General features: G+C 37.1%; 59 protein-coding genes and 1 riboswitch (2 of these 60 only partly in view). Of the genes, 25 read left to right on the forward strand and 34 right to left on the reverse strand.

Annotation, left to right across the window (positions count from 1 at the left end; all coding sequences use genetic code 11):
* Positions 1–728, reverse strand: partial view of an FUSC family membrane protein gene (locus ABIB40_RS01880; RefSeq protein WP_354355369.1) — the start only. The gene continues 1,432 nt to the left of window position 1, outside the view; 728 of the gene's 2,160 nt are visible here — the first part of the coding sequence; the start codon lies at positions 726–728; its stop codon lies off the left edge, out of view.
* Positions 729–1,636: 908 nt separating this feature from the next.
* Between ABIB40_RS01880 and ABIB40_RS01885 the strand changes: the two genes are divergently transcribed.
* On the forward strand, positions 1,637–2,989 hold the full coding sequence (locus ABIB40_RS01885) for a PhoH family protein (protein WP_354355371.1): 1,353 nt from the start codon (positions 1,637–1,639) through the stop codon (positions 2,987–2,989).
* Positions 2,990–3,110: 121 nt separating this feature from the next.
* Here the strand turns inward: ABIB40_RS01885 and thiD are convergent, their stop codons facing one another.
* From thiD to ABIB40_RS01940, 11 genes are all read right to left on the reverse strand, one after another.
* Complete coding sequence (gene thiD / locus ABIB40_RS01890; protein WP_354355373.1) at positions 3,111–3,932, reverse strand: bifunctional hydroxymethylpyrimidine kinase/phosphomethylpyrimidine kinase; 822 nt, start codon at positions 3,930–3,932, stop codon at positions 3,111–3,113.
* A gap of 33 nt (positions 3,933–3,965) precedes the next feature.
* Positions 3,966–5,015 carry a molybdopterin-synthase adenylyltransferase MoeB gene (gene moeB, locus ABIB40_RS01895; protein ID WP_354355375.1) on the reverse strand — a complete coding sequence of 350 codons (1,050 nt, stop codon included), beginning with the start codon at positions 5,013–5,015 and terminating at the stop codon, positions 3,966–3,968.
* Between the two features lie 3 nt (positions 5,016–5,018).
* Positions 5,019–6,131 (reverse strand): 2-iminoacetate synthase ThiH, encoded by a 1,113-nt coding sequence (gene thiH, locus ABIB40_RS01900; RefSeq protein WP_354355377.1) that lies wholly within the window; start codon positions 6,129–6,131, stop codon positions 5,019–5,021.
* Positions 6,124–6,891 carry a thiazole synthase gene (locus ABIB40_RS01905; RefSeq protein WP_354355379.1) on the reverse strand — a complete coding sequence of 256 codons (768 nt, stop codon included), beginning with the start codon at positions 6,889–6,891 and terminating at the stop codon, positions 6,124–6,126. Before ABIB40_RS01905 ends, thiH begins: the two co-directional genes overlap by 8 nt.
* A gap of 83 nt (positions 6,892–6,974) precedes the next feature.
* A complete protein-coding gene (locus tag ABIB40_RS01910) occupies positions 6,975–7,622 on the reverse strand; it encodes a thiamine phosphate synthase (RefSeq protein WP_354355381.1) in 648 nt (215 codons plus the stop codon).
* Complete coding sequence (locus tag ABIB40_RS01915; protein WP_354355383.1) at positions 7,615–8,223, reverse strand: thiamine phosphate synthase; 609 nt, start codon at positions 8,221–8,223, stop codon at positions 7,615–7,617. Before ABIB40_RS01915 ends, ABIB40_RS01910 begins: the two co-directional genes overlap by 8 nt.
* A gap of 163 nt (positions 8,224–8,386) precedes the next feature.
* On the reverse strand, positions 8,387–10,270 hold the full coding sequence (gene thiC, locus ABIB40_RS01920; RefSeq protein WP_354355385.1) for a phosphomethylpyrimidine synthase ThiC: 1,884 nt from the start codon (positions 10,268–10,270) through the stop codon (positions 8,387–8,389).
* A gap of 10 nt (positions 10,271–10,280) precedes the next feature.
* Positions 10,281–10,484 (reverse strand): sulfur carrier protein ThiS, encoded by a 204-nt coding sequence (gene thiS, locus ABIB40_RS01925; protein ID WP_354355387.1) that lies wholly within the window; start codon positions 10,482–10,484, stop codon positions 10,281–10,283.
* Between the two features lie 61 nt (positions 10,485–10,545).
* A riboswitch (TPP riboswitch) is annotated at positions 10,546–10,639 on the reverse strand.
* Between the two features lie 426 nt (positions 10,640–11,065).
* Complete coding sequence (locus ABIB40_RS01930) at positions 11,066–11,494, reverse strand: RidA family protein (RefSeq protein WP_354355389.1); 429 nt, start codon at positions 11,492–11,494, stop codon at positions 11,066–11,068.
* A gap of 491 nt (positions 11,495–11,985) precedes the next feature.
* Positions 11,986–12,627, reverse strand: a complete 642-nt coding sequence (locus ABIB40_RS01935) for a hypothetical protein (protein WP_354355391.1) — start codon at positions 12,625–12,627, stop codon at positions 11,986–11,988.
* Positions 12,628–12,786: 159 nt separating this feature from the next.
* Positions 12,787–14,481, reverse strand: a complete 1,695-nt coding sequence (locus ABIB40_RS01940) for a hypothetical protein (protein ID WP_354355393.1) — start codon at positions 14,479–14,481, stop codon at positions 12,787–12,789.
* A 175-nt stretch (positions 14,482–14,656) separates the two neighbouring features.
* Here ABIB40_RS01940 and ABIB40_RS01945 point away from each other — a divergent pair, with 175 nt between their 5' ends.
* Positions 14,657–15,004, forward strand: coding sequence for a single-stranded DNA-binding protein (locus ABIB40_RS01945; protein WP_354355395.1), 348 nt, complete (start codon positions 14,657–14,659; stop codon positions 15,002–15,004).
* 111 nt (positions 15,005–15,115) lie between these two features.
* Here the strand turns inward: ABIB40_RS01945 and ABIB40_RS01950 are convergent, their stop codons facing one another.
* Entirely contained in the window at positions 15,116–16,207 is a 1,092-nt protein-coding gene (locus tag ABIB40_RS01950; protein ID WP_354355397.1) for a mannose-1-phosphate guanylyltransferase, read from the reverse strand.
* A 16-nt stretch (positions 16,208–16,223) separates the two neighbouring features.
* The gene (locus ABIB40_RS01955; protein WP_354355399.1) at positions 16,224–17,192 is read right to left on the reverse strand and encodes a KpsF/GutQ family sugar-phosphate isomerase; all 969 of its coding nucleotides are present in this window, start codon (positions 17,190–17,192) and stop codon (positions 16,224–16,226) included.
* A gap of 90 nt (positions 17,193–17,282) precedes the next feature.
* Here ABIB40_RS01955 and recQ point away from each other — a divergent pair, with 90 nt between their 5' ends.
* The 3 genes from recQ to ABIB40_RS01970 all read left to right on the forward strand — a co-directional run bounded on the left by recQ (position 17,283) and on the right by ABIB40_RS01970 (position 21,071).
* Complete coding sequence (gene recQ / locus ABIB40_RS01960) at positions 17,283–19,472, forward strand: DNA helicase RecQ (protein ID WP_354355401.1); 2,190 nt, start codon at positions 17,283–17,285, stop codon at positions 19,470–19,472.
* Between the two features lie 64 nt (positions 19,473–19,536).
* Positions 19,537–20,349 carry a 3-deoxy-8-phosphooctulonate synthase gene (gene kdsA / locus ABIB40_RS01965; RefSeq protein WP_354355403.1) on the forward strand — a complete coding sequence of 271 codons (813 nt, stop codon included), beginning with the start codon at positions 19,537–19,539 and terminating at the stop codon, positions 20,347–20,349.
* Between the two features lie 5 nt (positions 20,350–20,354).
* Positions 20,355–21,071 (forward strand): YqjF family protein, encoded by a 717-nt coding sequence (locus ABIB40_RS01970; RefSeq protein WP_354355404.1) that lies wholly within the window; start codon positions 20,355–20,357, stop codon positions 21,069–21,071.
* 175 nt (positions 21,072–21,246) lie between these two features.
* Here ABIB40_RS01970 and ABIB40_RS01975 read toward each other — a convergent pair whose 3' ends face one another.
* From ABIB40_RS01975 to ABIB40_RS01985, 3 genes are read right to left on the reverse strand one after another with little or no spacing between them, the layout of a single operon-like run.
* The gene (locus ABIB40_RS01975; RefSeq protein WP_354355406.1) at positions 21,247–21,663 is read right to left on the reverse strand and encodes a DUF6526 family protein; all 417 of its coding nucleotides are present in this window, start codon (positions 21,661–21,663) and stop codon (positions 21,247–21,249) included.
* A gap of 2 nt (positions 21,664–21,665) precedes the next feature.
* Positions 21,666–23,552 (reverse strand): OmpA family protein, encoded by a 1,887-nt coding sequence (locus tag ABIB40_RS01980; RefSeq protein WP_354355408.1) that lies wholly within the window; start codon positions 23,550–23,552, stop codon positions 21,666–21,668.
* A gap of 38 nt (positions 23,553–23,590) precedes the next feature.
* Positions 23,591–24,214 (reverse strand): 7-carboxy-7-deazaguanine synthase QueE, encoded by a 624-nt coding sequence (locus ABIB40_RS01985; protein ID WP_354355409.1) that lies wholly within the window; start codon positions 24,212–24,214, stop codon positions 23,591–23,593.
* Positions 24,215–24,319: 105 nt separating this feature from the next.
* Between ABIB40_RS01985 and ABIB40_RS01990 the strand changes: the two genes are divergently transcribed.
* Positions 24,320–24,655, forward strand: coding sequence for a Rieske (2Fe-2S) protein (locus ABIB40_RS01990; protein ID WP_354355411.1), 336 nt, complete (start codon positions 24,320–24,322; stop codon positions 24,653–24,655).
* 80 nt (positions 24,656–24,735) lie between these two features.
* Here the strand turns inward: ABIB40_RS01990 and ABIB40_RS01995 are convergent, their stop codons facing one another.
* The 4 genes from ABIB40_RS01995 to lepA all read right to left on the reverse strand — a co-directional run bounded on the left by ABIB40_RS01995 (position 24,736) and on the right by lepA (position 28,462).
* Positions 24,736–25,158 (reverse strand): type II toxin-antitoxin system VapC family toxin, encoded by a 423-nt coding sequence (locus ABIB40_RS01995; RefSeq protein WP_354355413.1) that lies wholly within the window; start codon positions 25,156–25,158, stop codon positions 24,736–24,738.
* Positions 25,159–25,161: 3 nt separating this feature from the next.
* A complete protein-coding gene (locus ABIB40_RS02000) occupies positions 25,162–25,422 on the reverse strand; it encodes a DUF6364 family protein (protein WP_354355415.1) in 261 nt (86 codons plus the stop codon).
* 251 nt (positions 25,423–25,673) lie between these two features.
* Positions 25,674–26,594, reverse strand: coding sequence for a bifunctional 5,10-methylenetetrahydrofolate dehydrogenase/5,10-methenyltetrahydrofolate cyclohydrolase (locus ABIB40_RS02005; protein WP_354355417.1), 921 nt, complete (start codon positions 26,592–26,594; stop codon positions 25,674–25,676).
* 80 nt (positions 26,595–26,674) lie between these two features.
* A complete protein-coding gene (lepA, locus tag ABIB40_RS02010) occupies positions 26,675–28,462 on the reverse strand; it encodes a translation elongation factor 4 (RefSeq protein ID WP_354355419.1) in 1,788 nt (595 codons plus the stop codon).
* 303 nt (positions 28,463–28,765) lie between these two features.
* On the opposite strand from lepA, the gene ABIB40_RS02015 reads away from it, so the two are divergent.
* Complete coding sequence (locus tag ABIB40_RS02015) at positions 28,766–29,446, forward strand: nitroreductase family protein (protein ID WP_354355421.1); 681 nt, start codon at positions 28,766–28,768, stop codon at positions 29,444–29,446.
* A 138-nt stretch (positions 29,447–29,584) separates the two neighbouring features.
* Here the strand turns inward: ABIB40_RS02015 and ABIB40_RS02020 are convergent, their stop codons facing one another.
* The gene (locus tag ABIB40_RS02020; RefSeq protein WP_354355423.1) at positions 29,585–30,427 is read right to left on the reverse strand and encodes a hypothetical protein; all 843 of its coding nucleotides are present in this window, start codon (positions 30,425–30,427) and stop codon (positions 29,585–29,587) included.
* 14 nt (positions 30,428–30,441) lie between these two features.
* A complete protein-coding gene (locus ABIB40_RS02025; protein WP_354355425.1) occupies positions 30,442–31,239 on the reverse strand; it encodes a hypothetical protein in 798 nt (265 codons plus the stop codon).
* A 453-nt stretch (positions 31,240–31,692) separates the two neighbouring features.
* Here ABIB40_RS02025 and ABIB40_RS02030 point away from each other — a divergent pair, with 453 nt between their 5' ends.
* Positions 31,693–32,205, forward strand: coding sequence for a hypothetical protein (locus ABIB40_RS02030; protein ID WP_354355427.1), 513 nt, complete (start codon positions 31,693–31,695; stop codon positions 32,203–32,205).
* Between the two features lie 2 nt (positions 32,206–32,207).
* On the opposite strand, the gene ABIB40_RS02035 is transcribed toward ABIB40_RS02030, so the two are convergent.
* Positions 32,208–32,627 carry an acyl-CoA thioesterase gene (locus tag ABIB40_RS02035; protein WP_354355429.1) on the reverse strand — a complete coding sequence of 140 codons (420 nt, stop codon included), beginning with the start codon at positions 32,625–32,627 and terminating at the stop codon, positions 32,208–32,210.
* 122 nt (positions 32,628–32,749) lie between these two features.
* On the opposite strand from ABIB40_RS02035, the gene ABIB40_RS02040 reads away from it, so the two are divergent.
* The 10 genes from ABIB40_RS02040 (at position 32,750) to ABIB40_RS02085 (ending at position 42,423) form a co-directional block, all read left to right on the forward strand.
* A complete protein-coding gene (locus ABIB40_RS02040; protein WP_354355430.1) occupies positions 32,750–33,298 on the forward strand; it encodes a lipocalin family protein in 549 nt (182 codons plus the stop codon).
* A gap of 209 nt (positions 33,299–33,507) precedes the next feature.
* The gene (gene rpsO, locus ABIB40_RS02045; RefSeq protein ID WP_354355432.1) at positions 33,508–33,792 is read left to right on the forward strand and encodes a 30S ribosomal protein S15; all 285 of its coding nucleotides are present in this window, start codon (positions 33,508–33,510) and stop codon (positions 33,790–33,792) included.
* A gap of 112 nt (positions 33,793–33,904) precedes the next feature.
* The gene (gene pnp, locus ABIB40_RS02050) at positions 33,905–36,040 is read left to right on the forward strand and encodes a polyribonucleotide nucleotidyltransferase (RefSeq protein WP_354355434.1); all 2,136 of its coding nucleotides are present in this window, start codon (positions 33,905–33,907) and stop codon (positions 36,038–36,040) included.
* A gap of 119 nt (positions 36,041–36,159) precedes the next feature.
* The gene (locus ABIB40_RS02055; protein ID WP_354355436.1) at positions 36,160–36,339 is read left to right on the forward strand and encodes a hypothetical protein; all 180 of its coding nucleotides are present in this window, start codon (positions 36,160–36,162) and stop codon (positions 36,337–36,339) included.
* Between the two features lie 3 nt (positions 36,340–36,342).
* Positions 36,343–36,522: a hypothetical protein gene (locus ABIB40_RS02060; protein ID WP_354355438.1), complete on the forward strand. Its 180-nt coding sequence runs from the start codon at positions 36,343–36,345 to the stop codon at positions 36,520–36,522.
* A 10-nt stretch (positions 36,523–36,532) separates the two neighbouring features.
* A complete protein-coding gene (locus ABIB40_RS02065) occupies positions 36,533–36,805 on the forward strand; it encodes a hypothetical protein (RefSeq protein WP_354355440.1) in 273 nt (90 codons plus the stop codon).
* A gap of 242 nt (positions 36,806–37,047) precedes the next feature.
* Complete coding sequence (rpe, locus tag ABIB40_RS02070; RefSeq protein ID WP_354355442.1) at positions 37,048–37,719, forward strand: ribulose-phosphate 3-epimerase; 672 nt, start codon at positions 37,048–37,050, stop codon at positions 37,717–37,719.
* Between the two features lie 93 nt (positions 37,720–37,812).
* The gene (locus tag ABIB40_RS02075) at positions 37,813–40,233 is read left to right on the forward strand and encodes a TonB-dependent receptor (RefSeq protein ID WP_354355444.1); all 2,421 of its coding nucleotides are present in this window, start codon (positions 37,813–37,815) and stop codon (positions 40,231–40,233) included.
* A 129-nt stretch (positions 40,234–40,362) separates the two neighbouring features.
* Complete coding sequence (gene serC, locus ABIB40_RS02080; RefSeq protein WP_354355445.1) at positions 40,363–41,436, forward strand: 3-phosphoserine/phosphohydroxythreonine transaminase; 1,074 nt, start codon at positions 40,363–40,365, stop codon at positions 41,434–41,436.
* Between the two features lie 36 nt (positions 41,437–41,472).
* Complete coding sequence (locus tag ABIB40_RS02085; RefSeq protein ID WP_354355447.1) at positions 41,473–42,423, forward strand: D-2-hydroxyacid dehydrogenase; 951 nt, start codon at positions 41,473–41,475, stop codon at positions 42,421–42,423.
* Positions 42,424–42,457: 34 nt separating this feature from the next.
* Here ABIB40_RS02085 and ABIB40_RS02090 read toward each other — a convergent pair whose 3' ends face one another.
* On the reverse strand, positions 42,458–42,973 hold the full coding sequence (locus ABIB40_RS02090; RefSeq protein ID WP_354355449.1) for a hypothetical protein: 516 nt from the start codon (positions 42,971–42,973) through the stop codon (positions 42,458–42,460).
* 183 nt (positions 42,974–43,156) lie between these two features.
* Here ABIB40_RS02090 and ABIB40_RS02095 point away from each other — a divergent pair, with 183 nt between their 5' ends.
* A complete protein-coding gene (locus ABIB40_RS02095) occupies positions 43,157–43,588 on the forward strand; it encodes an Hsp20/alpha crystallin family protein (protein WP_354355451.1) in 432 nt (143 codons plus the stop codon).
* Between the two features lie 120 nt (positions 43,589–43,708).
* On the forward strand, positions 43,709–45,022 hold the full coding sequence (locus ABIB40_RS02100; protein ID WP_354355514.1) for a nicotinamide mononucleotide adenylyltransferase: 1,314 nt from the start codon (positions 43,709–43,711) through the stop codon (positions 45,020–45,022).
* Here ABIB40_RS02100 and ABIB40_RS02105 read toward each other — a convergent pair.
* The 3 genes from ABIB40_RS02105 to ABIB40_RS02115 form a co-directional block, all read right to left on the reverse strand.
* Positions 45,019–45,558, reverse strand: coding sequence for a hypothetical protein (locus ABIB40_RS02105; protein ID WP_354355453.1), 540 nt, complete (start codon positions 45,556–45,558; stop codon positions 45,019–45,021). The genes ABIB40_RS02100 and ABIB40_RS02105 overlap by 4 nt on opposite strands.
* 36 nt (positions 45,559–45,594) lie before the next feature.
* A complete protein-coding gene (locus ABIB40_RS02110) occupies positions 45,595–45,681 on the reverse strand; it encodes an LD-carboxypeptidase (RefSeq protein WP_354355516.1) in 87 nt (28 codons plus the stop codon).
* Positions 45,682–45,798: 117 nt separating this feature from the next.
* Positions 45,799–45,921: a hypothetical protein gene (locus ABIB40_RS02115; protein WP_354355455.1), complete on the reverse strand. Its 123-nt coding sequence runs from the start codon at positions 45,919–45,921 to the stop codon at positions 45,799–45,801.
* A 296-nt stretch (positions 45,922–46,217) separates the two neighbouring features.
* On the opposite strand from ABIB40_RS02115, the gene ABIB40_RS02120 reads away from it, so the two are divergent.
* Positions 46,218–47,498, forward strand: coding sequence for a DEAD/DEAH box helicase (locus tag ABIB40_RS02120; protein WP_354355457.1), 1,281 nt, complete (start codon positions 46,218–46,220; stop codon positions 47,496–47,498).
* A gap of 967 nt (positions 47,499–48,465) precedes the next feature.
* Here ABIB40_RS02120 and ABIB40_RS02125 read toward each other — a convergent pair.
* The 3 genes from ABIB40_RS02125 to ABIB40_RS02135 form a co-directional block, all read right to left on the reverse strand.
* Entirely contained in the window at positions 48,466–49,761 is a 1,296-nt protein-coding gene (locus ABIB40_RS02125; RefSeq protein WP_354355459.1) for an OmpA family protein, read from the reverse strand.
* Positions 49,762–50,019: 258 nt separating this feature from the next.
* Positions 50,020–50,559 (reverse strand): RNA methyltransferase, encoded by a 540-nt coding sequence (locus tag ABIB40_RS02130; protein ID WP_354355461.1) that lies wholly within the window; start codon positions 50,557–50,559, stop codon positions 50,020–50,022.
* A gap of 34 nt (positions 50,560–50,593) precedes the next feature.
* Complete coding sequence (locus ABIB40_RS02135) at positions 50,594–51,745, reverse strand: galactokinase (protein WP_354355463.1); 1,152 nt, start codon at positions 51,743–51,745, stop codon at positions 50,594–50,596.
* A 73-nt stretch (positions 51,746–51,818) separates the two neighbouring features.
* Between ABIB40_RS02135 and ABIB40_RS02140 the strand changes: the two genes are divergently transcribed.
* Both ABIB40_RS02140 and ABIB40_RS02145 read left to right on the forward strand, forming a co-directional pair.
* Positions 51,819–52,868, forward strand: coding sequence for an aldose epimerase family protein (locus ABIB40_RS02140; protein WP_354355464.1), 1,050 nt, complete (start codon positions 51,819–51,821; stop codon positions 52,866–52,868).
* 84 nt (positions 52,869–52,952) lie between these two features.
* Entirely contained in the window at positions 52,953–53,690 is a 738-nt protein-coding gene (locus tag ABIB40_RS02145; RefSeq protein ID WP_354355466.1) for a hypothetical protein, read from the forward strand.
* Here the strand turns inward: ABIB40_RS02145 and ABIB40_RS02150 are convergent.
* Genes ABIB40_RS02150 through ABIB40_RS02160 form a run of 3 tightly spaced genes read right to left on the reverse strand, consistent with a single transcriptional unit; the run spans position 53,665 to position 56,207 of the window.
* The gene (locus ABIB40_RS02150; RefSeq protein WP_354355468.1) at positions 53,665–55,041 is read right to left on the reverse strand and encodes an MATE family efflux transporter; all 1,377 of its coding nucleotides are present in this window, start codon (positions 55,039–55,041) and stop codon (positions 53,665–53,667) included. The genes ABIB40_RS02145 and ABIB40_RS02150 overlap by 26 nt on opposite strands.
* Positions 55,042–55,077: 36 nt before the next feature.
* A complete protein-coding gene (locus tag ABIB40_RS02155; protein ID WP_354355470.1) occupies positions 55,078–55,704 on the reverse strand; it encodes an RNA-binding domain-containing protein in 627 nt (208 codons plus the stop codon).
* 17 nt (positions 55,705–55,721) lie between these two features.
* Complete coding sequence (locus ABIB40_RS02160; RefSeq protein WP_354355472.1) at positions 55,722–56,207, reverse strand: DUF4442 domain-containing protein; 486 nt, start codon at positions 56,205–56,207, stop codon at positions 55,722–55,724.
* A gap of 170 nt (positions 56,208–56,377) precedes the next feature.
* Here ABIB40_RS02160 and ABIB40_RS02165 point away from each other — a divergent pair, with 170 nt between their 5' ends.
* Positions 56,378–56,992, forward strand: coding sequence for a fasciclin domain-containing protein (locus ABIB40_RS02165; RefSeq protein ID WP_502931042.1), 615 nt, complete (start codon positions 56,378–56,380; stop codon positions 56,990–56,992).
* A 101-nt stretch (positions 56,993–57,093) separates the two neighbouring features.
* Positions 57,094–57,399, forward strand: the beginning of a protein-coding gene (locus tag ABIB40_RS02170; protein WP_354355474.1) for an MFS transporter. 927 nt of this gene lie beyond the right edge of the window; the window shows 306 of its 1,233 coding nt (coding positions 1–306); the start codon lies at positions 57,094–57,096; its stop codon lies beyond the right edge, outside the window.

The following is a 57,399-nucleotide window of genomic DNA, read 5'->3' on the forward strand; positions in this document are numbered from 1 at the left end:
ATGATAAGTAAAAATCTGCCTTCCACACTAGAGTCTCTAACCACGCTCCTGGTTCTAAACAACAGGTCTCTTACTTCATTTTGTTTTTCGTGCACTTTAACTTGTAACTTAACGAGCTCGGAAAAAGTCGCATCGAAATTTGTTTCTGTGCTAAATAAGCTCGCCTTTTTGGTTAAATAACTTGCCACTTCTAAAATCGAATCGCTCAAAGCTTGCTGAACCCCTCGGTAAGGGCGTACTCGATAAACCAGATAGCTTAAACAGGTGTACCAGATACCGCCCATTAAAATAAACACGCTATATTTCATTTCCTCTACCAGTGGCCTGGTATCATCGATGCTTAGAATAACGATAAGTAAGGTTGCAGTACCAATAGAAGCTGCCCTAACACCGTAACAATACAACATAGAAAATGCAAAGCTTGCTATTAGGATAACCAAGCCAAGCAGCAAGTTATTTTGGTTAGAAACGCCCGTAATAAAAGAGCATATAAAAATGAGCACAGACGTAATAAGCATGGCATTTCTTCGGTGCACAATAGGACCAGGGCTATCTACAATACTTACACAAAGCGCACCCAAAGACAACGTAATTCCTATTTTAAGCAGGCCAAATTGCGCCAAAATCAAAGAGGGGAGAAGTACGCCCATGGTGATGCGTAACCCATCTGCAAAATAAGTGCTTAGTAAAAAGTTTTTTGTGTCTTTCTTGGCTTGCTGTAGCTGCATGCTAACAAAATTAAGATATAAATATCAATCTCATTAAATTAAGCAAAATCATTGTCAATCGGAGACTCCCCAAAAATTTGGACAGTTTATAGAAGACCAGTTAAAAGCGAGAAACCAGCGAAATGATTAACCTTCGGCAAGCTCCGAATTGACACCCTCTTTGGTATCTTAACTTAATAACATTGATATCGATACCCTGTTATGCTACGGTAACAAAACAAGTTTTTAAAACTTATTTTATATTTTGCGTAGAAAGCAGCCTCAAGAAATCTTTGCTTGTCCAAAACAAATGTTAACAACCAAATTTTGGTGGGTGTGGATAACAGCTTCCTCCTTGTGGTCTGAACTCTTCCCTTAAACATTTAACACAAAAGGATGTTGGTAACGAGGGTATTTTAGTTGATAAACCTGTTGGTAAGTTGACGGCGATTTATTTTGGTTAAACCAAGGTATGTTGTACATTAGTAATATCAAATACGAAGTACTTTGAATTCTGAGAAAGCTAATCAAATGAAAACTAAACCGAAAGGCTAAGCATTCTAGATTATGCCCACAGGGAATATGATTATGTTCTGAAAGGTGCAAGCCAGACGGAAAAATCTTAGACAGTCTTCGGATAGTTTAAGACAAAAATCAAAAGACCCAAACAGAGATTATCAAAAACTGCAAACCTCCACGGAGTTAGCAACGGAAGATAAATTTTAGCGCAGCACAAAAGCCTTAGGGCCAAGCGGAAGCGAAAAAATCAACGTATTTAGAATTAGATTTTAATTGCGACTATGGTTGCAATTAGAAGGAAACGGGGAACTGAATCGCAAGAGGAAGGCCCCGTTTTCATTTTTTGTAGTTTTTTTAAAAAGTCTTAAAAAACTAAAATTTTATAGTTTAACAAACCTTAAATTTACCAAATGACCACAAAAGGTAAATTGTTAGCTGAAACATTAAAAAAGATTTTTGTTTTAGATACTTCGGTTATTCTCTACGACCATAACTCGGTTAAAAGTTTCCAAGAGCATGACGTTGCGATTCCAATTCAAGTATTAGAAGAGTTAGACAACTTTAAAAGTGGAAACGACACGCGTAATTTCGAAGCGCGTAGTTTTATAAGGCTGATAGATGAAGCTGCGCAATCGAAGCTTATTAATCAATGGTTTTCACTAGGTAAGAAACAGTCGGGCAAATTTATGGTGGTTTTAACTGAAACACCTCCAAAAATTAACGCAGAGACAATTTTTGGCGGCGATAAAACTGATGACAAAATATTAAACGTTGCTTTAAGGTTGCAGGAGGAAAATCCTGGCAAAAAAGTGGTGTTGGTATCAAAAGACATTTGTTTAAGATTAAAAGCAAAAGCTTTAAACCTGCCAGCAGAAGATTACGAAACTGGCAAAATAAAGAACGTAGAGGAACTCTATCAAGGAAAAACCCAAGTTGAAGGTTTTGATACAAATTTACTCGACGAACTGGACGCAAATGGAGTGGCGAACATCGACTCGGCTATTTTTCAATCGGAGAGGGCCAACCACTTTTACATCTTTAAAAAGAATAGAAAAACTTTAAACGCATTTTACAACAAGGAGCTAAAAACGCTGAGTAAAGTAAATATGAATGCGGTTTTTAACATCGAACCAAGAAACATAGAACAAGCTTTTGCCCTACACGCCTTGCTAGATCCTAATATAAAGTTGGTTAGTATACAAGGCAATGCGGGCACCGGAAAAACACTTTTGGCCTTGGCTAGTGCATTAGAACAGCGCAAAAATTTTAGACAAATCTACGTTACTCGACCAATTGTATCCTTAAGCAATAAAGATATTGGCTATTTGCCGGGCGATGCAAAATCTAAAACAGATCCTTTTATGGCGCCCATTTGGGACAATCTACGTTTCATAAAGGAACAGTTTATTGGAGATCCGGGTACGTATGCAAAGATTGATGAACTGGTGGCGACAGAAAAAATTGCAATCGCTCCATTGGCATTTATTAGGGGGCGCACACTTTCTAAAATATTCTTTATTATTGATGAAGCGCAGAATTTAACTCCGCATGAGGTAAAGACCATCATTTCTAGAGCTGGTGAGCAGACCAAAGTGGTATTTACCGGAGACATCCATCAGATAGATACACCTTATTTAGATTCAGAAAGCAATGGTCTGTCTTATCTTATCGCAAAGGCAAAAAATCATCCCTTATACGCACACATAACCCTAAAAAAAGGGGAGAGGAGTGAACTGGCAAATTTGGCTAACGAATTGTTGTAAGATATAGAAAGCTGCAAACGCCCGTCATTTGACTGAAATAAGCAATTTGGAGCATGTTATGGCTATTTAACACCCAAGAGAAAATAGCTACCTATGAGTAATAAAGGCTATTTGATTATAATTAGCTATGATTTCTATGAAAATCAAAAAAATGATTTAAAGGCCCAGCGCCATTTCCTATTTTCAGATTTACACTTGCTTCTATTGCTTTATTTACAAATTCGCCCGATTTCTTAATAGCAGTTAATAAATCAAATCCTTGGGCTAAAAAAGCTGTAATTGCTGATGATAAAGTGCAGCCGGTACCATGTAAGTTTTTGCTTTCTATTTTTGTTGATTTAAATTGTTTACTGATGCCGTTTTTATCTAAATAAAAATTGATTAGTCTTTCGCTTTCTAAATGACCGCCTTTAATCAATACACTTTTTAAGTCTTCATTTATCAGCAACTTGGCTGCCTTTTCCATGTCCTCAACAGTTTTCACGTGTTGATTTGAAAGTTGGCTTGCTTCAAATAAATTAGGTGTTAATAAGGTAACTAATGGAAAAAGATGTTCTTTAAAAGCTTTTAATACATTCTCCTGAATTAAGGTATCGCCAGAACTAGCTGAAATAACTGGGTCGAAAATCACGGGAATATTGGGGTGATTTTTTAATGTTTCTGCTACCGCAACAACTATTTCCGCACTAAAAAGCATCCCTATCTTAATCGCTTTGGGCTTAAAATCGTCCATTACTGCAATAATCTGTTGCTTCACAATTTCTGCCGGAACGGGATGAATGGCATAAATACCCAAAGTATTTTGTGCGGTAATTGCGGTAATTGCACTTATTCCGTAGCAACCCAATGCGGCAAAGGTTTTTAAATCGGCTTGAATACCTGCCCCTGCACCACTATCAGAACCTGCAATGCTTAAAACGGGAGCATAATTGAATGGTTGCATGGTGGTAAGTGGTAAATGGTAAAATAATAAATGTTATGCTAAAACGCCGTCTTTTAAATACAAAATTTCACCTTTATAATGGGGGTTAATTAGCTTTAAAGCTAATTTACTACGCTGACTACTTTGGCAACAAAAGACTAAAGTTTTACCTAATGGAATTTCTTTTATTCGTTCAACTAGCTCATAAAGTGGGATATTTATTCCTCCGATATTAAAATCTTCAAACTCATATTCTTCCCGCACATCAACCAAGCAAATAGTGGTTGGTTCATTTTGCAGTTGAAGCTTCAAATCGGAAATATCAATTGCTTTTTCTTCTGTAGAAGATGCTATTTTAGCAGTAACATTTTTAATTTGAGCTGAACTCGATTTAAACTGAAAAACCTGAACACTGGCATCCAAGGCATTAAAAGTTAACAATTTTCCTGATAAAACCTCGCCAATCTCCGTAATTACTTTAATGGCTTCGTTTGCCATAAATGTTCCAATAATTCCGGGTAAAACACCAATTACTCCGATTTCGGCACAATTCGGGACTTCATCTTCTGGAGGACTTTCAGGAAAAATATCACGGTATTGTGGTCCATTTTCATAATTGAATACAGAAACTTGCCCTTCAAATTTGAATATCGAACCAAAAACTAAGGTTTTATTTAAAGCAACGCAGGTATCGTTTACTAAATAACGGGTCGGAAAATTATCTGAACCATCAATAATCAAATCATAATTTTTTAAAATTGAAGGTGCATTTTCCGCATTTAATCTTTCCGTAAAACTTTGGATAGCAATAAAAGGATTGAGCTTTCTTAATTTTTGTGCGGCCAAATCAGCTTTTTTAAAACCAATATCTTCATGGCCATATAAAATCTGGCGGTGTAAATTGGTTTCAGCCACCACATCATCATCAATAATTCCAATTTGCCCTACACCGGCAGCCGCCAAATATTGCAGAACAGGGCAGCCCAAACCTCCGGCACCAATCATTAAAACTTTGGCACTTTTCAGTTTTTCTTGCCCTTTTAAACCTAATTCGGGCAAAATAATTTGTCGGCTATACCTTTTTAACTCTTCCTTTTGCAACATTTTTTAAGCTAAAGCATTATCCCAATCTTTCCAAACTGGCTCGTAACCTTGTTTTTTTATCATTTCGGCAATTTCTTTAGGACTACGCTCGTCAGAAATTTCAAACTGCTCTAAAGACTCTGGCTCCACTACATATCCACCCGGATTCGTTTTTGAACCTGCACTTATAGATGTAATACCCAATTTAATAATATTGTCTCTAAAGGTAGGCGTTTCTCGTGTAGAAATGGACAATTCCACCTCTTCATTAAAAATCCGATAAGCAAAAATTAGTTGTGCCAATTCTTTATCCGTCATTTCTACTTTAGGCTCTAAACCTCCGCTAAATGGGCGTAAGCGAGGAAAAGACAAGCTGTATTTAGATTGCCAATATTTTTTTTCGAGGTAATTTAAGTGCAAAGCAGCGAAAAAACTATCCGTTCGCCAATCTTCTAAACCTATTAAAACGCCCAAACCCATTTTATGAATTCCGGCTTCGCCCAACCTATCAGCGGTGTTTATACGGTACTCAAAATTAGATTTTTTGCCTTTTGGGTGATGCTTTTTATAATCTTCCTGATGGTAAGTTTCCTGATAAACCAAAACCGTGTTTAAACCATAAGGCTTTAATTCTTGATAATCAACCAAATCCAGCGGTTGCACTTCCATAGAAATATGAGAAAAATGCGGACGAATCAGTGTTAAAACTTTCTTAAAATAATCAACATGAACCGTTTGATTAGCTTCGCCGGTTACCAAAAGCACATGATTATAGCCCATTTCTTTGATAGCCATAACCTCCTGCATAATTTCAATGGGTGTTAAAGTTTTACGTTTCAACTTATTATCTAAACTAAAACCGCAATAAGTGCAAATGTTATTACACTCGTTTGATAAGTAAAGCGGCACATACATCTGCAACACATTGCCAAAACGCTTTAAGGTTAATTGCTGGCTCAAAGCTGCCATTTGCTCCAGGTAATTGGCGGCAACGGGAGAAATTAGCGCCTTAAAGTCTTCTAAAGTTCTTTTGGTTGCCGCCAAAGCCCGTTCAACATCTTGTGCTGTTTTGGCATAAATGCTGGCCTTGGTTTGGTCCCAGTCGTAAGTTTTAAAGAGTTCGAAAAAATTAGTCATCTAAAAAAGAGGTTAAAGGGCTACTTGCCATTGCATGAGATACCGGTTGTGCTAATTTAGCTTCGAAAGCCATTCTTCCGGCTTCAACGGCCATTTTAAAAGCTTTTGCCATTTGAATGGGATTACTGGAAACCGCAATTGCCGTATTCACCAAAACGGCATCAGCACCAATTTCCATGGCTTTTGCCGCATCAGATGGCGAACCAATGCCCGCATCAATAATTACCGGCACATTACTTTGGCTGATGATAATTTCTAAAAAGTCGATGGTTTTTAAGCCTTTATTACTACCAATTGGCGAACCTAAAGGCATTACCGCTGCCGTTCCCATTTCTTCTAAACGCTTACACAAAACAGGGTCGGCGTGGATGTATGGCAAAACGATGAAACCCAATTTAGCCAATTCTTCTGTCGCTTTTAACGTTTCAATAGCATCGGGCATTAAGTATTTTGGGTCAGGATGGATTTCCAATTTAATCCAATTGGTTTCTAAAGCTTCTCTTGCCAATTGCGCCGCAAAAACAGCCTCTTTGGCATTTCTTACACCCGATGTGTTGGGCAATAAGTTTATATGGGGGTGCTTTAAGTGGATTAAAATATCATCTTCATTTTGTTTTTGGACATCTACTCTTTTTAAAGCAACAGTAACCAGCTCAGATGCCGAAGCCAATAAAGCTTCTTCCATTAAATAGGAAGAACTGAATTTTCCAGTTCCGGTAAATAAACGGGAGTTGAATATTTTATCTGCAATTTTTAACATCTTAAATTTGATTTATATTAAGGCTGAAAGCTAAATGCATAAAGCTGAAAGCTAAAAACCTATATTATACAGTTAGGTGTGTTTTAATTATTAAACGCTATATATTTTGTTTCTACTTTTTGATAGATTTCGGCTATAACTTCTTCCCGGTTTTGAGCAAAAGTAATAGCACCCGAGACAGCTACTCCGTGTACGCCGGTTTCCATCACGGAACTTACATCTGCCAATTCTATTCCGCCTATAGCGATAACTGGAATGTTAATTTCCTTTTTTCTCATCTCAGCAATAAGGTTTTGATAACCTTGCAAACCCAAAATCGGACTTAAATTCTTTTTGGTTTTTGTAAACCTGAACGGCCCTAAACCAATATAATCAACACCTTCTGCTACACGTTGTAAAATATGTTCTAAAGTATTGGCTGTACCCCCAATTATCATTTTATGGCCCACAATCTCACGGGCATCGGCAACGGACATATCCAACAGACCCAAATGCAAACCATCGGCTTTGGATGCTAAGGCTACTTGAGGGTAATCATTAATAATTAGTTTAGCTTGGTGCTGATTGCAAAGTTCGCGAGCGGCCAATGCGGTATCTAAAACTAACTCTAAAGGTTGGTCTTTCATACGCAACTGAATCCATTTACAGCCTGAATTTAATGCATTGTCAATAGATTTTAAATGTGTGCCATTTACCGGCTTTTGTGAGATGTAATGTAGTTTGCTAATCATAGGTTTCTTTTAAGGTTTGTTGGATGATTTTAAAATTAGCTATAGCGTTTTTAGGTTGTTCCCAAATGAAACCTAAAAGTGCAAAACCATCAAAATTCATGGTTTTAATTTGATGAATGTTTTTATCATTAATTCCACCTAAAGCGATGATGGCTGGTGTGTTTATGTGTTTTTCTACCTTAAAATCTAACGGAACCACACTTTGATAATCTTTTTTAGAAATGCTATTGAAAACTGGCCCATAGAAACTGTAATCAAATTCAGTAATTTGATTCAAGCTTTCTAACTGATGAATGGAAGTACTCAAAATAAAACCTTTTTCTTTTTGGTCTTTTAGTTGTGCTATTGTTGCTTGCTTACGCTGATGTTCTGTATAATGCAATCTTTTAACATTAAATCTTGATACTAATTGATGATGCTGATGCAAGGCTATTTTTGGGTAAAACTGTTCGTCAATTTGTTGCAATAGTGCTCCAATTTCGTGTTCGCTGGCATTTGGTTTACGCAAATGAAAGAAAGCAAGCCCCTCATTAAATAAATTATTAATGAGGGTTGATTCTTCAGCGGTAGCAGTAGGGTTTGAAATCAAGATTACTTTCATTTTTGTTTTTTTTACTCTCCCACGTCCAAAGTTATTTTACAGCACTGTTCTCTCCTTTACGTCATTTCGAGGTACGAGAAATCTCACAAACAAGGTCTGAATATAGTGTGTCACACCTATTTGTGAACTGTTTCACTCCGCTATACCTGACGAAACCTGTCATTTACAAATAAATCTCACTTCCTTTTTCGGCAAACTCTTTTGATTTTTCTTTCATGCCTTTTGCAATGGCTTCTTGGGTTTCCATTCCGTTTTCTTTGGCGTATTCTCTCACATCTTGCGTAATTTTCATAGAGCAAAAGTTGGGTCCGCACATAGAACAGAAATGAGCAATTTTAGCACCATCGGCAGGTAAAGTTTCATCGTGAAACTCTTTAGCCGTATCTGGATCCAGCGATAAATTAAACTGATCTTCCCACCTAAATTCAAAACGAGCTTTACTTAAAGCATTATCGCGGTATTGGGCTCCGGGATGTCCTTTGGCTAAATCGGCAGCGTGGGCAGCAATTTTATAGGTAATTACACCATCTTTAACATCCTTTTTATTGGGCAAACCTAAATGCTCTTTTGGAGTAACATAGCAAAGCATCGCCGTACCAAACCAGCCAATCATTGCAGCGCCAATGGCAGATGTAATATGATCATAACCGGGTGCAATATCTGTTGTTAGCGGACCTAAAGTGTAAAATGGCGCTTCAGAACAATGTTCCAGCTGCTTTTCCATGTTCTCTTTTATCAGGTGCATTGGCACATGACCGGGACCTTCAATAATGGTTTGCACATCATGTTTCCAAGCAATTTTAGTCAGCTCTCCCAAAGTTTCCAGCTCGCCAAATTGTGCGGCATCGTTGGCATCGGCAATACAACCCGGCCGTAAGCCATCGCCCAAAGAAAAGGCAACGTCATAGGCTTTCATAATTTCGCAAATCTCTTCGAAATGAGTGTACAAAAAGTTCTCTTTGTGATGCGCCAAGCACCATTTTGCCATAATAGAACCGCCACGAGAAACAATTCCGGTAATCCTTTTTGCAGTTAATGGCACATAACGCAATAAAACACCAGCATGGATGGTAAAATAATCCACTCCTTGTTCAGCTTGCTCAATTAAAGTATCGCGGTACAATTCCCAAGTTAAATCCTCGGCTTTTCCGTTCACTTTTTCTAAAGCTTGGTAAATTGGAACCGTACCAATTGGCACTGGCGAATTACGGATAATCCACTCTCTGGTTTCGTGGATGTTTTTCCCGGTTGATAAATCCATAATGTTATCTGCACCCCAACGGCAAGCCCAAACCGCTTTTTCCACCTCTTCTTCAATGCTGGAAGTTACTGCAGAGTTACCAATGTTGGCGTTTATTTTTACCAAAAAATTACGGCCAATAATCATGGGTTCGCTTTCTGGGTGATTGATATTTGATGGAATTACGGCTCGGCCTGATGCAACTTCCGAACGTACAAACTCTGGCGTAATGTAGCCTTTAGGTGTATTTGCTCCAAAAGAATGCCCTTGATGCTGATGGTTCATTACCTCGTATTGAGCGTTCAATTGTTCTTTTAACAAATCAATGCGTTGGTTTTCGCGGATGGCAATGTATTCCATTTCTGGCGTGATGATTCCCTTTTTTGCGTAATGCATTTGCGAAACATTCATCCCTTGTTTTGCTCGCATAGGTTTTGCTACATGGGCAAATCTTAGGTGATCTAACGATTCATCGTTCAAACGTTTTTGTCCGTAATCTGATGAAATGTTATCCAGTTGTTCTACATCACCACGATTTAAAACCCAACTTTCACGAAGCTTTGGCAAGCCCTTTCTAACGTCAATCGTTGCGTTAACATCGGTATAAGGGCCACTGGTATCATAAATAGTTACAGGTGGATTGGTTTCTGTTAAGCCAAAACCGTTATGGATTTTAGTTTCACTTAACGTTACTTCTCGCATGGCAACTTCGATATTGTGAAGCTGACCTTTAACATAAATTTTCTTTGATGCTGGAAACGGCGAAGTGCTAATGACCTGCCCGTCCGGAATTTTTTCTGTTTTCATAGTGTTTTTTTTATCCTCCCTGAGTTGCTTTAATGATGATGATTTTATCGCCAGATTGTAGGAGATGGTTTTCCCATTGGATTTTGGGGATAATGTTCTGGTTAATAGCGATTGCCGAACCTTGTACAGACTGATTTAAAACAGCACTAAACAAGTGTTTCACATTACAATCCGCATCAACTTGATAAGTTTTTTGATTAACGGTAATTTCCATGTTGTAAAATTTTCACACTTTAGGAGCATCCGTTTTACAGGAGGAAAGAAAAAACAACACATAGGTTGTCATCACTTTTCCCTTCGGCAGTACTAACTGCATCAGGTTCAAAGGGTATATATCTCAGTCCGTAATGGACACCCCTAAAGTTGAAACAAACGTAGGGAAATATATTTCTAAAATGAAATTTATAGAGAAGAAAGGTTTTTTAATCTTTGGTTTTATGCTTGTAGGTGCGTCAGCTTGTCTAAGACCCCAGATTGATTCTTAAAGTGAGCTGCCGGCTGCTTGGCACATTCGCGCTGGCTAAAAAATGTTCCCTGCCAAAATTGACTTGGTGGGTAGGGGTAGTTATGGCCAAATGCGAAGGAAAACACGCTGAAGACCAAGTCTATTTTACCTCCACAAAAAAGAGGGATCAGTTCCTTTTAAAATCCTTCAAATTATTTAGCGAAAAACCCATAAATGGAGGGAATGTAACCAGTGCTCCCGTACCGACAGGACAGGCTGTTCAATCGAGGCCTCATTTTTGGCTCTGCGAGCCCAACAAAGCCTTAGCTGTTAGCTGCTGTTATTCTTGACTATTTTTTTATTATCGCAGTCGCTTCAATTTCAATTAAAAAATCCCCAGTAAAAAGCTTGCTTACTTGTAATAGTGTGCTTGTTGGTGGATTTTTTGGGTTAATAAACTTGTTTCTAATTTCTCGCAACGTTGGAAGTTGTGATATGTCAGTCATGAAAATCCCTGTCTTAACAATGTTGTCCATTGTACCACCCAAATCTTCGATAATATTCTTTATGTTTAAAAAAACTTGTTCGGTCTGCTTTTCAAGATTGTCCTTACCCACTATTTTGCCTTCGATATCCAGCGCAAGTTGTCCCGAAATTATTATCATTTTGCAATTCCCAAAATCAATTTCAACAGATTGAGAATAACCTGTTGGTTTCAAAACTGTAGTAGCGTTTTGAAATGTTATTATTGAATTGTTGTCTTTTGACAAATTTTCCATTTTATTTTTTATTTTATGAATGTTGCTTTTCAAAATTCAAGAACGATGAAACCGTCCTTGCAAAGAATGTGCTAATTGTTCTATAAAGTAGATGCGAACCACTATTTCCATGAGAAATTATTACACGAGGAAATTGCCCTTTAATAATTTTTGCATCTAAACAAAAATCCATTATATAAGGCCCAAAACTTGTCGGTGATGACTATTGATAGGTAGGATATTGAACTAAAACTGGAAATGAAATGTTTTTATTTTCATCTCTAACTTGGAATTGTTTGCTACCTACAAAGATTTCTAATTTTTTGTTGTCCATTTTTAATTGTGTTACTTTTCGTCATTGTCTTGGTAGTATGGCTAACGATTAGTATATGAAAAGTAGGCGGTTTCGAAGCACAAAACTCTCGGTTAAGCACAAAGTTTGATACGAGACACAAGTCTTAAATTTAGCACTATTTCGCCTATTTTTTATATACATTGTTAGCCACAGGTTTTTACTCATTAAATTTATTATAATATTCTGCCATCTTTTCCTTTCCATACATTTGAATGTCTTTCTCTTTCCATTTTTCTATATTCTTGGAATAATATTGATTCAATTTTTCAGAGTTATAGCTTTTAATGTCCTCCATTATTTCATCTCCTAAATAGCTCCAAATATAATATTTGTCTAATTCAGTTAATCTTTCTAATAATTCGATTTCAGCTTTCGTTGATATTTTTTTATGCCAAATAAATTCGAATAATCCTTCTACAAGCTTATGCTCTGCATTTATATTCTTTTCGACTGTTATTTGCTCAATTATTTTTTCAATTCCGACATTGAGAATCATTAAGTCAAAATCAACAATATCAAATTCAAGAAAATCACAAAGAATTGCTGATGCAAATTCTCTTGTTTTTTCCTCTGAAGATTGAATATCTATTATTAACCGCTTAAAAAAATCATTTTTTGAGACTTTTTCTCCGAAAGAAATATCGTTTTCCGTTATTCGCTCAATAATATTTTCTCTATCGAAACTAACTGAATATTTTTCCACCATATTTTCAGAACTCCAACTATTCAGTTCAAGAGTAATTCCTGTTTTTTCGGAATTCAATAATTTTATTTTATGTCCGATAAATGTTTCTTTCATTGCAGTTTGTTCAACTCGTGGATAACGGTTAGTATATGAAAAGTAGGCGGTTTCGAAGCACAAAACTCTCGGTTAAGCACAAAGTTTGATACGAGACATAAGTCTTAAATTTAGCATTGTTTCGCCTATTTTTTATATACATTGTTGTGCTTTCGTACTTTATTTCAATTCTCCTCCATTAAGAAGTCGTTCAATGTTCTTTTTGGTGTCTTCATTTGGTTCAATCTCTTTTAGTCTTTTTACCTTTTCATTTATTTCATTCGACCAATTTTTCATTTTCCATTTATCTAATACTCGGATTGCCATATTTCTATTTCGAGTAACAGGACTATTTAAACCAACTAGAATAAGTTTCTCTCCTTTTTCTGGATAATTTTCTAAAAACGTTATTACACTATCTAACGAAGAATGCTTTTGAAAATCATCTCCAATTCCTGTTGAATCTTTTGGTCCAGAGCCTAAAAAATCCAGAGGTAGATTCTTTATTGCAAAATCTATGATTTCTTCAACATTATTTTCCTTTGCATTTGCGGTTACATCATACCAACCTAAACTATCTATTGGGTTTTGGTTTAATCTATTCCAAACTGTATCCCAAATGTCAATTCCTAGTTTTTTTGCTGCTTGTTTACCATTCCAATATTCGTCATTGTCAAAACTTTTTAAAGCAATTTTGACTTCTTCTGTCCAATCTTTAGAATTTAATAATTCATTAATGTCAATCAAGCAATTGGATAAATTGTTTTGATTCCAAGTTTTTAAGGTTTCATTTTCTTCTGGTGACTCTTCTAGGTAATCTTTGATTCTATGAAGTGTTATATAATTTGAAATATTGAGGTTTCGTGTTTTTGAATGTCTAATAAAGTTTTCAATAGTTTCGTGAGAGTCGTCATAACCTGACATACCAACAGCAGGACCTTCATCCATTAAAGCAATAATAATATCACTAGCAGAAGAATAAAGATTGTCGTCAATAGATTCGACATTTAGTTTCTCGTTGAGCATTCCATTTTTTGCACAGGTTAAAGCTAAATACTCATACATTATATTGTTTTTATAACCTTCAAGTACTAGCCAATCTTTAATCTCACTATTCAACTCCATTTCAGCTAATCTATCTACTAACTGAATTTTTCCCCAACCATCAACTTGTTTAGCTAGTTCCCATAAATCATTAACTAAATTGTCAGATAAATTTGAAAGTGCGATAGTTGAAAAAACCGTTAACGCGTCATGAAGTCCCAATATCTTAATGTCTTTTATTGGCTTTTTATTCTGGCACAATCCAAGAATAGCAATTCCAAACTTTACTGTATTTCGATTATTCGTTTTAGTAGCTAAATTGTTAGCGTAATCAAAAAGGTAAGGTTCAACAGGTAATGAGCTTTGTACCAATTTCTGCAAAAATTCATCTATAATACCAATTACACTTTCATTCTCTGTAATTTCTCTATAAAAGTCTGATTTGCTTTGATTATCTCCGTTTTTGGCAATTTTGCCAATTAGACTTGAAAGTTGTTTTATTCTTGATTTAGATTCTTCCGATTCGTCTGCTCCAAACATTGCATCCATTAAGCCTGGTGCAAACTTTATTTCATTATCAACTTTTTTTTCGTCTGGAAGAGTTTCAGCCGATTCTTTTAAAGAACCATCTTCATTAAAGTTTCTTTTTAGGTGCTGAAGTATTGATTCCTCCGTTTCCCATTCAAGAATTTCCTTTGGCTCTACATTTTTCAATAAATTTTTAATCCAATCTATCATTTTCGGTTTTTTCTTGCATGAAGCACAACGGTATGCTTGCCGCTGACAAATCGTTTCTACCAATCCACTACCAAATATAACAAATCCCTCCATAACTAAAACAAAGCACCTCGGCCTGCCACAGCCGTATTAACTGTATATATCCGTTTATAATCGGCTATATCCGTTTAATATCCGACTAGCGTTTCCTTCTTGTTGCACCTTTGTTCTGTCGGCAGTCATGGTGGCTGCTGTTCGTTAAATAATTAGAAACTTAAATTTTATCGTCATGGAAAGTGCAGTAAACAAAGTAGTATTAACAGGATTTGCAGGAGCAGATGCTGAAGTGAAAACAGTATCTGGCAACCAAAAATTGGCAAAGGTAAACCTTGCGGTAAACGAAAATTTTAAAAACTCGGCAGGCGAGGAGGTAAAAAAAACAAATTGGATTAATCTTATTTTTTGGGGAGCAAAAGCAGAGCTCGCAGAAGCGCAGATTAAGAAAGGTACAAGATTAACCATTGAAGGCAAACTTCAAACCGGTAACTACATTGCAAAAGATGGCAGCAAGAGATACACTACAGATATTGTGGTGCAAGAAGTTTTAGTTAAGGAAGAAGAGTTATTGGCGAACTAAATCTTCAAGCCCTATAAAACAACAAATCCATTGAAGTCCTTCGATAAAATTTTAAGGGAGTTCAATGGATTTTTTGGTAATGGATTTTATTTGTGTTGCCGCTTAATTAATTTAGACGAACTTATTGCCATATCTAGATTTAACTTCGGCCACGATTTCTTTTACTTTTTGTTCTTCGGCTCTCGGACAAACCATTAACATGTTATTGTTTTCCACTACAATATAATCGTGCAGACCTTGTAAAATAACCAACTTATCTTTTGGAACGTTTACCATACAATTAGAGGAATCAAACATAATCACCTGTTCTGAAGGAATAACTACATTTCCAACATAATCTTTTTCAGCCATCTCATAAATAGAAGCCCATGTGCCAAGGTCAGACCAACCAAATTCTGCAGGCAATACATATACATTGTCGGCAGTCTCCATAATACCAAAATCTATCGAGATGTTTTTACACTGATAGTAAGCGTTGCTTATAAAATTTTTCTCTCGCTCCGTATTTAAGTCTCCATAACCAGAATTGAATACATCATAAATATCTGGCAAATGTTTTTTAAAGGCATTTAAGATAGAAGTAGCCGACCATATAAAAATTCCGGCATTCCATAAAAAATCTCCACTTTGGATAAATGATTTGGCCAGTGCCAGGTTTGGCTTTTCTGTAAAGGTTTTCACTTTATGAAAAGCTTTATCTGTATTCAGTACGTGTGATGTATGTTGGATATACCCATAACCAGTATCTGGACGGTTAGGTTTTATACCAAGTGTTACTAAACAGTTGTTGGTAGAGGCAGCAGCCAAAGATTGTTCAATTGCCTTTATAAAACCGTCTAAATCTGCTATGGTATGATCGCTAGGAGATACCACAATGGTAGCATTTGGATTTAATTTGGCTATTTTTATACAACCATAGGCAATACAAGGAGCCGTATTGCGCATCATTGGCTCACCTAGAATCTGGTTGTCTGTAATCTGCGGAATCTGTTCTTTAATAAGTTCACGGTAACCCTCGTTAGTTACAATAAAAATATTTTCTGGAGGGCAAATTTTTAAAAAACGATCGTAAGTACTCTGGATTAAAGTTCGGCCAATTCCGAAAAAATCTATAAATTGCTTAGGATATTCTGCGCGGCTAACAGGCCAAAACCTACTACCTACGCCGCCTGCCATAATTAAAGCATAAAAGTTTTTATTCATGTTCTAAATTAGATTTTTATACAATGCCTTCGTTCAAAAGGTCATGTAAGTGAATGATCCCAAAATAGGCTTTTTCTTTCAAAACTAATAATTGGGTAATGTTGTTTGCCTTGATCATGGCAAGTGCATCTACTGCCAATGCATCAAATTGGATGTTTTTAGGATTCGTTCCCATGATGTTCGCGGCAGTTAACGTAGTAATATCCGAATGATTTTCTAGCATCCTTCTTATGTCTCCATCTGTAATAACCCCTAAAATATTGTTTTTATCTCCTATAACAGCAACTGCACCCAAACGGTTTTTGCTAATTTCTACCAAAACTTCTTTAACAGGGGCTGTTGAGTTAATCTGTGGTTTTTCATTCCTTACAGCCAAATCGCCTACTTTTAAATAGAGTTTTTTGCCTAAGGCTCCTCCAGGATGAAATTTTGCAAAATCATCTTGCTTAAAGTCTCTGCTTTCCAACAGGCAAATCGCCAATGCATCGCCCATGGCCAATTGTGCAGTGGTGCTGGTGGTTGGAGCCAAATTATGCGGACAGGCTTCTCTTTCTACTGTAGTGTTCAACACAAAATCTGCTTGTAGCGCCAAAAAGGAATTGATTTCTCCAACCATGCCAATTAGCGTATTGCCCGACATTTTTAACAATGGGGTTAGCACCTTGATTTCGGGCGTATTACCACTTTTAGAGAGACAAATTACTACATCACGCGTTTGTATCATGCCAAGGTCGCCATGAATGGCATCTGCAGCATGCATAAATATTGCAGGCGTGCCCGTAGAATTAAAAGTGGCCACAATTTTTTGCGCAATGATGGCACTTTTTCCAATGCCGGTAACGATAACCCGACCGTGGCAATGCAATATGGTGTCTACAACCTCTGCAAAATCGTCGTTTAAATGCTTTATTAAAGTCAATATAGCTCTAGACTCTAATTCTAAAGTTCTTGACGCAGACTGTATTATGGATTTTTTACTTTTCAAGGAGATTTTTTTTTTCGTGGATACTTGAAATTGATGCAAAATTATGTTAATTTGGATACAAAAACAGTATCGAATATTTTATTACAAAAAATGGACGTTAAAAAGTCGTTATTTGACAATTTGCAAAATTTTTTCGGGTTTGATAATTTTAAGGGTGATCAAGAACCGATTATTACAAATATCTTAGAAGGAAACAACACCTTCGTTATTATGCCAACGGGCGGTGGAAAATCTATCTGCTACCAATTGCCGGCTTTGATGAGTGAGGGAACCGCTATTGTAATTTCCCCGCTTATTGCATTGATGAAGAATCAAGTTGATCAATTAAGGGCCTTCGGCGGGAACGATAATATTGCACATTTCCTAAATTCTTCGCTAAACAAATCAGAAATTACGCAGGTAAAAGCAGATTTGCTTAGTGGGCAAACAAAATTACTCTACGTTGCGCCAGAATCTTTAGCCAAACAAGATAATATAGAATTTTTACAGTCTATAAAAATTTCCTTTGTAGCGGTAGATGAAGCACATTGTATTTCTGAATGGGGCCACGATTTTAGACCCGAGTATCGAAAAATTAGACAAATAATTTCGGTTCTTGGCGACAACATACCAATAATTGCACTAACTGCAACTGCTACTCCAAAGGTTCAGCAAGACATTGTTAAAAATTTGGGCATGTTAGACGCAACCTTATATAAATCTTCTTTTAACAGGCCAAACTTATTTTATGAAATTAGGCCGAAGCGAGAAGTATTGAGAGAAATTATCAAATACATCAAAAACAACCAGGGTAAATCTGGCATCATTTACTGTTTAAGCCGCAAAAAAGTAGAAGAAGTTGCCGAAGCCTTAAATTTAAATGGAATTAGTGCTTTACCATATCATGCAGGATTGGACCCAAAGGTTAGAGCCGACACGCAAGATAGGTTCTTGATGGAAGACGCAGAGGTAATAGTGGCGACGATTGCCTTTGGTATGGGGATAGATAAACCAGATGTGCGCTTTGTTATTCATCATGATGTACCCAAAAGTATGGAGGGATATTATCAAGAAACCGGTAGGGCTGGACGAGACGGCGGTGAGGGGGTTTGCATAGCCTTTTATTCACAGAAAGACGTAGATAAACTCGCCAAATTTATGAAGGACAAACCTGTTTCTGAAAGAGAGATTGGTACGCAAATACTAAAAGAGGTAATAGATTACGCAGAATCGGGCGTTTGTAGGAGGAAGCAGATTCTTCATTATTTTGGCGAAAATTTTAATGAGACTGGCTGTAACTGTATGTGCGATAATTGTAGACGCCCAAAAAGCACCTTCGAAGGGAAAGAAAAACTCGCTGAAGTGCTGGGTTTCATCCAGAAAAACGGAGAGAAATTTGACGATGCGCACATTTTAAACGTTTTTTTAGGTTTAGAAACCGCACAGACCATTGCCTACGAACATGGCAAAACACCGCAATTTGGCTTGGGCAAAGCAGATGGAGAATTGATGTGGAAATCTACCGTTAGGCAATCGGTATTGAATAATTATCTGTATAAAGACATAGATAACTACGGATTATTAAAACTTACCAAACAAGGGAGAGATTTTATAAAGGAACCATATAGCATTAAATTTATCCTGAGTGAACCTATCGATGCTGAAACAGAATCTGAAGAAGAAGACACTAAGCAAAACTCTGCTGTGTTGGATACTCAGCTGCTTTTGTTGTTAAAAGACCTTCGGAAAAAAATAGCTAAGCAGAAAAATCTGCCGCCTTTTGTGGTTTTCCAAGACCCATCTTTAGAAGAAATGTGCACGCACTATCCGATATCTATGGATGAGTTAAAACAGATCCACGGAGTTGGAAATGGGAAAGCATTAAAATTTGGAAGTGCGTTTTTAGAAGTGATTAAAAAGTATGTGGATGACAACGACATAGAAAGGCCGGTAGATTTAGTGATAAAAACCCAGGCAAATAAATCACAAATGAAGGTTTCTATTATTCAAAATATAGATAGGCAGATTGCATTGGAAGATATTGCAAAATCAAAAGGAATATCTTACGAGGATATTTTGAAGGAAATTGAATCTATTGTTAATTCTGGCACCAAGATAAACCTTAAATATTTTATAGATGAGGTAATTGATGATGATAGGCAAGATGAAGTGTTCGATTACTTTAGATCCGCAGAAAGCGATTCTATAGACGCCGCACTTAGCGAACTCGGCGAAGCCGATTACACACGAGAAGAGATTCAGTTGATGCGCATTAAATTTATGAGCGAGTTGGGAAATTAAAATTTTAATCACTAGCACAGTTGTCTTTTTTTAATCGTTTTCCTCAGTCTTAACCTTAACCTCAATGTTATCATACCTGCCAAAAATTAAACATACCGACAGCAATAATTTCTTTCTAATGGCTGGTCCATGCGCCATAGAAGGGGAAGAAATAGCCCTGCGCATTGCCGAAAAGATAGTTTCCATTACCGATAAACTTAAAATTCCTTATATTTTTAAAGGCTCTTATCGCAAAGCAAACAGGAGCAAGGGAAGTTCTTTTACAGGTATAGGCGATGAAAAAGCTTTAAAGATTTTGGAGAAAATTGGAACAACCTTTGGTGTGCCAACGGTAACCGATATCCACGAAAGTGGCGAAGCAGCCATGGCAGCAGCTTACGTAGATGTTTTACAAATTCCTGCTTTTTTATGCAGACAGACAGATTTGCTTATTGCTGCAGCAGAAACTGGCAAAGTGGTTAACATTAAAAAAGGACAATTTCTGTCGGCAGGCTCGATGAAGTTTGCGGTAGAAAAAGTAAGAGAAAGTGGCAACAAAAAAATTATCCTTACCGATAGGGGAAATACTTTTGGGTATCAAGACTTAATTGTAGATTATCGCGGTTTGCCAGAGATGCAAAGTTTTGGTGTGCCTGTGGTAATGGATTGTACTCATTCTCTGCAACAGCCAAACCAAAGCAGCGGTGTTACTGGCGGCAAACCAGAATTGATTTTAACCATTGCAAAAGCGGCGATCGCTGTTGGTGCAGATGGGTTGTTTATCGAAACTCATCCCGATCCAAAAAACGCAAAATCTGACGGGGCAAACATGTTGCACCTAGATCTGTTAGAAGAAACGTTAATAAAACTGATTAGAATTAGACAAGCAATACTCTAAATATCTTGAACACCGAAAAAGTCTTTTTAACCGCCGATTGGAGAAAACTGATATTCGCCCAATATGAAGTGGAGGAAGCGGTGTTGCAAAAATATCTTCCAAAAAATGTAGAACTTGATCCTTGGCAAGGTAAATGTTATGTAAGCTTGGTAGGGTTTCTATTTACTGATGTCCGATTAGGAGGTTTCAAAATTCCTTTTCACCATCATTTCGAAGAAGTGAATCTGCGTTTTTACGTAAAGTATAAAGATGGCGCAATATGGAAGCGTGGCGTTGTTTTTATTAGCGAGGTAGTACCAAAAGCCGCAATTACGTTGATAGCCAATACCATTTATGGCGAAAAATACAGCACGGCAAAAATGAGTTACCAGTTGCGAGAACTTGGTGATCATATTGACATTGGTTTCTCATGGAAAAAGAAAAGATGGAATAACTTTTCAGTCAGCGCATCTAACTTTGCAAAACCGATGGTTGCGGGCGGAGAAAGCGAATTTATAACCGAGCATTATTGGGGTTATACTAAGATTAATGACCAAACGACATCAGAGTATGGCGTACAACATCCGCGTTGGGATGAATATAAAGTTCTGAACTACAATATAGACGTAGATTTCGGCCAAAATTATGGGCCAGACTTTAAAGATTTGACAAACCAAACGCCATATTCGGTTATTTTTGCCGAAGGTTCTCCGATAAGGATTATGGGTGGCAGAAAGTTTTAATTAAATGTGTTGGCTTTCCTGCAATGGATAGAAACCTGTTATAGCAAATTCTCCAGATCCAGTAAATCTTCAATTTTAATAAAAAAACTTCATAATTTAAAAATACACACTTGAGTGTTTTCTGTGATTGTCCGATTACTGACCTCCGACGTATGACTTCACTTCTCAGAAAACACTAAATTCTATAGTCATCTGTTCTCCAGTTTTTTATCGATTCCTTAATTTCTTTTGAAGATAAATTTTCTTTTACAACTCGCTCTGTCAATGCCACAAATTCGCCGTCGCTAGCAAAACGCAAGGCGATGATTTGTGCAAGCTGAAGTTGGCTTGGCAGTGGTTTTCCCGTAAGAAAAAAGAACCTTAAATTTTCCTCAGTACGGATTACCCTGTCTTGCGCCTTTAGAGAAAAAAGACGACCAAATAAAACTGCAAAAAACATTAAAAAGAATAATAGAAAAATGAGCCAAGAAATGGCCGACGGATATCTTATGGCCTGGTAAACTGAAACCCCTAAACCTATCAGCGTAAGCGGTACTGCGAAAAAATGAAAAGGAGGGAAGAATCGTAAATGATTTTTTAGGTTTTGTGCCATCGTTAGGTTTTCGTAATTAAAAATGAAGTTCTTCTGTTTTTTTGTCGGCCAGTCTCGGTCGTGTTATCTGCAATGGGTTTGCTTTCGCCAAAGCCCTTTGCAGTAAGTCGTTTGGCATCGATATCTTGATGAATCAAATAATTATAAACAGCCATAGCACGGTTTTGAGATAAAGTTTCGTTTAATTTAACATCGCCAACATTATCTGTATATCCTTGAATTTCTATCGCTACGGTTTTATTCTCATTTAAAAAGTCTGTCAGCTTTTCCAGTTCCTTAATAGAGGTTGGCAATAAGTCGTATTTGTTCGTGTCGAAAAATATGTTTTTAAGTGTAACCTTAGCACCAGCCTTAATCTTTTCTAAATCGACGGTAAGTTTGTAAGGTGCGATTAAATTAGCTTTGGTTAATTGAAAATTTTCTGAATAAAATAAATAGCCATCGGCACTTACATTAAACAGGTAATTGCTGCCAATGGGCATTACCGCTAAAAATTCGCCATTTTGGGCGTCGGTATAATCGTCGAAGACGGTTTTGTTTGTTTGTAAATCGATGATCTCGACACTGCTTTCGATAGTCTGCTTACTGTCTAGATCCCTTACAGTACCTTTTACATACACTACCTTTTTTGGTTTCGCACTTTCTGGAATGTCAAAACGGTAAATGTCTTGTTTGCCGTAACCGCTTGGCAAAGTGGAAGAAAAATAGCCTTTACTTCCATCTGCACCTACCACCAAACCGGTCTCATCTTCGAAAGAGTTAATCGGATAACCCATATTTATGGGTGTTTGCCAGTTTCCTGCGCTATCTAATCGGCTATAAAATATATCTTTATGCCCAAAGCCCGGCCAACCATCAGATGAGAAATAAAACGTTTTCCCATCCACATGTAAGTAGGGCGTATTTTCATCGTACGGGGTATTTATTTTTGGACCTAAATTTATGGCAGCGCCCCATTTCGAATCGGCGGTGATGGTGCTTTTCCAAATATCGTATCCTCCAAATCCGCCTGGTCTATTGCTAATAAAATATAAAGTTCGGCCATCTGGACTAATAGCAGGCTGAGATTCCCAATATTCGCTATTTACAGGTCTGCCCACATTGTAAGGTTCGCCCCATCCGGCACCTTCTCTATGGGCAACATATATGTCACATTTTCCTAAACCATCGGGTCGATTGCATCCGGTAAAGAAGAGGTATTTGCCATCTGGCGAAATAGTTTGTGCGCCCTCGTTATATTCGGGTGTATTTATTTTTGCTGAAAGTGGAATTGCTTTTGCCCAGGCATTATTCAAAAATTTTGAGGTCCAGAAGTCTTCATTTTCATCTACTTGGCGGGTAAAAATTAGCGTTTCGCCATCTGCAGTAATGGCCGGGAAATATTCGGCATTTTTGGTATTTACACCTTCTCCTAGATTTAAAGGAGTGTATTTTACAGGATTTTTGATTGCTATAGCTGCAAAATTACAGTTAAGTAAATACTTTTGTGCTTTTTCCAAATCCTCTGCCCGAGGCTTGGAACCGATAAATTTTTCGAAATTGCTTTTAGCCTCGATGTATTTTCCATTTGCGAATTCGCTCTCGGCCAACTTGTAAAAAATCACAGAAGAAGCACCTTTATCCAAGGTTAAAGAAGTTTTATAACGCTCTTCGGCTTTTGGATATTTTTTCGTCATCATATACACATCGCCCAAGAAAACGTACGCTGCAGTAAATTTTGCATCTGTATTGACGGCTTCTTCTAATAGATTAATGGTTTGACCAAAATCTTGCTGTTGTGCAGCCGAACTAGCTTTATCGAATAAGTTTTGTGCCTTTCTATCTTCAGATTTCTGCCCAAAACAATTTGCGCAAACCATCAGAAAACACAAATATAGAAGGCGCTTCATAGCGTTAGACTAAAAATGATTAGGACAAGTTAACGTAATTACGGAATATTTAGAAATTTATGTGTTTGCAAAGAAATTTCCCATTTCGGGTTTGCCATCACATAGTCTATAATCAACGGTGTTATTTCTTTTGATTTAGACCACTCTGGCTGCAGATATAGCTTGCTTTTTGATTCGACATGTGCTGAATGTTCCTCTGCCCATTTAAAATCAGTTTTGTTAAAAACTATAACCTTTAGTTCATTAGCTAGAGCGATAACCTCTTGGCGAGGCGATTTGAATTTTTTGGGAGATAAACAAATCCAATCCCAAGAACCTGAAAGGGGATAGGCGCCTGAGGTTTCTAAAAACGTGGCAATTCCATTTTTTTGTAGCTGCGATGTTAAATAATCCAAATTATAAATAAGCGGTTCGCCACCAGTAATTACCACGGCCTTACCCGGGTATTTTAAAGCATTTTGCACAATAGTATCGGCAGAGGTAAGCGGATGCAGACTTGCGTCCCAACTTTCTTTTACATCGCACCAATGGCAACCTACATCACAACCACCCAATCTAATAAAATAGGCAGCTTTGCCAGTATTAAATCCCTCGCCTTGTATAGTGTAAAATTCTTCCATCAATGGAAGCATAGTGCCGTTTTCTGGGATCTCTTGTCTCATTTAAATGTTGCAAATATCTCAAAAATAAACTTGTCGCAAGCGGTATTTCCATTATTTCTGCAAAGATGAAATACTACTGATATTAATTTGCCTTAATTTAGCCCAATGCAATGGATAAAAGTATTGAATAGCTTCGATCTGCCAAAAGAGAACGATATAAAAACGATAAGTGCAAATGGCAAACAACTATGTGTAATAAATGATGCAAGTAAAATATATGTAACACAATCTATTTGTCCGCATGCCGGCGGGCATTTTAGCGGTGGTTGGTGTAAAAACGGCCATTTGATTTGTCCGATCCATCGCTATGCATACAGCTTAGAAAATGGCCGAGGCGCAGAGGGCCAAGGAGATTACATCAATATTTATCCCACAGAAATTAGAAAAGATGGTTTATATGTTGGGTTTCAGAAAAGCTGGTTGAGCAAAATTTTCGGTTAATTTGACGAAAAAAAAACCTGGTAAGTGTACAATTTAAAATCGGTTTGCTTTTTATTTTCGGCCAGTTTCAACTGAGTCAATTAGCTTAATAAATACCGTTTAAAGAAGTCTTGGCAATTTAATACCTCAATATCTGAGAAATAAAAATCTCCAATATCTTCGGTTACAATGCATTTGCAGTTTTGCTGTTCGGCTGCATAGTACTCCAACCCATCTTCAAAATCATTGATTTTCTTATTCGTAAGCGTATTTGATACACCTGTTGCCGAGTTTTCGGCAATTTTAATGTGTTCGCAAAGCAAATCTATCTTTTGTTTTGCATGTGCAGCATTATGTTTCTTTTCGGCGAAGTAAAAAGCAATGGCCAAACAAAGCGGAGACGTGTAAACCTCAAACTTTCGGTGAGATGCAAGGCTTAAAATCCGAGAAGAATAAGTGAACAGTGGGTACTCTTTATTCAGCACCGAAACCAAAACATTGGCATCTAAAAATAGTCGCAACATCGATTATTTTTTAGATGAAAAGAATTCTTCTTTGAGAGATTTTCTGGTAGACTTTACTGTTTTTTTATACTCTATATCGCCCTCTGCAACCATAGCAACCCAATCTGCAATTGGGTAGTCTTCTAAAGATTTATATTCTGTGGCTGTAACCTGAGTTAATAAGTGCTCAATTAGGCGCGATAAACTTATGTTGTTATCAGCAGCGTATTTTTTTGCTCTGGTTACAACATCTTGGTTAAAGCTTAAAGTTAATTTCGCATCCATAACGTTTTAATTTATATACAAAGGTATTATTTTTACGTAAATAAAAAATTATTTATACGTAAAATCTTAAAAAATTAAAAATGGAAGACTTTAAAGGAATTTAAAAGACTAAGCATTGGCAAGTATCGAACTTTAGAACTAGGAATCTTTGTGGTAAAACTCCCGTTTACCGACTTTAAATTTGTTTTTGATTATAACATCAAGCATCATGTTCTCAAATCTCAAATCTCATGTCTCCTATCTATTCTTCTCTAAAAATATATCTCTTTCCTTGCAGAAGCCAATGTATTTTTCAAAAGGCCAACAATTGTCATTAAGCCAACGCCGCCAGGAACGGGTGTAATGTAAGATGCCTTTGGTGCCACATGTTCGAAATCTACATCGCCAAAAAGCTTATAGCCCGACTTTGTTTGAGTTGAGGTTTCTCTATTGATGCCAACATCTATAACGATCGCGCCGTCTTTAACCATATCTGCGGTAACAAAATTCTTCCTTCCAATCGCAGCGATAATAATGTCAGCTTTAAGAATTTGTGCTTTTAAATCTTTCGTTTTAGAATGCGTTAAAGTTACAGTGCAATTTCCTGGGTTTGCATTTCTAGCCATTAAAATGCTCATCGGGCTACCAACAATGTTGCTTCTACCAATCACAACGCAATGTTTTCCGGTAGTGTCTATTTGGTACGCCTGCAACATAAGTAAAATACCATAGGGCGTTGCCGGAATAAAACAAGGCAAATTGCGCATCATTCGCCCCAAGTTTATAGGGTGGAAACCATCCACATCCTTTTTATAGTCTATTGTTTCTGTAACTTTCTCTGGGTCAATATGTTTTGGTAATGGCAATTGAACAATTAATCCATCCACATCATCATCTTGGTTAATTTCTTCAATCTTTGCCAATAATTCCACTTCGGTTACCGAAGTATCGTACCTGTAAAGTGAAGACTTAAATCCAACTTTCTCGCAATTTCTCATTTTGCTGGCCACATACGTTTCGCTGCCACCATCGTTACCGACCAAAATGGCTACTAAATGAGGCTTTCTTCCACTTTGCTTTGTAAATGCTTCAGCCTCGTCTGCAATTTGTAGCTTAATTTTTTCTGAAGTTGCTTTTCCGTCTAACAGTACCCCTAAAACCACTTCTGGGGACTTTGAATTTCTATCGCTCATATAACTTGCTATGTTGTAATTATATAATTAAAATTTGGCTTTATAGCCCGCTTTAATTCCCTCTTTAAGGGGCAAGGGCTTTAATCTAATTTTAATACCGCCATAAAAGCCGATTGAGGGATTTCTACATTCCCAACCTGGCGCATACGTTTTTTACCCTTTTTCTGTTTTTCTAACAACTTGCGTTTACGCGAAATATCTCCACCATAACACTTGGCTGTAACATCTTTACGCAACGCACTTATCGTTTCTCGGGCTATTACTTTAGCCCCAATAGAAGCCTGTATTTTAATCTCAAACTGCTGACGAGGAATCAGTTCCCTCAATTTTTCGCAGATTTTTTTACCAAAATCATACGCATTACTTCTGTGAATCAAAGAGGAAAGCGCATCAACAGGTTCCTCGTTCAACAGCATGTCTAGTCTAACCAAATCAGATTTTTTATAGCCCATTTGATGGTAATCAAATGAGGCATAACCCTTAGAAATGGTTTTCAACTTGTCATAAAAATCGAACACAATTTCTCCCATCGGCATTTCGAAGGTTAGTTCTACGCGATCTGAAGTGAGATAACTTTGGTTAACAATAATTCCTCTTTTTTGGATACAAAGCGACATTACCGGACCTACAAACTCTGCCTTGGTAATAATATTTGCTTTAATAAAAGGTTCCTCCACCGAATCTAGCTTGCTTGGATCTGGCAAATCTGACGGATTGTTTACAAGAAGTTCGTCGCCTTTGGTTGTATGGGCAATGTACGAAACGTTGGGCACAGTGGTAATCACTGTCATATCGAACTCTCGTTCCAAGCGTTCTTGCACAATTTCCATGTGCAGCATACCCAAAAATCCACAGCGAAAACCAAAGCCCAATGCTGCAGAACTTTCAGGTTCAAACACAATAGAAGCATCGTTTAACTGTAACTTATGCATCGCTTCGCGCAGCTCCTCATATTCATCGGTATCAACTGGATAAATACCTGCAAAAACCATCGGCTTAACTTCTTCAAAACCCTGTATACCAACGGTAGAAGGTCGGTCTACGGTAGTAATGGTATCACCAACTTTAACTTCTCTAGCTTCTTTAATTCCAGAAATGATGTAACCCACATCGCCAGTTTTAACTACACTTCTAGGCGACATTTCCAATTTTAAAATACCCACTTCATCTGCCAAGTATTGCTTGCCTGTATTGATAAATTTAACCTTATCGCCTTTTTTAATTTGTCCGTTAACCACTTTGAAATAAGCAATGATTCCTCTAAATGAGTTGAAAACGGAGTCGAAAATCAGCGCTTGTAAAGGAGCTTCCGGGTCTCCAACAGGAGCAGGTACTCGATCTACAATTGCTTGGATAATTTCTGGAATACCTTGGCCGGTCTTACCCGAAGCCGGAATAATTTCTTCTCGTTTGCAGCCAATCAATTCTATAATCTGATCTTTTACTTCCTCTGGCATTGCACCCGGCAAATCCATTTTATTTAAAATGGGAATAATCTCTAAATCGTGCTCTAAAGCCAAATATAAGTTAGAAATAGTTTGTGCCTGTATGCCCTGTGAGGCATCGACAATAAGCAATGCACCTTCGCAAGCGGCAATAGAACGAGAAACTTCGTAAGAGAAATCTACGTGTCCGGGCGTATCAATCAGGTTGAAATTGTATTCTATATCGCCAACCTTATAATTCATTTGAATGGCATGACTCTTAATGGTAATACCACGTTCGCGCTCCAAATCCATATTATCCAACAACTGTGCTTGCGCATCTCGTATGGAAATGGTGGCGGTATATTCTAACAACCGATCGGCTAAAGTGCTCTTGCCGTGGTCTATATGTGCAATAATGCAAAAATTACGTATGTGCTTCATCTTTGCGCAAAGATATAGTTTTTAAGGTATATAAAAATGCAGAAATTTTGATAGAAACAAGTGTTTTCTTTTGAAAACGGACGGGAGTGGTTCTTTGGTTATTGCAGCCCCGCTAATGCTGCAAGAGCCGGCGAAAAACCGGCGGCTTTCCGCGTATATCGGGTTTAGGTGGCGGAGGGCAGCGCAGTAAACTGACTTGAGCAGAGAAAAAAGTGCGTCATCGTAAATATTTGAAGCTTAATAAGGAGATATTTTGTTAATTTGAAAAGGAAAGTTTTTGTTACAAAATAAGGAATTAACTCCATGCCAACCAAACTAATAAATAACCATCCTTTCACAACCTACACCAAAGAAACCTTTGACGTTGTTGAAATGGCCAAACGCAGTACCCATTTCTACGAATGGATGGATGCCCGACGGTCTGTAAGAGATTTTTCTGACAAACCCATTCCCGAAAAGGTAATTGAAGACATTGTTCTTTCTGCCGCTACTGCACCATCTGGCGCGCACAAGCAACCTTGGACTTTTTGCTTGGTAAAGAATCTAGAAATAAAAAGGCAAATTCGCGAGTCCGCAGAGAAAGAAGAAAGAGAGAGCTACGACAATAGAATGAACGAAGCGTGGCTTAAAGACTTGGAACCCATCGGTACCGACTGGAATAAGCCATTTTTGGAGACTGCGCCATATCTAATTGTAATTTTTAAGAGAAGCTATGAGCTAGAACCAAACAATAAAAAGCATCAAAACTATTATGTTACAGAAAGTTGTGGCATTGCCTGCGGATTTTTGCTAGCTGCAATTCACGATGCAGGTTTGGTTGCTTTAACGCATACGCCAAGCCCTATGAATTTCTTGGCAAAAATTTTAAATCGCCCACAAAACGAAAAACCATTTTTGCTAATTCCAGTTGGTTACCCTGCCGACGAATGTTGGGTGCCCGATTTAAAAAGAAAAGACCTTTCTGAGATTTGCGTTTGGGTTTGATTCTTTTTTGGAAACCAAAGACTGCAGGATTAAAATATAGATGGTGCTTAGTAAACTAATCCTAATTGCTTACACGCTTTAGATTAAAGGTTTCTGTTTTTCATTGTGAAGTTTTCCAGCCTGCCTTAGTTATCCTGCCTACAAATATTTAACGAACTCTGTAAAGGAAAAGTTCTTGCTCTTCGTTAAGTCAGAAAAAGTAGGGCCGGAATATCCATAGGCGGAAGGGTTATACTTATACACCACTTTATCCCAAAAAACTAATTCGAAAGCAGGAAAATAATTATGCCAACCCTTTACGTTGACAATGACGGACTTACCCTTTGAATTTCTGTATAGTTTTATTTCTAGCTCAAAATCTATGTTTGGCGCTATTAAAGACAAAAAAGGATAATTTGCTGACCCTGAAACTTTAATTGTGGTCGTGTCTTTAGCTCCAGCTGAATTTGAGTTTCTTTTCGAATTGGTAACCGATGCTTTAAGTGGCGCTTCGAAAGACCGCTTCTGTCTTATATTACTATCGCAAATCCCAACATAAATATCTTTGCTCGATGGTCTCGGCATATCATCATAGAAAGGAATACGTTTAATATAAGCTCTGACACGTTGACTCTCATCCGAATGCTGACCATTAATGCCTCCCCAATTCTTGTGGAGCTTATGTGAAAAAAAATTGTCGCTTAAATTATAACTTCCAATCTTTTTTGGATTTATTTCAGCTTGTAAGCCTAATCTGGTCGTGTGTTCGCTAGAATGATTATGCATATCTACGTTGTCCGTAGCAAAAAAACAGCTCGTTAAGTTACCACCAGGTTCTGGCAGCCAGGTAAATCCTTTCCGATCTTTCGCTTGCAATTTTCTCACAAATTCTTCCTTGTTACTTAAAAGACTTAGGGTGTCGTATCGCTGAAAATAACTTAACAATGGTTTGCCTAGAGAATTAGGTATGTAGGCTTGAAATTTTATTGATATTGGTAACATACACTTTTATTTGGTCAATTTTTATAATTGGAATCTAGCCTATTAAATTTATTGTATTGTCTACTCAATTGATTCTCATCACTAGGATAATTATTGTAAGGATCGCTTTTATATACTTGTTCGAGACTGTCTTTTTGTATCTCAGTCATAAAGTATTTATAATAATGCTCTGGTTTCGCCACCACAAAAATAATTAGTGGATATTGATTATATCCTGTAAAATAAATATTTGGTTGACCTTTAGTTTTACTTTTATAGGTATTATAAACTCCATTTGCTCCTGCTAAAATTTCATTATTTAAGTCGTTTTCATAGTAAATTTTTAGGCCGCCATCATTTTGTACGTGCTGTTCCACATCTAAAAAAGGAATGGCGTTGTGAAGAAATTTGAAACGGGTTTTCGCAATACCGCTACTGTCAATTTTTATCACCCTAGATGCCCCGATACTTAAAAAACCACCAATCCACTTTCTTTTTTGTCCTTCCTGTCTGTCATACTGTACGGCCACAACTCCTTCATAGCCTGCCGGCAAAATGATTGATTGCCTGTAAAGCCTGTCAATATACCATAAGGTTGCTGCAACATAAATAAATGGAAATACCATTAAAAAAAGACTCCAACTTCTCAGTTGGTCAGATGTTAGTCTCGTGGGTAACGTTTTCTTTTTAAACCAAAATCTTAGAACTAAATACGTTAAGAGCAGAAGAATACCCAATATGGATATTCGCCATAATTTAAAGAAAACAAAACTGATGGCAAGTAATGCTCCAAAAACCGTATAGTATATTCCAACATTTCGTAATCTCTTCATTTAGACCTTTTTTATTTTACCTATTTTCTCGTTATAAAAAAACAAATTCTAAGCAGAAAATTAATTAAAGGCTTATTAGCATATATTACCTAATATATAGAATTCGTCTTTTTACTGCGTATTTAAATCTTTTTCTGAGATTAATGATTCCCTCCAAATTCCGAAGAAAAACACAAAAGCAAGGCAAGCTAAAAAATAAGCCATTAAAAAAGGCGCTTAAAGCAAATAAAACAGTATGCTATTTAGCTTATTTTCTCTACCATGCTACAGGTTCTATTAACTCACTATGTTTAGAAGAAGAGATTTAAGTGCTGTTGAGGAGTAAATTATCTTTAACCACAATAAATGAAGAGAGAAGGGCAACATTTTTTGTCAATTACTTCTAGTGAGATTTGATTTGTAATGTTAATTTTTTAATTTAACCAATAAATACTCCATCGAAATCCATCGCTTATGAAATTTCTTTTAAAATCAACTATCACCGGACTACTAACTGCGCTGACTTTATTTCTATCAGCTCAGACGAAAGTCTCAAAAGAAAAAACCATTAAAGGTGATCTTTATTTTAAAATGATACGTCTTGGCAGCATGTATGACGCTGATTCTGCTAGCATTTTAAAGATGAATAACCTTCTCGATACCATGCGAACAGTAAGAGAAAAATCTTCAAAAAAAACCGATAACAACTTTTTAGACTTTTATGATTTGTTGGAACAAAATGGTCTGATGGAAAAACCATCCTTTCAAATAAGAATAGATTCGGCGACAATATACACTGTCTTTGTAGATAAAAATGAATACGGCAAAGTTGATTCTTTTAAGCTGTCTGATTTGGAAAAAGAGAAAATGAGAGTGACTGTCGAGTTGATTGGCAAAGTGCTGACTTTAGGTAAGACTTCAATAATAGACTGTAGTAAAATAAATACAGTTAAGGAGATTAAGGGAAAAACATATTGGAAAAAATAGCTTTAAATGCTATATGCCTTCAACATTTCTTCTGTTACTTTCGCGCTTTTATATGTAGCCAAGTCTACTAAAACATAATCAAAAATCCCATCAGAGGCTACTTTACCCGTTTTTTTGTTTAAAATCTCGAACTGAACGGAACAACCTTTTGCTTGCATGCTCAAAACTCCGGTTCTAATCAACATTACATCGTTCATATACAACGGGCGTTTTAAATTCATGGTTACGCGACTTACCACCCATCCGTAGCCGAGTTCGGTAAATGCTTCCCAGGGCATTTTGTAATCGTCTCTCATCTGTTCGTATCTCGCGGCAAGCACAAAATCTAGGTACCTACTATTATGCACATGGTTAAACATGTCTATGTCATCTGGGCGCACGCGAAGTTCGGTTTCGAAAACGCTATATTGATTGTTTTCCAAATTGTTTAATTTAGCTGTAAAAGTATAAAGAAAGTGCAGATAAATTTTGTTTTGATTTTTTAGAATTTTCGCTACCTCAACCAGCCCTAAAACAAACGAATATAAAGAGTTGTTAGTTTGATATGAAAAAAGAAACTATTTTGTTGGCATCTTCGGCGGTTTTGTTAGCTGGATTATCAACTGTTTTGATGAGTGGTTGTGTGTCGATTCCTAAAAATGCCACGGCTGTACAACCGTTTATCGTACATAAATATCTGGGCAAATGGTATGAGATTGCGCGATTTGATTACCGCTTTGAGAAAAACCTGAACAATGTTACTGCCGAATATTCTTTGAATGATGATGGTTCGATAAAAGTTACAAATAGAGGCTTTGATGTAAAACAAGATAAGTGGAAAGAAACAATCGGGAAAGCCCAACCGGTTAAGAATAGCGATGAGGCAAGGCTAAAGGTTTCGTTTTTCGGTCCTTTTTATGCTGGCTACAATGTGGTAAAAATTGATAAAGAGTATAAGTATGCTTTGGTTGCTGGAAATAATTTAGATTACTTATGGATTTTATCTCGCGAGAAAACCATTCCAGAAGATATTAAAGAGGCGTATGTTAAGGCGGCGCAAGAAATTGGTTATGATACCAATAAATTGGTTTGGGTAAAACAAGATAAAGGTTAAGTCTTAAAGATTCCTTCCTGCCTAGCAAAGGTCGGTTTCCTAAACCCGATAGCAGCGTAAATCCTTTTACCCCTAAATCCCCTAAAGGGGACTGCACCTGTTGATTAAAAGCCCCTTAGAGGTTTGGTGTAAACGTTTGCTTATCTTTAATAAAACCCTTATCTTTGCGCCACAAATAATTTATTTAATCACTTCAATATTATTCAAGAATGTATTTAAGTTTAGAAAAGAAAGCCGAAATTTTTAAGACCCACGGCGAAGTAGCAACCAACACTGGTTCTGCAGAAGGTCAAGTTGCGTTGTTTACATACCGTATTGCGCATTTAACGGAGCACTTAAAGAAAAACCGTAAGGATTTTTCTACTCAGTTGGCGCTTCAAAAAATGGTAGGTAAACGTCGTGGTATTTTAGCTTATCTGTTTAAAAAAGATATAGCGCGCTACCGTGCCATCATCAAAGCTTTATCGCTGAGAGATATCATCAAATCGGCGTAAGTATCAACAAAAATTAAAGCCATTCTACTTAGAATGGCTTTTTAGCTGCAACAAACAAATTCAAATAAACAAGGCATGTCGAAAGAGGAAAACGTGCCACAATTCTAATCAAATGAATGTAATTAAGAAATCGTTAGACCTGGGAGACGGTAGGACGATAGAAATTGAAACCGGCAAATTGGCTAAACAAGCTGATGGCTCGGTGGTGGTAAAAATGGGCAATACCATGTTGTTGGCAACAGTGGTTTCATCTATCGGCGCCAAACCAGGTACAGATTTTTTACCCTTATCGGTAGATTATCAAGAAAAATATGCTGCTACGGGCAGAATTCCGGGCGGTTTTTTACGTAGAGAAGCAAGATTATCTGATTATGAAGTGCTAATTTCTCGTTTGGTAGACAGGGCTTTACGTCCAATGTTTCCTGGCGATTATCACTCTGATACCCAGGTAATGATCTCTTTAATTTCTGCAGATTCGAACATTATGCCAGATTGTTTGGCAGGTTTGGCCGCATCTGCAGCATTAGCTGTTTCTGATATTCCTTTTAACGGCCCAATTTCTGAAGTTAGGGTTGCTAAAATCGATGGAAAGTTGGTAATCAATCCTTATGCTAGCGATTTAGAGCGCGCAACCTTAGAATTTATCGTTGCAGGTTCTGCAAACGATATAGGCATGGTTGAAGGCGAATGTGACGAGATCCAAGAAGAAGAAATGATCGAGGCAATGAAGTTTGCCCATGATGCGATTAAGAAACAATGTGCTTTACAAGTTGAATTGACAATTGCAACAAACAAAATGGTTAAACGGGAGTATAGCCACGAAGACCACGATGCTGATTTAAAAGCAAAGGTTTACGCAGATACTTACGATAAAGTTTATGCAGTAGCTAAGTCTGGTTTAGGTAAAGACGAACGCTCTGCAGGTTTTACAGCCATTATAAAAGAGTTCTTTGAAGCAATGCCAGAAGGTACAGCAGATTTAACAAAGGCCATGGCAAAGCACTATTTTCATGATGTGCAATACGATGCCGTACGTACTTTGTTGTTAGACGAAGGCATTAGATTAGATGGCCGTGCAACAAACGAAATTAGACCTATTTGGAGTGAAGTTGGCTATTTGCCCGCTGCACACGGGTCGGCTGTTTTTACCCGTGGAGAAACTCAATCGCTAACTTCTGTTACTTTAGGTAGCAAAAGCGATGAGCAAATGATTGACGGTGCGTTTTTTAACGGCTACAACAAATTTTTGCTTCACTACAACTTCCCGGGTTTTTCTACAGGCGAGGTTAGGCCAAACCGCGGCGCAGGCCGTAGAGAAATTGGACATGGTAATTTGGCCATGCGTTCTTTAAAGAAAGTGTTGCCGCAGGGCGAAGCAAATCCTTATACGATCCGTATAGTTTCTGATATTTTAGAATCGAACGGTTCTTCTTCTATGGCAACTGTTTGCGCGGGTACTTTAGCCTTAATGGATGCCGGTATCAAAATTAAGTCTCCAGTTTCTGGTATTGCCATGGGTATGATTTCTGATGAGAAAACTGGAAAATATGCCATCTTATCTGATATTTTAGGTGATGAAGATCATCTGGGAGATATGGATTTTAAAGTAACAGGTACCGAAAATGGTATTGTTGCTTGCCAAATGGATTTAAAAATAAACGGTTTATCTTATGAGGTTTTAGGAAAAGCACTTCATCAAGCTAAAGAAGGCAGATTGCACATTCTTGGTGAAATGAAGAAAACGCTTAGCTCGCCTAATGAAGATTACAAGCCACACGCGCCAAGAATTGTTTCTTTAACTATTGAGAAAGAATTTATCGGAGCAATTATAGGCCCAGGAGGTAAGATTATTCAAGAAATGCAACGCGAAACTGGTGCAAGCGTTTCTATTGAAGAGGTTGATAATAAAGGTATTGTAGAAATTTTCGCCGATAATAAGGCAGCTATTGATGCAGTAGTAACCAGAATTAGAAACATTGTAGCCAAACCAGAAATCGGCGAGATTTACCAAGGTAAAGTAAAATCTATTATGCCGTTTGGTGCATTTGTAGAAGTTATGCCCGGTAAAGATGGTTTATTGCACATATCAGAAATTTCTTGGGAGCGCCTAGAAACTATGGATGGTGTGTTTAAAGAAGGTGATAAAATCGAGGTTAAATTGTTAGATGTAGATAAACAAGGTAAAATGAAGCTTTCTAGAAAAGTTTTATTGCCAAGACCGGAGAAACCAGCTACACCACAAGCTTAAACCCCTAAATCCCTTAACAGGGAATTTAAATAGTTAAACCCTTTCAGTTTTTATTGAAAGGGTTTTTTTATTGTTCCTAATTTGTTTACTAATGATTTTGTAACTTGCATCTGTAGCAGATGGAAAAAAATAAAAACATAGTAGAAGAGCAAGAGGTTGATTATCATAAGGCGGAGTTAGACTTGTTAAAAAAAGGTTTAACAAGTTCGTACACCGAGCGCTTTCACACCATGGCAAGGTTGATGAAATTAAATATGATTTTAAAATCTGCAACAGTTGTGCACAAAAAAATCGATTGATAAATGGATATTTTTGATGATGAAATATTGAAGTTGTGGCGCACCCTTTTAAAAAATAAAGTCAGTTTTATTATGATAGGTGGTGTTGCAACAAATTTGCACGGCTTTCACAGAACTACTGATGATATTGATGTTTGGACTGAAGACGATTTAGGAAATAGACAAAATTTACGGAATGTCTAAAACTCTCAACATGAAAAAACTTTGGGCTGACTTTAATTCTTCTACTAGCAATGGCGTAAGACTTAACTGTAAGGGAACACTTGAAGATTTAAAACTTCAAAACATTGAACTTACAGAAGGTCAATTGTTATATATTTGGAATGATGACGTTGACGAAAATGATAAAGCAGGTAATTTATTTGTTAAAGCAATAGCGCATTATAACGCATCAGACAAATGCTGGGAAGCCATTTTTAAATGGGACGATATTCGGCATGAATCCGAAACACAAAACGCGCTATGATAGCAGGTTTAAAAAATTGCGGGCGAAGTGCTAGAGCAAAATTTGGGGTTTTTTACCTAATTTGGGTGCGGGTTGACAAAGGAACTGCAAGTAAGATCGAAAATTCTTAAACCCACAAAACGTTAGAGATTCCTTTTTTACATATAAATCAACTAATTGAATCAAAGAAAGCAGCAAACCGCCCAAAAGACCAAATTGATATAATTGAATTAGAAAACATTAAAAAATTAAGAAAAGAATAAATGCAACATATTATAGCTCCATCTATACTTTCTGCCGACTTTGGCAACTTACAACGAGATTTAGAAATGATTAACCAAAGCGAGGCTGATTGGTTTCATTTCGACGTAATGGACGGCGTGTTTGTGCCAAATATCTCATTTGGTTTCCCAATTTTAAAAGTTGTTAAAAAGATTGCAAAAAAACCAATCGACGTTCATTTAATGATTGCCAATGCAGATAATTACATACAAGAGTTTGCCGATGCAGGAGCCGATTCTATCACCGTACATTATGAAGCCTGTGCGCATTTACATAGAACCATTCAGGTAATAAAAAATGCAGGATGCAAAGCCAGTGTAGCATTGAACCCGCATACGCCAGTTAATTTACTACAAGACATTATTGGCGATCTAGATATGGTGCTTATTATGTCTGTGAATCCAGGTTTTGGTGGGCAAAAATTCATTCAAAATACGTATAAAAAAATAAACGATTTAAAAGCCTTGATTCGGGGAGTAAATGAAGATCTTATTATCGAAGTGGATGGCGGCGTTGGTTTGGACAATATAGTTCCTTTAAGTCGCGCTGGCGTAAATGCGTTCGTATCTGGTAATTCGATTTTTGCGTCAGAAAATCCAACCAATACCATTTCTGAGATGAAGAGATTCGTGGGAAATCAGCAAAGTATCTAAATCATCACCTTTGGTAAAAGCATGTAATGAAGTAAAAATGAATACTTTTAGGTTTCCAAAGGCATATTGGATGGAAAATTTCTAAATTTAGATATGCGCAATCCGGCTCTATTCCTTTTTTTCTCGATTTTATCGTTCGGTCTGGCAAAAGCACAATCTGTTGTTAACATTTCTGGATCGGTTTCAGACTCTAGCGGCCATCAACTTTCTCAGGTTACTGTAACCATTTTGGGCCAATTTTCATCTACGGTTACAACTAATGAGGGGAATTACTTTATCAGATCTAATAAAAAGGATTTTAGCTTAAAATTTACACTTCTTGGTTACAACCCACAAACTATAAACTTTAGCAACAATGGCTCCTCAAACTTAGTTGTAAATGTAAGCTTGTCAGTTAATATAGGTGAGCTAGAGCAGGTTAACATTACGGATAAGAAGAATCAATTAAGCAATGCATCTACCATTAACATTGGCGACGTTGGAGCAGTTCCGCTGGTTTCTGGCAATTTCGAAAGCATACTAAAAACTTTACCTGGTGTGTCTACAAACAACGAGCTAAGTGCTCAGTACAGCGTTCGTGGAGGTAATTTCGATGAAAATCTAATTTATCTTAACGACATAGAAATCAACCACCCAATATTAGTTAGAAACGGACAGCAGGAGGGATTAAGTTTTATCAACTCAGATCTGGTAAGTAAAGCTAAATTTTCTGCTGGCGGGTTTGAGTCTAAGTATGGAGACAAATTATCCTCTGTTTTAGACATAAAATATGAAAAGCCCGATAGTAACCATTTTGTAGTAGGTTTAAGCTTGCTAAATAGCGCTGTTTCTTCTAAAATGAGATTTAAACATAGTTTTTTACTTGCTGGTTTACGGTACAAAAACAACTCTAGCGTGCTATTAAGACACGATGAGAAAGGCAATTATAAACCTAATTTTGGTGATGGACAGTTTCTTTATCAATACGACTTTTCGCCAAAGTTTAACTTGAACCTTTTCACGACCCTAAACCTTGGCAGGTTTCAGCTAAACCCAATTAGCAAGGTAACGCAGTTTAGTACCCTAGGGACTAAATTTAGACTAGATGTGGATTACGATGGCAAGGAAATAGATGACTATAGAACTTTCGGAACGGCGCTAACGGCAACTTATAGCCCGCAGTCTAATTTGGTTATAAAATTTATAAATAGTTTTTTTAAAACAGTAGAGCGAGAAAACTACAACATCTTGGGTAGCTATTATTTAAATGATGATGAGGTTGGAACTCCTTTTATAAATGGATCGATAAAACCACTGGGCGATAGGGGGATTTACTTCGATTTTGGGAATAATAATTTAAGCACTTCCGTGCTCAGCTCCGACATTAAGGTAGACCAAAATTTTGGCAGTCATGTGTTTTCTTGGGGACTAGGAGCACAAACCAGCAATTCTAACGATAGGTTAGAGGAGTTTAATTACGTAGATTCTACCAATAGCACAGTTCAACCAAATTATCAAGGCGTAGTAAATGCAAATAACAACTTAACCATAACCAACTTAAATACTTACATACAAGATAGTTATACCTTGTCTAATTTTACCGATTTGCAGCTCGGTGTTAGGGCCAGTTTCAATTCATTAAGTCAACAATTTTTAATTAGTCCTAGGTTGCTTCTGGCATATCGACCTAGCGGCGATAACAAGATTTTAAGATTTAGCGCGGGTGTGTATCAACAGCCTCCATCTTACCGAACGATAAGAAACATAGATGGAATGTTAAACCTCCGGCAGAAAGCGCAACGTTCTTACAATACATCTGTAGGATACGAATATGCCTTCGATGCGTTAGGTACGAGATTAAAGTTTGTTTCAGAAAGTTACTTCAAATATTCAGATTACCTTATACCCTACAAGATAGATAATTTGCAAATTAAGTACTTGGCAAACAGAACCTCGAAAGGTTTTGCGTATGGTACAGATTTTAGCATTGGAGGAGAGTTTGTAAAAGACATGGTGTCTTATTTTAGGCTTTCGCTGATGCATGCAAATGAAAATTTGAGGAGCGAATCGACTTCCCAAAGCGGAAAGCCCATATACTTGGGCTACATTAAACGACCGACAGACCAAAGGGTAAATTTTTCCGTCTTTTTCCAAGATAAGCTGTTAAGTAACCCAAGCTATAAAGTGCATGTAAATGCAGTGTACGGTTCTCGGTTGCCAATTGGCCCATTACAAAATTCAAAATATTTAGATAATTTTTATATCCCGGCCTATAAACGGGTAGATATTGGGTTTTCTAAAGATTTTTTAGATGAAGCTTCTAAGAAAAAACCAAAATTTCTTTCCAAAAATTTTAGTTCGGTCATTTTATTCTGCGAAATCTTCAATCTTCTAAATATTGACAACACCGTTTCCTATCTTTGGTTAAAGGATGGAAGAGGCACGCAATACGCGGTGCCAAATTTCCTTACCGATAGGCAAATTAATGTTAAGTTAATTGTAAAATTTAAAGGCAGGAGAAATATAGGTCGCTAGCATTTGCCAAAACGATAAAAATTCGAGGCTTTCGCACTTAATTTTTGTAAATAATTAATTTATTACTATCAGATTAATTTCTAAGAATTGATCAAAAAAATTACCTTTGCCGCATAAACTTTATAGAAAATGACACATAATTTTGGAGCAGGACCTTGCATTTTGCCGCAAGAAGTTTTTAAACAGGCGGCGAATGCCGTGTTGGATTTTACTGATGGATTGTCTGTGTTAGAAATCTCCCATCGCTCGGCAGAATTCGAGGCTGTTATTGAGGAAGCGAGAAAATTGTTAACAGAGTTAATGAACGTTCCTGATGGTTATTCGGTACTTTTTTTACAGGGAGGTGCCAGCTTACAATTTGCAATGGTGCCTTTAAACCTGTTGGGAGATGGGCAAACTGCCTCTTACCTAGACACAGGTGTTTGGTCTACCAAGGCAATTAAAGAAGCAAAATTAGTTGGAAACGTAAATGTAGTTGACTCTTCTAAAGACCAGAATTATAACTTTATACCAAAGAATTTTGAAATTCCAGCCGATAGCGCTTACTTTCATTTCACTTCCAACAACACCATTTACGGTACGGAGTTGGTAGACTTCCCAAAAACAGAGGTTCCGTTGGTATGCGATATGTCTTCTGACATTCTAAGTAGTGTAGTCGACGTTTCTAAATTTGGCATTATATACGCTGGAGCTCAAAAAAACATAGGCCCTGCAGGCTTAACAATAGCCATTGTAAAAGATGATTTATTGGGTAAGATAGATAGAAAAATTCCATCTATGCTTAATTATAAAGCGCACGCCGATGCAGGTTCTATGTATAATACGCCACCTGTTTTCTCTATTTATGTGGCTATGTTAAATTTACGTTGGTTAAAAGCCAAAGGTGGGGTAGCAGAAATTGAGAAGGAAAACAAGCAGAAATCTGAGGCACTTTACAGAGAAATTGATAGAAACCCGTTGTTTAAGGGAACCTGTAAAATAGAAGATAGAAGCAGAATGAATGTGTGTTTTGTGATGGAGAATTCAGAATTGGAAAAACCATTTTTAAAATATGCAGAATCGGAGGGGATTTTGGGCATAAAAGGTCATAGGAGCGTTGGTGGTTTTAGGGCTTCTTTATATAATGCGTTGCCTATTACGAGCGTGCACTCCTTAATTGAGGCCATGCAAGTTTTCGAAGAAAAACAATTGGCAGCACACTAAATTGATAGATTATATTTAAGCATTAATATCAAATTTATGATTAAAATATTGGCCAACGATGGCATAGACCCGATAGGGCAGGAGTTATTAGAGAAAGCTGGATTTCAAGTAGATACAGAGACAATTCCGCAAGAAAAATTAGAAGAGGCATTAAAAAACTACGATGCTATAACGGTAAGAAGTGCTACTAAAGTTAGGAAGGAGCTAATTGATGCTTGTCCAAACATTAAGCTGATTGGGCGTGGTGGTGTTGGAATGGATAATATAGATGTAGAATATGCACGAAGCAAAGGTGTGAATGTTGTAAATACACCGGCGGCATCTTCCTTATCTGTAGCAGAATTGGTTTTCTCTCATCTTTTCACAGGGATTCGATTTTTGCAAGATGCGAATCGCAGAATGCCAAAAGAAGGTGCTACCCAATTTAACGCACTCAAAAAAGCCTACGCAAAAGGTACTGAACTCAGCGGAAAAACCATTGGTATTATTGGATTTGGTAGAATAGGTCGTGCTACTGCAAAGGTTGCGTTGGGTTTAGGCATGAATGTGGTTGCCTATGATTTACATCCGTTAGAAACAGAAATAGAATTAAACTTTCAGGGAGGTAAATCAATCAAAATTCCGGTTAAAACAATTGGTTTAGATGAAGTAATTAGTCAATCAGATTTTATTAGTTTACATACACCATTCGCCTCGAAGCCAATTTTAGGTAAAGAAGAGTTTGAGAAAATGAAAAAAGGCGTGGGTGTTGTAAATTGTTCAAGAGGTGGAACGATAGATGAAGAGGCATTAATTGCTGCAATAAATAATGGAACAGTTGCTTTTGCAGGCTTGGACGTTTTTAACAATGAGCCGACTCCTTTAGAAGGAATTTTAACTCATCCAAAAATTTCTTTAACACCGCACATCGGCGCTTCTACAAACGAGGCTCAAGAAAGAATTGGTACAGAATTGGCAACGCTAATTATCAAACATTTTAAAAACTAGTACAAATCTTTCTATTAAGATTTTCAAGGCCAGCTTAATCGCTGGCCTTTTTGTTTTTAACGCGAAGAAAAATAAAAGTACTTGCTCCACCAACAATTAAACCTAGTATTACCAATAAAAATCCGCTAATGGGAGTTTTCTTGGTCGATAATTGGTCTTTTAATTGCCTTTGCTCATCTTGCAATTTTTTTATGGTGTGCATGTATCCGGTCATTCTTTCGGCGTCGTTTCCAGCCTTGGCTACCTTTTGTTGGTTTTGCAAGTCTTTATATTCCATCAACGCCTTTATCTCCTTAAATATTTGGTTGTCGTTTAGTACCACAGTTCTTAAAATATCATTAGAATTTCTAAGGTCTTTTTTTGTTTGCAATCCAAAAATCCCCGAACGTTGCTTTAGGCTTTCATCATATTGCCCAAACTTTAAACTACGCTGGGTTAACAGGCTGTTTACTTTAACCCGTTGCGCTTTATACGAACCAGTATCTTGTTGAGCAAAGCCTTTGGTTGCTAAAAATGTAAAGAGCGAGATAAATAATATTTTTCTAATCATCAATAATTTTGTTTTTACGTCAGTCCAAATTTGCCTAATTTTCCTCTAAGAAAATAGAGAAAAGACATTTTGTCTGTTTAAAAAATATAAATAAGACAAAATGTCATTATTTCTCTGGTTTTTTGCTTTGGTACATAAGTTGATTAACTGCTATCAAATAATAAAATTAAAAAAATTAGCGATATGACACTTGTAAATTTCAATCAAAAAACACGAAACAACGCACCATATTTTAACAATGTTTTAGAATCATTGTTTAACGATGTGGAAACAAAAAGTACAATAAAACAAAAAGTTCCTGCAGTTAACATCAGCGAAAGCGAAGAGAGTTACATTATTGATTTAGCGGCACCAGGTTTAAAAAAAGACGATTTTCAAATTAAATTGAAGAAAGATACCCTGACTGTAGCTGTTGAGGAGAAACAAGAGGAAAATAAGGAAAATCAGGTATTTAGCCGCCGAGAATTCAGTTATGGTAATTTTTCTCGCTCGTTTAATCTACCAGAAAACGCTGCTAACGAAAATATTTCAGCTGCATATTTAGATGGAATATTAACTATAAAGATAGCTAAGCAAGACGAGAAGTTATTACAAAAGGAAATAGCTGTTTCATAAAGAGTTTTTCATAATGGTTTAGGTTTAGGTTTATAAGAGCGGCGTTGGATGGCACCGCTCTTATTTTTTTGAGCTGTTAAAAGCTTCCTTAAAATCATTTTGTTTACTTTTGCGCCCATGATACAACGTGAGATTTTAGATACCAAACGAAAAGCATTAAATATAAATTTGGATCTAAACATTTACGGAACTTTTGCAGAAATCGGCGCCGGGCAAGAGGTGTCTAGGAATTTTTTTAGTGCAGGTGCAGCTTCTGGAACCGTAGCGAAAAGCATGTCTGCTTATGATATGGCTTTTAGCGATGCCATTTACGGTGCAGAGGAATCTGGCAGGTATGTTAGCCAAAACCGTGTGCTACGTATGTTAGATCATGAGTTTGGATTGTTAATTGAGCGGCTATCTGGTAAAAAATATGAGAGCCGAACTTTTTTTGCTTTCGCAAATACAGTTACCACGTTAAACTATAAGCGCACCAATGAGCCACATGGATGGGTTGGAATAAGATTTCAAAGCGAATCTGGCGGCGCGCCAAACGAAATATTTTTTCACATTCGGTTACTAGATACGGATGTAACCATGCAACAAACCGTGTTGGGGATTGTTGGGGTAAATTTGATTTATGCTGCATATTACTATCACAATGACCCTAAAACGATGGTTGAGTCGCTGGCAGACAACTTAAATATAGGATCTGTTGAGATTGACTTAATTTCTGTAAAAGGGCCAGTTTTTGGAGATGTGAACAATATTTTGCTAAATCTTTACCTTATTGCTAAAGATTTTTCGGCTGCAGCTATTTTTGATTCCGATGCTCATCCGCGCCAAGCGAAAGATTTGTTGTATAAAAAAGACATCATGATTTTAAGGACCAAGTTTGGGCAGAAATCTAACCCAAATTTTAACCTTTTCAACAAGGCTACCGAACAGTTTGTAAAAACTAACAATGTGGAGGATGGCAATTTAAGTTTGATGATAGAGATTCTGCTTACCAATTTATTAACTGACCAAAAGGAAGGTACAGAAGAGTTAGACCTAGAATTGGTTGCGAAAAGAACACAAGATATGTGCAATACTGGCAACTTGGTAATCGTTTCTAACTTTGCCAGGCAAAATAGGTTGGCCATGTATTTAGAAAAATGTAAGCCTCATAGTGTGGGGATTGCCACTAACATAAACAACCTTAAATTTGTATTCAACTCTAAAAATTTTGGAGAAAACTACTCGGGCAAGTTGTTAAGCTATGTAAATGATATGTTTAGCAACAACGTAAGCTTGTTTGCTTATCCGTTTATGGATAAAAAAACCAACACCGTAATAACAACTAAAAATATGCCTGTGTCTGATGATGCAAAACCTCTTTTCGATTTTCTGATTATGAACCATTACATTACCGATGTAAAAGATTACAAAGAAGACGAAGTAAATACCGTTTAATTCGGCTGTAGAATTAAGGTGGCTCCATTTGCGTTTACAGTTAATCGGTGCATTATACCGCAGTTTAACGCAACATTATCTTTCTGATGTCCAACTTGAAAATCAAATAAAACGGGATATTTGTATTCGGCCACTTTTTCTAACACAATCTCACGGATTGTCTTCCCAAATTCTTCGCCTAGATTATCTGGTCTTATTCTAAATCCACAAATGATTAGTCCTTTTAGCTTGCTTAATTTTTTGCTGCGCAACAAATTCCAAAACATTCTATCAAGGTTATAAAGATACTCTCCCGTATCTTCTACAAAGAGAATCTTGCCTTCAATTCCAAGATCAGATAGGATACCGCCCAAACTTTCTAGAATACTTAAGTTGCCGGCTACCAAAACACCCTCGGCGCTGCCAAACCTATTAAAGCTGTTTTGTGGCGTTTTGTAGAATATCGGGTTGTCTAAAAGAGACTCTTTGATAGACAAAATCGAGTTTTTTTGAAATTCATCAGGCAAATTCCAGTCGATGGGAAAACTGTTGCACATTTTAGAATGGATAGATGCTGTGTGATAGACTTTGTTTTAGTGACAATAGAGCACCGTAATGTCGCTAAAGCCAATAATCAATTTAGGTGTTTTTTCAAATTGACTAAAATTAAGCTTGTCCAATGCTATTGCCTATTTTAACCTCGAAACCCCATTCTTTAAATTTATTCAGGGCTGTGTCAATCTCCTTTAGAGTAATGTGCCCAGCAGGACTCGTTATACCAATGGTATCGCCTGGTTTTAGAAAGGGGGAATCTTAACTCTTAAAGATTCCTTAGGCATCGAAAGCGCAGAAAGAGGAATGTTTACTGAATATAGCGCACCCATTGCCGCCGAGCCAGAAACAAGTCGCTTTCGATCCATACTTTTTGTTTTAACGAAGATAGTGCATATTAAAAAAAGAGAAAAGAAAAAGGGATTTATATCCATAAATCCCTTTTAAAAACCAAACAAACTAATCTATATAAGATTATATAAACTGAATACCTCTACAACCATAGCGTAGTAAAAAAGTTTTAAAATATTTTTATTTCTAAAAATAAATGGTTTCTTATGAGGAAATTTTTGGTCATAACATCATCTTTATAATTGATTCAATTAAAATATCAGGTTTAATTGAATATTTTAGGGATATTTGCCATTTACCTTAATCGCTTCTGGTGTCTTTAGAAAAATTAAAACTTAGTAAACCGCTTAATGCGGCGATGTTAGAACTTGGATTTTTAACTCCAAAAGAAATCCAATCTAAAACCATTTCTCGGATTTTGGGCGGACAAGACGTGGTTGCCGTTGCGCCTCTGGGTGCAGGTAAAACCACCGCTTATGTGCTTGCCACCTTAATGAAATTGAAATATGCCTTTGAGGAAGCTCCGCGGGCGCTTATTTTGGTGCCCGATACCGAACACATGGAAGAAGTATTGAATCAATTTAATTTGCTGAATCGTAATAAAACCATGCGCATTTTAGGCATTGACCACAACGATACCATTGCAAATCAAATGAATTTAATTACAGATGGTGTAGATATTATTGTTGCGGTGCCGGATAGGGCCAGGGCGCTTTACCTTAAACTAGCACTCAATACAAATAAAATTCAGCTGTTTATTATAGATGATGCACAGCTGATGATTAAAAAAGGCTTGCAACTACCTATTACAGAACTAGCCAATAGTGCCTATAAATCTCAGCACCTGCTCTTTACAGAAGTGCTGCACGATAAGATAGAGAAAATGATGGCGCCTTTTATGAAAATGCCTGCCATTATAGAAATTGATGAATTGGAGGAGTCTACAACCGAAATTCAGGAGATGTTGCTCTACAAGTTGCCCGATTTTAAAAATAAACTTTATTTTCTTGCTTATCTGTTGAGCGATGATGAGGTGTTTGACAAGGTTTTGGTTTTTGTAGAGAACCGATTAACGGCGCAAAAAGTGTACAAAGCTTTAATGGTAAAAGACAACGGCGAGGTTGCCATATACAATCCTCTTTTTGCAGACGACTTTGGTTTTTCAGACGTAGAGGAATTTAAGCAAGATGAATCTTGCAGAATTTTAATTGTTGCGAGTGAGCGTTTAGACACGTTAGATTGCGACGGAATTCCATTCGTCATCCATTTAGAGGTGCCAGAGCAACTAAACATTTTTACAGATAGGGTTTTAAAAAAGGACGAACAAGAAAGTAACTTCATCACTTTGGCAACTGATATTGAGCTGGCGACGGTGAAAAGGATTGAGCAAGCGCTAGGAAAGAAAATGGTGGTATTAGACTTGCCAGAAAACTTTACTTTGAAAGATGGATCGAACAAGAATAAAAGGAAAGATAACGAAGAACCTATAGAAGCGCAAAGTGATATTCAAGCCAAGAAAGCAAAAAACACCAAAACTTATAACTACAGCGCTGGGCAAAAAGCAAAAATGACTTTTAAAAATAAAAAGGGTTAACGTATCTTTTTATGGTTAGTTCGCAAAATAACTACTAGGGCATTACCTCGAAAAGGGGTCTGTACAATCTTTTTACCCTAAGTGATTAAGGCATTTTGGGGGATTTAATGGTATCTCTAACGCTGTAAAAGCAATTTGCAATAGCGTCTAAACTTAAACCCAGACAAATTTCAGAACTCGCCAAACAAAATGTTTTAAAAGGAGTCTTTACGGGATTGCGGATCCCCATCTAAAGGTTTCTCGTTATAGCCGTTTTGCTTTAATGGTCTTCGACTACTTGTCCCGACTATTCGGGAGGCTACCATTGACGTTTTTACATAAGTTATTTATTATCGGTTAATTAAATCATATCTTATTTTCATCACTCGTTCCTTCAGTCTTATAAAAAATGGCCTCCAACTCTTCCTTACGTTCTCCTAGCCGGAGGGGCGTCTCTCTTTTTCTTGACAAAAAGAGACAAAACTCAAGGCTTGTATCCCTTTGGGTAAAAATTCGCCAAGCTGTTTAACATCGATGATTCGAGGCCTTTTCCCTCAGTCTTAACCCCGCCCACGGCTGCGAAGCCTCTTCGTAGCTGCAAAGTGTCCGGTTTCTGCAAGCAGCTTCAGGCGTTTTTTCCTCCAAACTGCTGCGATGCCGATTCTACCGGGCTGGCTATAGCGAGTTTAAACCAAAACGTCATCTATATTGATTTATGTGAAGTGTATTAAACCTCAAACTGACAAACGATCTGCGTAAATTTTATTTTGATCGTAAAATAGCTGATTTCTGATCGCTGACTGCCGAACATTTTTGTTGCGTGAGGGATAGCCGCGGAAAACCCACAGCGAGGAACGAGCGAGGATTTGTAGCGAATGAGCCCGACCGTTCCGCAGCTTGGGGCACGCCCAACTAGTTATAGAAGTTTTGGAGTAAAAAAAAAGTCTCGACTTTCGCCGAGACTCTCTTGTTGAATTAAAATCTAATCTTAATAAATGGTAAACTCTACACGACGGTTTTGTTGACGACCCTCTGCAGTTTTGTTGGTTGCAATAGGTTGATCTGGACCGTAACCTGTAGCTTCAATTCTCGAGGCATTTGCACCTTGAGAAACTAAATATGCCTTAACAGATTCTGCTCTTTCTTTAGAAAGGCGCAAATTAAGTTCTCTAGAACCCGTGATATCCGTATGGCCAGCTAATTTTAGACTGAAATCTTTTTGCATCAATAATCCTGCTACTCTGTTTAAAGTTGCATAAGATTTTGAACGAATGGTAGATTTACCCAAATCGAATTCAAGATTTTTGATGGCTTCGTCTACAACTCTACGATCTGCTTCTGTAACAACTACCTTAGTTTCTTTAATAATTTGTGGTTTTGCTAATGGACAACCAGAACCGTCTACAACCGTTCCTCCTGGCGTTCCAGCACATTTGTCGAATTTATTAGCTACACCGTCGTTATCATCATCACCTAAGTCTTTAGCATACTGTGCTCTGTCTCTTGCTGCATTTTCTTCTGCAGAAGATAGCGCTCTACGTAGCTCTGAACTTTCTGCGGCAGTTTTTTTACGCAAATCTGCAATGGCACTGTAATTTTGTAATTGTGGTTTGTCTGCACTTCCCAACGCAAATTCTACACCGCCGTGCCCATAAGCAAATTCATATTTGCCGATGCTAGCAGGAGATTTTACGAAATTCACGTCATAGCCAAAATCTAAATTAACACCTTTAGATACACCGATTTTAAATCCAACACCTGCTGGAATAAAAAATCCTTCTCTCTTATCGAAGCTTCCGTTAACATTAGTATTAGGATTTGTGCCAACTGAAGTTACATTAGAGCTAAAGTCAGAAGACATATATCCCGCGCCTGCTTTTATGTAAGGAATTAGATAAGCATTTTCATTTCTCCCACTAAAATTTGCAACATTCAACACGGCTGTCAAAGCACCAGACCATTGAATATTTTGCTCAGTTTCTCCAGGAGTAGCAGCTGTTTTAATTTTCCCTCTTAAAAAATCTGCTTGGATTCCTAAGGCTGGCAAAATTTGTTTTTTAACAAATGCCCCGTAACCAATGCTATTAAATTCTTCTGCTCTAACGCTACTTCCACCAAAAATGGTGTTGTAACTTAAAATACCGCCGTGAGCGCCAACACTCCATGTGCGGAATTGTTGTGGTGAAAATCTACCTGAAGTTGAGGTAGAATCTTGGGCAAATAATTGAGTAGATAAGCCTAGAAAGGCCATCATCATCGTTAACTTTGTAAATGTAAATTTCATTTTTATGTTTTTAAATTTAAGCAGCAATGCGCTGTGGTACACCTATACTAAAAAACCCTGCCAATAATATTTGATACTTCAGTTTTTATTTTAAATGGCTTATTTTTTACCTAAACGAAGGAACGTGTGTATTAAATAGGCACTTTTCTATAAAACACGAAATTTTTTAAGCAAGAAATGTATATTATTTAATACATGCGCTTAGTTTTTACAGCTTATTTTTGTGCTAATGGGGTTTTGCAAACGTATAACTGTCGATTATTTTGCCCGTAACATTAACTTAGATACTACATCCCAAAGCACTATTCCTGCAGAAATGGAAATATTAAAAGAGTGTTTCGTTCCAAATTGAGGTATTTCTACGCAGTCATCAACTATATTCATTACTTCGTCGCTAACACCTTCTACCTCATTACCGAAAATTAAAGCAAATTTTCCATCTTCTTGTGGCTCAAACAGGTTTAACATAGTGCTTCCTGAAGCTTGCTCAATTGCTAAAATTCGATAGTTATTGGCTTTTAAGAACTCGACGGCCTCTTTAGTGGACGTAAAATGACGCCAATCTACAGATTTTGTAGCCCCCAGCGCGGCTTTTTCTATTTCACGATGTGGAGGTTGAGCGGTTATTCCGCAAAGTAAAATTTCTTCGATGGAAAAAGCGTCTGATGTTCTAAAAATAGAACCAACGTTATGCATGCTCCTCACATTATCTAATACCACCACGATTGGAAGTTTAGGCTGTTTCTTAAAACTTGCTACGTCCGTTCTATTTAAATCGTCTAACTTTAGTTTCTTCATTGAAGGAATACTTGTACAAACTTTTGTGCTGTTGTTAAAGTTGTCGAGGGCCGTTGCCAATATGGCTTACGTATACGTCTGCTGCGTAACCGATACGGTCTTCATAAAAATGGACCAGTTTTTTAGTGAAGTCTTCTTCAAAACCTTTTTCTAAAAGTGCAATGGCACAACCACCAAATCCAGCGCCCGTCATTCTTGCGCCAATAACATGCTCATAGTCCATGCAAAATTCAACAACTGTGTCTAACTCTTTACCACTTACTTCATATAAGTCTCGCAAAGACTCATGAGAAGCATACATCAATCGTCCAAATTCCTCTAAATAGCCAGCGTTCAGGGCTTTTGCGGCAAGAGATACTCTATCATTTTCTTTAACAACGTGTGTTGCTCTATTTAAAATAGTTTGATCGGTAAGTAAATGATTGTGGAGCAGGAATTTTTCTGTGTTGAGTTCGCACAAGTTATTCAACGTAATCTCTTCGTTCAATAATTTCAATGCTGTCTGACATTCTTCTACGCGTTCGTTGTATTTTGACTCGGCCAGTTCTCTAGGTTTGTTGGTGTTTATAATGGCAAGTACATAATTTCCCAAATTTATATCTACCATTTTATTTTTAAGGGTATCGCAGTCTAATAAAATAGCTTTATCCTGCTCTCCAAATGTTACGGCGAACTGATCCATAATACCGGAGTTTACCCCGATAAAATTATTTTCTACACTTTTAGCAATCTTTACCAGATCTAACTTTTCGTAACCTAAGTTAAAAAATTCGTTTAGCGCAAATGCCGTGGCAATTTCTATAGATGCAGAAGAAGAAAGACCAGAACCAATAGGAATATTTCCATGGTAAAGAAAATCTATCCCATCAATCTTTTTACCATCTTTTAAAAATTCATTTATTACGCCAATGGGGTAATTGAACCAATTTCCGCCGTCTTTTTCGTGCTTAACGTTGCTTTCAACCTCAGTTTGAGCATCGAAATTTAGACTTCTAAAACGAAATTTGCCGTCGTTATTTGGAGCTATAGCAACCCAGGTACCCAAGGTTATGGCGCATGGCATTACCAGGCCTCCATTATAGTCTATATGTTCTCCGATTAAATTTACGCGCCCAGGAGTAAAATAAACTGCCGATGGATTGTGGTTGTACTGGTCTTTGAATTTTTCTGTTAGTGTACTTTTCATTGGTTAAATGAGATGAAAACAAGTTTAAATAGTATTTTTGTCGATCATTATTAAGATCGCTAAGTTACAATTTATGACAGTAAACCAAATACCAACGGGTAAATTTATTGATGGAGAAGAGATTGTAGCAGTAGAATTAAGAAATCAAAAGGGCACATACGTTAAGATTTTTAACTACGGAACCATCATAAGCCATTTCCAAACCCTAAATGCTAAAGGAGAACTACAAGACATCGTATTAGGATTTGAGGACATATCGGCATATTTTACTGATGATTATTTAGCCAATGGCGCTTATTTAGGAGCAGTTATCGGCAGATATGCCAATAGGATTAAAGATGGGGAATTCCAAATGAAAGGCGTAGATTATTCTTTGTCGAAAAACTCTGATGGAAATATGCTGCACGGTGGGATAGAGGGGTTCGACAAGAAGATTTGGGAAATTACCGAAACGAAAAGTCAGCCACATGCTTCTGTTACTTTCGGATATGAGAGTGAAGACGGGGAAGAAGGATTTCCAGGAAATTTGTGGGTCAGGCTAAATGTTGAACTTACCGAAAATAATGAGCTGATTTTAAGCTACGAGGCGAAAACAGATCAGGCAACGCCTATAAACTTAACACATCATGATTATTTTAATCTATCTCCAAATGGTGGGAGCATAGCTAAACATATTCAACAAATTTTTTCCTCTACATACTTAGCACAAGACCAAACGTTTGCCGCAACGGGAAAACATATAGATGTGAAGGATACGGCTTTTGATTTTTCGAAGCCAAAGGAAATTGGAGCCAATTGGGATAGCGCAGAAGGATACGACCAATCTTTTGTGTTGGACAAAGTTGACGGCGAACTCACTTTGGCGAGTAGAACATCAGAGAAAGCGAGCGGGCTAATGCTAAGTGTTTACACTACAGAGCCGGTAGTCCATTTTTACACCGCTAAATATTTAAACGTTAAAAACGCAAAAGAGGGAAAAGATTACGGTGCATTTGAGGCTTTTTGTGTAGAAACACAACATCAACCAAATGCCATAAACATTCCAGAATTTCCTTCGACGGTATTAGAACCAGAAGATCTTTACAGCCAAACTACTATTTATAAAGTAAGCATAGTTTCGTAGTTTCTTTTATAAAGGAACTAATCTCGATTAAAATATTTTAAAGGTATATACAATATTCAGCCGCGTTAACTGTTAACTATTTCTATGTTTAAATCTGTTCTATTCTTCTTTTGTATCGTTTTCCTTTTTAGCGGATGCTCTTCAGTTTATATGCCCAACGTGCCAAACACGCCTATGTTGAGCAAGCAAGGAGAATTTAGTGGTGGCGCACATACCTCTTTAAAAGGTAATGCAAGTGTAAATGGTGCCTATGCCGTGTCGGACCATGTTGGCTTGCTAATTAGCGGTTCTACAATGAATTCTAGCAGAAGAGCTAAAGATTTTAGCCATAGGTTAATTGAGATTGGAGGAGGATATTTTACGACTTTCGGTAATGAAAATACGCGCATTTTAGAAATTTATGCAGGTGTAGGAAAGGGAAGTAGCGACATTACTTACAGGACATACAACCATGATGTACTTCAAAGTAGCGAAGTGCAGAAAGTAGCCTATCGGAAATCTTTTTTGCAAGTAAATTACAGCAGTAAAAAATCGGGTTTGCTAAAACTTTTTGGCGCTAAATTTCCGCTTAGTTACGGAACTGCATTGCGGATTAGCCAAGTAAGCATGGATAGGTTTTTTATAAATGGAGTTGTTCAACCTAAGGAAGACAATGTTTTTTTTGAACCGATTTTCTTTACCAGAATGGCACTAAACAATACACTTCAGTTGCAGTACACAACAAGTAGTAACATTGGTTTAAAAAACAGAGACTACCTTACGGCAGGCAATTCTATATTTACCATTGGGCTAATTTTTAATGTGGGCGGGAAGAATCAATAATACTCAGCGATTTCGTTTTATTTTGAAAGCGGAAGAAAAGCAGTATTGAAGCAGTAAGTAAACCAAAAGTTAAACCATACCAAATGCCATTAACACCAAGGTGGAAATGAAAGCCCAATAAGTAACCAATGGGAATTCCAACCACCCAATAAGCGAAAAAAGTAATCAACGTGGGTATGTTTACATCGCCCAATCCCCTTAACACTCCTAAGCCAATCACTTGTGTGCCATCGAACAGTTGGAAAAAACCAGCAATAATTAATAGGTGTGCGGCAATATCAACCACTTCAACATCACTGCTTATAATGTAGGGCAATTGCCTGTTGAAGATTACAAAAGCAAGCGCGGTAAAGCACATAAACACAAGGATGATGTGATAACTTCCTATGGCAGACCGTCTCAAATCTAAAAAACTTCTTTTTCCAAAATTATTTCCCGTTTTAATGGTTGCGGCAGAGGCAACTCCGCTGGCAATCATATAAGTCATAGCTGCAAGGCTAATGGCAATTTGGTGAGCCGCCTGCTCTACATCTCCAATGGTACCGATTAACAAAGCTGCGCCGCTAAATGCACTAATCTCGAAAGTATATTGTAAAGCCACAGGCGCACCTATTTTTATAATTTTCAGCAGCCTTAACTTATTTACAAACCTAAACTTAAAGCCCAGTAAATATCTTTTAAAATGATTAGAGTGTAAAACATAAATGCACATGGTTGAAGCCATTAAAATCCTATCGACCAAGCTGCTTACACCAACACCAGAAACGCCCATGGGCTTTATGCCAAACATGCCCCTTACCAAAATTACTCCTAAAATAATATTGATTACGTTGCCCCAAACAGAAATAAACATCGCCTGCTTTGTAAAACCCAGTCCTTCTGCAAACTGCCTGAACGTCTGGAAAATTAATAACGGAATGATCGAGAGAGACAACAGATTTAAATAGGGCTTGGCGTATAAAACAACCGAAGCCGTTTGGTCTAAATGGTCTAAAATTGCAAAAACGCCAAGGCGAACAGAGAAGTAAAGTAGTAAGCCAATAACTAAATTGATTAACAAACTGTTTGCCAATAACTTGCCACAATCTTTTCTCCTTAACCGACCGCTTTCTTGAGCAATTAACGGGGTTAAACCATAAGAAATACCAAGACCTATAACCAATATAAGAATAAATATACTGTTGACCAGAGAAACAGCAGCAAGCTGTTCTGTATCAGTAAAATGTCCGACAATTACGCTATCGGCAATTTGAACCAGGGTATGTCCAAGTTGAGAGCCCACGATGGGCAAAGCGAGATGTAAATTCTCCTTATAATATGGTTTATATTTTTGATAGGTTTTTTGTAACATACCGCATTGATGTTTTGCGTGTTTAACTTTTTAAAATTAATCTACGGCAGTAAAATATTCTTCTTTTTCTAATCCCTGTGCTTTTATTACATTGGTAACAATAAGACTTACCAAAATTTTTTGTGCTTTTTTGTGCGAGCACCTTAGCAATTTGCTAAACTCTCTAAGTGTTATTTTTCCGTATTCTGCTAAAAAGCTCATCAATTTTTTTTCACTATCTGAATAGGAGATAAGCATTCCATTTTTATTTTTTGTCTGCTTTAAAACTTCTAAAGCAATTTTGCTAGCCAGGACAGATTTATCTGCCACCCTTATAAATGCCCACCATTTTTTTTGTTCATCCATTGCATAGTGCGGTTTTTTATCGCTCTCTGGAATGTTTGCTACCAATACTAATTTTTCATCTATATAAATTTCTAAAAAACTGCATTCGATAATCGGTTTGCAAAACTGACTGGCCGCGGTAAGGATCATGTATTTTTCTTCATCCTCTGCCTTAACCCCAGTAATTTTGCCGTCGTCTGCAACACCAATTAGTAAACTGCCTCCTTTATGGTTAGCAAAAGCGGCTAAGGTCTTTGCGATTTTAGGCGAACTGCTGATCGTTTTTTTAAAGTCGATTCTATCGTTCTCTCCCTCAAATATCAATCTTTTGATGTTCATAAGATAGAAGGCTGCTGTCAAATGGATACTTTCTTGTTCTCTCCTTCAAATTTGTTGCGTAAATATACCTCATTCATTACCGATGCACATAAATCTCCCTTTTTATCGAACAATAGGATTGGATAGCTTTTTACAAATTTCCCATTGGTTCTTAAACTGTGTTCTGCGTCTGCAATCATGTCTTCGGTTATCTTCAAAGAAAAGTACAAGGTAGTCATGCCCGGCTTTAAATATTGAATAGAGGCGCTTTTTAACCAAACGCGCACTTTAAAACCTCTACGCTGCATCAGTTGGTCAAATAAAATTGCATAAAATGGATCTGTTGCAGAGAAAATAGAACCGCCAAAAATAGAACCATTGTAGTTTCTATTTAACAGGCTGTTACTAATCTTTACATCAACACCTAAAAATCCGGGATGAAATTTTTTTATCCAAATCCGCTGAAACAACAAAGGAGGATATAAGTTTAACGCCCATCTTAATGTTTTTTCTGAAACAATCATATACAAAAAAAGGTGACTAATTATCGTTTATAATAGATTTTGTTATGAATTATAAAGCTGGTAAAAGTACTAAAATGTAACAACCGAATTAATTATGAGATAAAATAAAACTAAAACCATATTTCAAACGTATATACACGCAAACAAAACATAAATAAAAAACTCAAGAAATGAAAAAGAAATTTTTAAATGTTGCTATGGGTGTGGCAGTTGTTGCTATGGCCGCTGCGTGTAATTCTCCAAAGACAGACAGTAGCTCAACAGATAGCACTACCATGAGTTCTACCACCATGACAGATACTTCTATGAAGGATACTTCTATGATGGCATCGAGCGACAAAGGTGTTGAAGTTGGAGGAGCAATGATGGTTCCATCTAAAAACATTGTAGAAAACGCCGTAAACTCTAAGGATCATACTACATTGGTTGCAGCGGTTAAAGCTGCAGGTTTGGTAGAAACTTTAAGTGGTAAAGGCCCCTTTACTGTATTTGCACCAACTAACGAAGCTTTTGATAAAGTTCCGAAAGCAACTTTAGAGAATTTAATGAAACCAGCCATGAAGGCTGATTTGACAAAAATTTTAACCTATCACGTAGTTTCGGGCGCTCTAAAAGCTGCTGACTTAAAAGATGGTATGGAATTAACAACTGTTCAAGGTGAAAAGTTAAAAGTATCGGTTAAAGACGGTAAAGTGATGATTAATGGATCAACTGTTACCATTCCAGATATTATGGATAGCAATGGCGTAACCCATGTAATTGATCAAGTATTGATGCCAAAATAAGGCGTAAAAAATTAACGACGAGCCTCTTTTCGATAAAACGAAAAGAGGCTTTTTCTTTTTATAAATAATTGCTAGTTTGGACGCCGCTAACCGACAATTAAATGCACGACAAACTCAAACAAAACCGAAATGTAATTTTTTTAGTTGTTGTGGCTGCGCTTGGCTATTTTGTAGATATTTATGACCTTGTTTTATTCTCTGTAGTTAGGGTTCAAAGTTTAACAAGTATTGGAGTTAGCGCTGCGAATTTAAAAACAGAAGGGATATACATCATCAATTCTCAAATGTTTGGCCTTCTTTTGGGTGGTATTTTATGGGGAGTTTTGGGAGATAAGCTTGGGCGAATAAAAGTATTGTTTGGATCTATCTTATTGTACTCAATAGCAAATATTGCAAATGGTTTTGCC

Source organism: Pedobacter sp. UYP30, assembly GCF_040547165.1.
Classification (GTDB): Bacteria; Bacteroidota; Bacteroidia; order Sphingobacteriales; family Sphingobacteriaceae; genus Pedobacter.

What these genes read in the sequence shown, in the direction of transcription:
- ABIB40_RS01885 (WP_354355371.1), top strand. Translation starts at nt 1,637, where the DNA reads ATGACCACAAAAGGTAAATTGTTAGCTGAAACATTAAAAAAGATTTTT.
- thiD (WP_354355373.1), bottom strand. Translation starts at nt 3,932, where the DNA reads ATGCAACCATTCAATTATGCTCCCGTTTTAAGCATTGCAGGTTCTGAT.
- moeB (WP_354355375.1), bottom strand. Translation starts at nt 5,015, where the DNA reads ATGTTGCAAAAGGAAGAGTTAAAAAGGTATAGCCGACAAATTATTTTG.
- thiH (WP_354355377.1), bottom strand. Translation starts at nt 6,131, where the DNA reads ATGACTAATTTTTTCGAACTCTTTAAAACTTACGACTGGGACCAAACC.
- ABIB40_RS01905 (WP_354355379.1), bottom strand. Translation starts at nt 6,891, where the DNA reads ATGTTAAAAATTGCAGATAAAATATTCAACTCCCGTTTATTTACCGGA.
- ABIB40_RS01910 (WP_354355381.1), bottom strand. Translation starts at nt 7,622, where the DNA reads ATGATTAGCAAACTACATTACATCTCACAAAAGCCGGTAAATGGCACA.
- ABIB40_RS01915 (WP_354355383.1), bottom strand. Translation starts at nt 8,223, where the DNA reads ATGAAAGTAATCTTGATTTCAAACCCTACTGCTACCGCTGAAGAATCA.
- thiC (WP_354355385.1), bottom strand. Translation starts at nt 10,270, where the DNA reads ATGAAAACAGAAAAAATTCCGGACGGGCAGGTCATTAGCACTTCGCCG.
- thiS (WP_354355387.1), bottom strand. Translation starts at nt 10,484, where the DNA reads ATGGAAATTACCGTTAATCAAAAAACTTATCAAGTTGATGCGGATTGT.
- ABIB40_RS01930 (WP_354355389.1), bottom strand. Translation starts at nt 11,494, where the DNA reads ATGGAAAATTTGTCAAAAGACAACAATTCAATAATAACATTTCAAAAC.
- ABIB40_RS01935 (WP_354355391.1), bottom strand. Translation starts at nt 12,627, where the DNA reads ATGAAAGAAACATTTATCGGACATAAAATAAAATTATTGAATTCCGAA.
- ABIB40_RS01940 (WP_354355393.1), bottom strand. Translation starts at nt 14,481, where the DNA reads ATGGAGGGATTTGTTATATTTGGTAGTGGATTGGTAGAAACGATTTGT.
- ABIB40_RS01945 (WP_354355395.1), top strand. Translation starts at nt 14,657, where the DNA reads ATGGAAAGTGCAGTAAACAAAGTAGTATTAACAGGATTTGCAGGAGCA.
- ABIB40_RS01950 (WP_354355397.1), bottom strand. Translation starts at nt 16,207, where the DNA reads ATGAATAAAAACTTTTATGCTTTAATTATGGCAGGCGGCGTAGGTAGT.
- recQ (WP_354355401.1), top strand. Translation starts at nt 17,283, where the DNA reads ATGGACGTTAAAAAGTCGTTATTTGACAATTTGCAAAATTTTTTCGGG.
- kdsA (WP_354355403.1), top strand. Translation starts at nt 19,537, where the DNA reads ATGTTATCATACCTGCCAAAAATTAAACATACCGACAGCAATAATTTC.
- ABIB40_RS01975 (WP_354355406.1), bottom strand. Translation starts at nt 21,663, where the DNA reads ATGGCACAAAACCTAAAAAATCATTTACGATTCTTCCCTCCTTTTCAT.
- ABIB40_RS01980 (WP_354355408.1), bottom strand. Translation starts at nt 23,552, where the DNA reads ATGAAGCGCCTTCTATATTTGTGTTTTCTGATGGTTTGCGCAAATTGT.
- ABIB40_RS01985 (WP_354355409.1), bottom strand. Translation starts at nt 24,214, where the DNA reads ATGAGACAAGAGATCCCAGAAAACGGCACTATGCTTCCATTGATGGAA.
- ABIB40_RS01990 (WP_354355411.1), top strand. Translation starts at nt 24,320, where the DNA reads ATGCAATGGATAAAAGTATTGAATAGCTTCGATCTGCCAAAAGAGAAC.
- ABIB40_RS01995 (WP_354355413.1), bottom strand. Translation starts at nt 25,158, where the DNA reads ATGTTGCGACTATTTTTAGATGCCAATGTTTTGGTTTCGGTGCTGAAT.
- ABIB40_RS02000 (WP_354355415.1), bottom strand. Translation starts at nt 25,422, where the DNA reads ATGGATGCGAAATTAACTTTAAGCTTTAACCAAGATGTTGTAACCAGA.
- ABIB40_RS02005 (WP_354355417.1), bottom strand. Translation starts at nt 26,594, where the DNA reads ATGAGCGATAGAAATTCAAAGTCCCCAGAAGTGGTTTTAGGGGTACTG.
- lepA (WP_354355419.1), bottom strand. Translation starts at nt 28,462, where the DNA reads ATGAAGCACATACGTAATTTTTGCATTATTGCACATATAGACCACGGC.
- ABIB40_RS02015 (WP_354355421.1), top strand. Translation starts at nt 28,766, where the DNA reads ATGCCAACCAAACTAATAAATAACCATCCTTTCACAACCTACACCAAA.
- ABIB40_RS02020 (WP_354355423.1), bottom strand. Translation starts at nt 30,427, where the DNA reads ATGTTACCAATATCAATAAAATTTCAAGCCTACATACCTAATTCTCTA.
- ABIB40_RS02025 (WP_354355425.1), bottom strand. Translation starts at nt 31,239, where the DNA reads ATGAAGAGATTACGAAATGTTGGAATATACTATACGGTTTTTGGAGCA.
- ABIB40_RS02030 (WP_354355427.1), top strand. Translation starts at nt 31,693, where the DNA reads ATGAAATTTCTTTTAAAATCAACTATCACCGGACTACTAACTGCGCTG.
- ABIB40_RS02040 (WP_354355430.1), top strand. Translation starts at nt 32,750, where the DNA reads ATGAAAAAAGAAACTATTTTGTTGGCATCTTCGGCGGTTTTGTTAGCT.
- rpsO (WP_354355432.1), top strand. Translation starts at nt 33,508, where the DNA reads ATGTATTTAAGTTTAGAAAAGAAAGCCGAAATTTTTAAGACCCACGGC.
- pnp (WP_354355434.1), top strand. Translation starts at nt 33,905, where the DNA reads ATGAATGTAATTAAGAAATCGTTAGACCTGGGAGACGGTAGGACGATA.
- ABIB40_RS02055 (WP_354355436.1), top strand. Translation starts at nt 36,160, where the DNA reads ATGGAAAAAAATAAAAACATAGTAGAAGAGCAAGAGGTTGATTATCAT.
- ABIB40_RS02060 (WP_354355438.1), top strand. Translation starts at nt 36,343, where the DNA reads ATGGATATTTTTGATGATGAAATATTGAAGTTGTGGCGCACCCTTTTA.
- ABIB40_RS02065 (WP_354355440.1), top strand. Translation starts at nt 36,533, where the DNA reads ATGAAAAAACTTTGGGCTGACTTTAATTCTTCTACTAGCAATGGCGTA.
- rpe (WP_354355442.1), top strand. Translation starts at nt 37,048, where the DNA reads ATGCAACATATTATAGCTCCATCTATACTTTCTGCCGACTTTGGCAAC.
- ABIB40_RS02075 (WP_354355444.1), top strand. Translation starts at nt 37,813, where the DNA reads ATGCGCAATCCGGCTCTATTCCTTTTTTTCTCGATTTTATCGTTCGGT.
- serC (WP_354355445.1), top strand. Translation starts at nt 40,363, where the DNA reads ATGACACATAATTTTGGAGCAGGACCTTGCATTTTGCCGCAAGAAGTT.
- ABIB40_RS02085 (WP_354355447.1), top strand. Translation starts at nt 41,473, where the DNA reads ATGATTAAAATATTGGCCAACGATGGCATAGACCCGATAGGGCAGGAG.
- ABIB40_RS02090 (WP_354355449.1), bottom strand. Translation starts at nt 42,973, where the DNA reads ATGATTAGAAAAATATTATTTATCTCGCTCTTTACATTTTTAGCAACC.
- ABIB40_RS02095 (WP_354355451.1), top strand. Translation starts at nt 43,157, where the DNA reads ATGACACTTGTAAATTTCAATCAAAAAACACGAAACAACGCACCATAT.
- ABIB40_RS02105 (WP_354355453.1), bottom strand. Translation starts at nt 45,558, where the DNA reads ATGTGCAACAGTTTTCCCATCGACTGGAATTTGCCTGATGAATTTCAA.
- ABIB40_RS02115 (WP_354355455.1), bottom strand. Translation starts at nt 45,921, where the DNA reads ATGGATCGAAAGCGACTTGTTTCTGGCTCGGCGGCAATGGGTGCGCTA.
- ABIB40_RS02125 (WP_354355459.1), bottom strand. Translation starts at nt 49,761, where the DNA reads ATGAAATTTACATTTACAAAGTTAACGATGATGATGGCCTTTCTAGGC.
- ABIB40_RS02130 (WP_354355461.1), bottom strand. Translation starts at nt 50,559, where the DNA reads ATGAAGAAACTAAAGTTAGACGATTTAAATAGAACGGACGTAGCAAGT.
- ABIB40_RS02135 (WP_354355463.1), bottom strand. Translation starts at nt 51,745, where the DNA reads ATGAAAAGTACACTAACAGAAAAATTCAAAGACCAGTACAACCACAAT.
- ABIB40_RS02140 (WP_354355464.1), top strand. Translation starts at nt 51,819, where the DNA reads ATGACAGTAAACCAAATACCAACGGGTAAATTTATTGATGGAGAAGAG.
- ABIB40_RS02145 (WP_354355466.1), top strand. Translation starts at nt 52,953, where the DNA reads ATGTTTAAATCTGTTCTATTCTTCTTTTGTATCGTTTTCCTTTTTAGC.
- ABIB40_RS02150 (WP_354355468.1), bottom strand. Translation starts at nt 55,041, where the DNA reads ATGTTACAAAAAACCTATCAAAAATATAAACCATATTATAAGGAGAAT.
- ABIB40_RS02155 (WP_354355470.1), bottom strand. Translation starts at nt 55,704, where the DNA reads ATGAACATCAAAAGATTGATATTTGAGGGAGAGAACGATAGAATCGAC.
- ABIB40_RS02160 (WP_354355472.1), bottom strand. Translation starts at nt 56,207, where the DNA reads ATGATTGTTTCAGAAAAAACATTAAGATGGGCGTTAAACTTATATCCT.
- ABIB40_RS02165 (WP_502931042.1), top strand. Translation starts at nt 56,378, where the DNA reads ATGAAAAAGAAATTTTTAAATGTTGCTATGGGTGTGGCAGTTGTTGCT.